The sequence below is a fragment of the Parahaliea aestuarii genome (assembly GCF_008064635.1).
Taxonomy (GTDB): domain Bacteria; phylum Pseudomonadota; class Gammaproteobacteria; order Pseudomonadales; family Halieaceae; genus Parahaliea; species Parahaliea aestuarii.
This window is the reverse complement of record NZ_VRYZ01000002.1, coordinates 115082-169743: the sequence shown is the minus strand read 5'-3', so window position 1 is coordinate 169743 and position 54662 is coordinate 115082. Positions and strand designations below refer to the sequence as shown.

59 protein-coding genes, 3 tRNA genes and 1 other RNA gene (2 of these 63 running past the window's edge) are annotated in these 54662 nt (G+C 63.2%); 30 read left to right on the top strand and 33 right to left on the bottom strand.

Translation table 11 applies throughout. From position 1 onward, the window contains the following. From tmpT to FVW59_RS05060, 7 genes are all read right to left on the bottom strand, one after another. Positions 1 to 619 carry the 5' portion of a thiopurine S-methyltransferase gene (tmpT, locus tag FVW59_RS05090; protein ID WP_148063160.1) on the bottom strand. Its footprint begins 23 nt before the window's first position, so 619 of the gene's 642 nt are visible here — the first part of the coding sequence; it begins with the start codon at positions 617 to 619; the stop codon falls past the left edge of the window. 93 nt (positions 620 to 712) lie between these two features. Further along, positions 713 to 1498, bottom strand: coding sequence for a PhzF family phenazine biosynthesis protein (locus FVW59_RS05085; RefSeq protein ID WP_148063159.1), 786 nt, complete (start codon positions 1496 to 1498; stop codon positions 713 to 715). 43 nt (positions 1499 to 1541) lie between these two features. Then, complete coding sequence (locus FVW59_RS05080) at positions 1542 to 2096, bottom strand: cysteine hydrolase family protein (protein ID WP_148063158.1); 555 nt, start codon at positions 2094 to 2096, stop codon at positions 1542 to 1544. 17 nt (positions 2097 to 2113) lie between these two features. Next, complete coding sequence (locus FVW59_RS05075; protein WP_148063157.1) at positions 2114 to 2437, bottom strand: cupin domain-containing protein; 324 nt, start codon at positions 2435 to 2437, stop codon at positions 2114 to 2116. 87 nt (positions 2438 to 2524) lie between these two features. Next, positions 2525 to 2935, bottom strand: coding sequence for a DUF1330 domain-containing protein (locus FVW59_RS05070; protein WP_148063156.1), 411 nt, complete (start codon positions 2933 to 2935; stop codon positions 2525 to 2527). A 63-nt stretch (positions 2936 to 2998) separates the two neighbouring features. Then, the gene (locus tag FVW59_RS19830) at positions 2999 to 3292 is read right to left on the bottom strand and encodes a 2Fe-2S iron-sulfur cluster-binding protein (RefSeq protein ID WP_148063155.1); all 294 of its coding nucleotides are present in this window, start codon (positions 3290 to 3292) and stop codon (positions 2999 to 3001) included. Between the two features lie 39 nt (positions 3293 to 3331). Next, a complete protein-coding gene (locus tag FVW59_RS05060) occupies positions 3332 to 3673 on the bottom strand; it encodes a HopJ type III effector protein (protein ID WP_148063154.1) in 342 nt (113 codons plus the stop codon). 174 nt (positions 3674 to 3847) lie between these two features. Here FVW59_RS05060 and FVW59_RS05055 point away from each other — a divergent pair, with 174 nt between their 5' ends. Further along, the gene (locus FVW59_RS05055; RefSeq protein ID WP_148063153.1) at positions 3848 to 4192 is read left to right on the top strand and encodes a hypothetical protein; all 345 of its coding nucleotides are present in this window, start codon (positions 3848 to 3850) and stop codon (positions 4190 to 4192) included. 591 nt (positions 4193 to 4783) lie between these two features. On the opposite strand, the gene FVW59_RS05050 is transcribed toward FVW59_RS05055, so the two are convergent. Further along, positions 4784 to 5233 (bottom strand): hypothetical protein, encoded by a 450-nt coding sequence (locus FVW59_RS05050; RefSeq protein ID WP_148063152.1) that lies wholly within the window; start codon positions 5231 to 5233, stop codon positions 4784 to 4786. Between the two features lie 231 nt (positions 5234 to 5464). On the opposite strand from FVW59_RS05050, the gene FVW59_RS05045 reads away from it, so the two are divergent. Next, entirely contained in the window at positions 5465 to 5734 is a 270-nt protein-coding gene (locus FVW59_RS05045) for a site-specific integrase (protein WP_148063151.1), read from the top strand. Between the two features lie 87 nt (positions 5735 to 5821). On the opposite strand, the gene acnB is transcribed toward FVW59_RS05045, so the two are convergent. Further along, complete coding sequence (gene acnB / locus FVW59_RS05040; protein ID WP_148063150.1) at positions 5822 to 8440, bottom strand: bifunctional aconitate hydratase 2/2-methylisocitrate dehydratase; 2619 nt, start codon at positions 8438 to 8440, stop codon at positions 5822 to 5824. A gap of 207 nt (positions 8441 to 8647) precedes the next feature. On the opposite strand from acnB, the gene FVW59_RS05035 reads away from it, so the two are divergent. Next, positions 8648 to 9118 carry a DUF1289 domain-containing protein gene (locus tag FVW59_RS05035; RefSeq protein ID WP_148063149.1) on the top strand — a complete coding sequence of 157 codons (471 nt, stop codon included), beginning with the start codon at positions 8648 to 8650 and terminating at the stop codon, positions 9116 to 9118. Then, positions 9115 to 9735, top strand: coding sequence for a MiaE family protein (locus FVW59_RS05030; RefSeq protein ID WP_246139637.1), 621 nt, complete (start codon positions 9115 to 9117; stop codon positions 9733 to 9735). The genes FVW59_RS05035 and FVW59_RS05030 overlap by 4 nt, the downstream gene beginning before the upstream one ends. 137 nt (positions 9736 to 9872) lie before the next feature. Here FVW59_RS05030 and FVW59_RS05025 read toward each other — a convergent pair whose 3' ends face one another. Further along, a complete protein-coding gene (locus tag FVW59_RS05025) occupies positions 9873 to 10592 on the bottom strand; it encodes a UDP-2,3-diacylglucosamine diphosphatase (RefSeq protein ID WP_148063148.1) in 720 nt (239 codons plus the stop codon). 9 nt (positions 10593 to 10601) lie between these two features. Continuing rightward, a complete protein-coding gene (locus FVW59_RS05020; RefSeq protein WP_148063147.1) occupies positions 10602 to 11099 on the bottom strand; it encodes a peptidylprolyl isomerase in 498 nt (165 codons plus the stop codon). Between the two features lie 166 nt (positions 11100 to 11265). On the opposite strand from FVW59_RS05020, the gene FVW59_RS05015 reads away from it, so the two are divergent. The 3 genes from FVW59_RS05015 to FVW59_RS05005 all read left to right on the top strand — a co-directional run bounded on the left by FVW59_RS05015 (position 11266) and on the right by FVW59_RS05005 (position 15741). Further along, positions 11266 to 12927: a glutamine--tRNA ligase/YqeY domain fusion protein gene (locus FVW59_RS05015; RefSeq protein WP_148063146.1), complete on the top strand. Its 1662-nt coding sequence runs from the start codon at positions 11266 to 11268 to the stop codon at positions 12925 to 12927. 12 nt (positions 12928 to 12939) lie between these two features. After that, on the top strand, positions 12940 to 14313 hold the full coding sequence (cysS, locus tag FVW59_RS05010; RefSeq protein ID WP_148063145.1) for a cysteine--tRNA ligase: 1374 nt from the start codon (positions 12940 to 12942) through the stop codon (positions 14311 to 14313). Positions 14314 to 14397: 84 nt separating this feature from the next. Beyond that, positions 14398 to 15741 (top strand): sigma-54-dependent transcriptional regulator, encoded by a 1344-nt coding sequence (locus FVW59_RS05005; protein ID WP_148063144.1) that lies wholly within the window; start codon positions 14398 to 14400, stop codon positions 15739 to 15741. Here FVW59_RS05005 and FVW59_RS05000 read toward each other — a convergent pair. From FVW59_RS05000 to FVW59_RS04980, 5 genes are all read right to left on the bottom strand, one after another. Next, positions 15729 to 15968: a hypothetical protein gene (locus FVW59_RS05000; RefSeq protein ID WP_148063143.1), complete on the bottom strand. Its 240-nt coding sequence runs from the start codon at positions 15966 to 15968 to the stop codon at positions 15729 to 15731. The genes FVW59_RS05005 and FVW59_RS05000 overlap by 13 nt on opposite strands. 26 nt (positions 15969 to 15994) lie before the next feature. Beyond that, complete coding sequence (locus FVW59_RS04995) at positions 15995 to 16156, bottom strand: DUF1328 domain-containing protein (protein ID WP_148063142.1); 162 nt, start codon at positions 16154 to 16156, stop codon at positions 15995 to 15997. A 55-nt stretch (positions 16157 to 16211) separates the two neighbouring features. Then, the gene (locus FVW59_RS04990) at positions 16212 to 16811 is read right to left on the bottom strand and encodes a BON domain-containing protein (RefSeq protein ID WP_148063141.1); all 600 of its coding nucleotides are present in this window, start codon (positions 16809 to 16811) and stop codon (positions 16212 to 16214) included. Positions 16812 to 17119: 308 nt separating this feature from the next. Continuing rightward, positions 17120 to 18133: a MerR family transcriptional regulator gene (locus FVW59_RS04985; protein WP_148063140.1), complete on the bottom strand. Its 1014-nt coding sequence runs from the start codon at positions 18131 to 18133 to the stop codon at positions 17120 to 17122. A 139-nt stretch (positions 18134 to 18272) separates the two neighbouring features. Next, positions 18273 to 19685 (bottom strand): DUF4397 domain-containing protein, encoded by a 1413-nt coding sequence (locus FVW59_RS04980; RefSeq protein ID WP_148063139.1) that lies wholly within the window; start codon positions 19683 to 19685, stop codon positions 18273 to 18275. Positions 19686 to 19856: 171 nt separating this feature from the next. Here FVW59_RS04980 and FVW59_RS04975 point away from each other — a divergent pair, with 171 nt between their 5' ends. Next, positions 19857 to 21503, top strand: coding sequence for a Na/Pi cotransporter family protein (locus FVW59_RS04975; protein WP_148063138.1), 1647 nt, complete (start codon positions 19857 to 19859; stop codon positions 21501 to 21503). Here the strand turns inward: FVW59_RS04975 and folD are convergent. From folD to FVW59_RS04920, 10 genes are all read right to left on the bottom strand, one after another. Further along, positions 21492 to 22337: a bifunctional methylenetetrahydrofolate dehydrogenase/methenyltetrahydrofolate cyclohydrolase FolD gene (folD, locus tag FVW59_RS04970; protein WP_148063137.1), complete on the bottom strand. Its 846-nt coding sequence runs from the start codon at positions 22335 to 22337 to the stop codon at positions 21492 to 21494. The genes FVW59_RS04975 and folD overlap by 12 nt on opposite strands. 32 nt (positions 22338 to 22369) lie before the next feature. Beyond that, positions 22370 to 22446, bottom strand: a tRNA-Arg gene (locus tag FVW59_RS04965). Positions 22447 to 22519: 73 nt separating this feature from the next. Next, positions 22520 to 22595: transfer RNA gene (locus tag FVW59_RS04960), tRNA-His, on the bottom strand. 53 nt (positions 22596 to 22648) lie between these two features. Then, positions 22649 to 22725: transfer RNA gene (locus FVW59_RS04955), tRNA-Pro, on the bottom strand. A 263-nt stretch (positions 22726 to 22988) separates the two neighbouring features. After that, positions 22989 to 23351, bottom strand: a complete 363-nt coding sequence (locus tag FVW59_RS04945; RefSeq protein WP_222711431.1) for a sodium:solute symporter family transporter — start codon at positions 23349 to 23351, stop codon at positions 22989 to 22991. Between the two features lie 40 nt (positions 23352 to 23391). Further along, a complete protein-coding gene (gene safD / locus FVW59_RS04940) occupies positions 23392 to 24762 on the bottom strand; it encodes a sulfoacetaldehyde dehydrogenase SafD (protein ID WP_148063136.1) in 1371 nt (456 codons plus the stop codon). Position 24763: 1 nt separating this feature from the next. Further along, complete coding sequence (locus FVW59_RS04935) at positions 24764 to 25516, bottom strand: sulfite exporter TauE/SafE family protein (RefSeq protein WP_148063135.1); 753 nt, start codon at positions 25514 to 25516, stop codon at positions 24764 to 24766. Between the two features lie 85 nt (positions 25517 to 25601). After that, the gene (locus FVW59_RS04930; RefSeq protein ID WP_148063134.1) at positions 25602 to 26384 is read right to left on the bottom strand and encodes a pseudouridine synthase; all 783 of its coding nucleotides are present in this window, start codon (positions 26382 to 26384) and stop codon (positions 25602 to 25604) included. Then, entirely contained in the window at positions 26381 to 29503 is a 3123-nt protein-coding gene (locus FVW59_RS04925) for an efflux RND transporter permease subunit (protein ID WP_148063133.1), read from the bottom strand. The genes FVW59_RS04930 and FVW59_RS04925 overlap by 4 nt, the downstream gene beginning before the upstream one ends. A gap of 1 nt (position 29504) precedes the next feature. Then, complete coding sequence (locus FVW59_RS04920; RefSeq protein WP_148063132.1) at positions 29505 to 30626, bottom strand: efflux RND transporter periplasmic adaptor subunit; 1122 nt, start codon at positions 30624 to 30626, stop codon at positions 29505 to 29507. Positions 30627 to 30836: 210 nt separating this feature from the next. Between FVW59_RS04920 and ffs the strand changes: the two genes are divergently transcribed. The 13 genes from ffs to FVW59_RS04855 all read left to right on the top strand — a co-directional run bounded on the left by ffs (position 30837) and on the right by FVW59_RS04855 (position 41894). Beyond that, positions 30837 to 30933: signal recognition particle sRNA small type (ffs, locus tag FVW59_RS04915), an RNA gene on the top strand. Between the two features lie 150 nt (positions 30934 to 31083). Continuing rightward, positions 31084 to 32964 (top strand): DNA polymerase III subunit gamma/tau, encoded by a 1881-nt coding sequence (dnaX, locus tag FVW59_RS04910; protein ID WP_148063131.1) that lies wholly within the window; start codon positions 31084 to 31086, stop codon positions 32962 to 32964. Between the two features lie 12 nt (positions 32965 to 32976). Next, positions 32977 to 33300, top strand: coding sequence for a YbaB/EbfC family nucleoid-associated protein (locus FVW59_RS04905; RefSeq protein ID WP_148063130.1), 324 nt, complete (start codon positions 32977 to 32979; stop codon positions 33298 to 33300). A gap of 9 nt (positions 33301 to 33309) precedes the next feature. Continuing rightward, the gene (gene recR / locus FVW59_RS04900) at positions 33310 to 33921 is read left to right on the top strand and encodes a recombination mediator RecR (protein WP_148063129.1); all 612 of its coding nucleotides are present in this window, start codon (positions 33310 to 33312) and stop codon (positions 33919 to 33921) included. A gap of 12 nt (positions 33922 to 33933) precedes the next feature. Further along, a complete protein-coding gene (rnd, locus tag FVW59_RS04895; protein WP_148063128.1) occupies positions 33934 to 35070 on the top strand; it encodes a ribonuclease D in 1137 nt (378 codons plus the stop codon). Then, positions 35067 to 35339 (top strand): YcgL domain-containing protein, encoded by a 273-nt coding sequence (locus FVW59_RS04890; RefSeq protein WP_148063127.1) that lies wholly within the window; start codon positions 35067 to 35069, stop codon positions 35337 to 35339. Before rnd ends, FVW59_RS04890 begins: the two co-directional genes overlap by 4 nt. Then, a complete protein-coding gene (locus FVW59_RS04885; RefSeq protein ID WP_148063126.1) occupies positions 35332 to 35769 on the top strand; it encodes a YcgN family cysteine cluster protein in 438 nt (145 codons plus the stop codon). The genes FVW59_RS04890 and FVW59_RS04885 overlap by 8 nt, the downstream gene beginning before the upstream one ends. Before the next feature lie 11 nt (positions 35770 to 35780). Further along, on the top strand, positions 35781 to 36152 hold the full coding sequence (locus tag FVW59_RS04880; protein ID WP_148063125.1) for a hypothetical protein: 372 nt from the start codon (positions 35781 to 35783) through the stop codon (positions 36150 to 36152). Between the two features lie 23 nt (positions 36153 to 36175). Continuing rightward, on the top strand, positions 36176 to 37675 hold the full coding sequence (locus FVW59_RS04875) for a vWA domain-containing protein (protein WP_187275769.1): 1500 nt from the start codon (positions 36176 to 36178) through the stop codon (positions 37673 to 37675). A gap of 67 nt (positions 37676 to 37742) precedes the next feature. Then, a complete protein-coding gene (locus FVW59_RS04870; RefSeq protein ID WP_148063123.1) occupies positions 37743 to 38588 on the top strand; it encodes an AAA family ATPase in 846 nt (281 codons plus the stop codon). A gap of 9 nt (positions 38589 to 38597) precedes the next feature. Further along, positions 38598 to 39773 (top strand): vWA domain-containing protein, encoded by a 1176-nt coding sequence (locus FVW59_RS04865; protein ID WP_148063122.1) that lies wholly within the window; start codon positions 38598 to 38600, stop codon positions 39771 to 39773. A gap of 103 nt (positions 39774 to 39876) precedes the next feature. Next, positions 39877 to 40986: an NAD(P)-dependent alcohol dehydrogenase gene (locus FVW59_RS04860; RefSeq protein ID WP_222711430.1), complete on the top strand. Its 1110-nt coding sequence runs from the start codon at positions 39877 to 39879 to the stop codon at positions 40984 to 40986. 74 nt (positions 40987 to 41060) lie between these two features. After that, positions 41061 to 41894 carry an outer membrane protein gene (locus FVW59_RS04855; protein WP_148063121.1) on the top strand — a complete coding sequence of 278 codons (834 nt, stop codon included), beginning with the start codon at positions 41061 to 41063 and terminating at the stop codon, positions 41892 to 41894. Here the strand turns inward: FVW59_RS04855 and FVW59_RS04850 are convergent. Both FVW59_RS04850 and FVW59_RS04845 read right to left on the bottom strand, forming a co-directional pair. Then, on the bottom strand, positions 41891 to 42664 hold the full coding sequence (locus tag FVW59_RS04850) for a TrmH family RNA methyltransferase (protein WP_148063120.1): 774 nt from the start codon (positions 42662 to 42664) through the stop codon (positions 41891 to 41893). The genes FVW59_RS04855 and FVW59_RS04850 overlap by 4 nt on opposite strands. A gap of 14 nt (positions 42665 to 42678) precedes the next feature. Continuing rightward, positions 42679 to 43581, bottom strand: a complete 903-nt coding sequence (locus tag FVW59_RS04845) for an IclR family transcriptional regulator (protein WP_281290171.1) — start codon at positions 43579 to 43581, stop codon at positions 42679 to 42681. A gap of 103 nt (positions 43582 to 43684) precedes the next feature. On the opposite strand from FVW59_RS04845, the gene FVW59_RS04840 reads away from it, so the two are divergent. Continuing rightward, complete coding sequence (locus tag FVW59_RS04840; protein ID WP_148063118.1) at positions 43685 to 43942, top strand: glutaredoxin family protein; 258 nt, start codon at positions 43685 to 43687, stop codon at positions 43940 to 43942. Here FVW59_RS04840 and FVW59_RS04835 read toward each other — a convergent pair. Continuing rightward, positions 43939 to 44379 carry a universal stress protein gene (locus FVW59_RS04835; RefSeq protein WP_148063117.1) on the bottom strand — a complete coding sequence of 147 codons (441 nt, stop codon included), beginning with the start codon at positions 44377 to 44379 and terminating at the stop codon, positions 43939 to 43941. The two genes, FVW59_RS04840 and FVW59_RS04835, sit on opposite strands and share 4 nt — an antisense overlap. Positions 44380 to 44466: 87 nt before the next feature. Here FVW59_RS04835 and FVW59_RS04830 point away from each other — a divergent pair, with 87 nt between their 5' ends. The 4 genes from FVW59_RS04830 to FVW59_RS04815 all read left to right on the top strand — a co-directional run bounded on the left by FVW59_RS04830 (position 44467) and on the right by FVW59_RS04815 (position 48496). Then, entirely contained in the window at positions 44467 to 44916 is a 450-nt protein-coding gene (locus FVW59_RS04830; protein WP_148063116.1) for a hypothetical protein, read from the top strand. A gap of 105 nt (positions 44917 to 45021) precedes the next feature. Further along, entirely contained in the window at positions 45022 to 47703 is a 2682-nt protein-coding gene (topA, locus tag FVW59_RS04825) for a type I DNA topoisomerase (RefSeq protein ID WP_148063115.1), read from the top strand. Next, the gene (locus FVW59_RS04820) at positions 47700 to 48170 is read left to right on the top strand and encodes a DUF6586 family protein (protein ID WP_148063114.1); all 471 of its coding nucleotides are present in this window, start codon (positions 47700 to 47702) and stop codon (positions 48168 to 48170) included. Before topA ends, FVW59_RS04820 begins: the two co-directional genes overlap by 4 nt. A 68-nt stretch (positions 48171 to 48238) precedes the next feature. Further along, on the top strand, positions 48239 to 48496 hold the full coding sequence (locus FVW59_RS04815; RefSeq protein WP_148063113.1) for a hypothetical protein: 258 nt from the start codon (positions 48239 to 48241) through the stop codon (positions 48494 to 48496). Positions 48497 to 48520: 24 nt separating this feature from the next. On the opposite strand, the gene lexA is transcribed toward FVW59_RS04815, so the two are convergent. Continuing rightward, on the bottom strand, positions 48521 to 49123 hold the full coding sequence (gene lexA / locus FVW59_RS04810) for a transcriptional repressor LexA (protein WP_148063112.1): 603 nt from the start codon (positions 49121 to 49123) through the stop codon (positions 48521 to 48523). A gap of 215 nt (positions 49124 to 49338) precedes the next feature. Between lexA and gcvT the strand changes: the two genes are divergently transcribed. Next, a complete protein-coding gene (gcvT, locus tag FVW59_RS04805) occupies positions 49339 to 50466 on the top strand; it encodes a glycine cleavage system aminomethyltransferase GcvT (RefSeq protein WP_148063111.1) in 1128 nt (375 codons plus the stop codon). After that, positions 50459 to 50941, top strand: a complete 483-nt coding sequence (locus FVW59_RS04800) for an acyl-CoA thioesterase (protein WP_246139636.1) — start codon at positions 50459 to 50461, stop codon at positions 50939 to 50941. The genes gcvT and FVW59_RS04800 overlap by 8 nt, the downstream gene beginning before the upstream one ends. 17 nt (positions 50942 to 50958) lie before the next feature. On the opposite strand, the gene FVW59_RS04795 is transcribed toward FVW59_RS04800, so the two are convergent. Next, entirely contained in the window at positions 50959 to 51276 is a 318-nt protein-coding gene (locus FVW59_RS04795) for a DUF6763 family protein (RefSeq protein WP_148063110.1), read from the bottom strand. Positions 51277 to 51562: 286 nt separating this feature from the next. Here FVW59_RS04795 and FVW59_RS04790 point away from each other — a divergent pair, with 286 nt between their 5' ends. Beyond that, entirely contained in the window at positions 51563 to 52693 is a 1131-nt protein-coding gene (locus FVW59_RS04790) for a mechanosensitive ion channel family protein (RefSeq protein ID WP_148063109.1), read from the top strand. Continuing rightward, positions 52690 to 53445 carry an S-methyl-5'-thioinosine phosphorylase gene (locus tag FVW59_RS04785; protein ID WP_187275768.1) on the top strand — a complete coding sequence of 252 codons (756 nt, stop codon included), beginning with the start codon at positions 52690 to 52692 and terminating at the stop codon, positions 53443 to 53445. The genes FVW59_RS04790 and FVW59_RS04785 overlap by 4 nt, the downstream gene beginning before the upstream one ends. On the opposite strand, the gene FVW59_RS04780 is transcribed toward FVW59_RS04785, so the two are convergent. Both FVW59_RS04780 and mfd read right to left on the bottom strand, forming a co-directional pair. Then, entirely contained in the window at positions 53404 to 54507 is a 1104-nt protein-coding gene (locus tag FVW59_RS04780; protein WP_187275767.1) for a CsiV family protein, read from the bottom strand. The two genes, FVW59_RS04785 and FVW59_RS04780, sit on opposite strands and share 42 nt — an antisense overlap. Next, positions 54507 to 54662: the final stretch of a transcription-repair coupling factor gene (mfd, locus tag FVW59_RS04775; protein WP_148063108.1), read on the bottom strand. 3309 nt of this gene lie beyond the right edge of the window; only the last 156 of its 3465 coding nucleotides appear in the window; its start codon lies off the right edge, out of view; the stop codon is at positions 54507 to 54509. The genes FVW59_RS04780 and mfd overlap by 1 nt, the downstream gene beginning before the upstream one ends.

The following is a 54662-nucleotide window of genomic DNA, read 5'->3' as shown; positions in this document are numbered from 1 at the left end:
AGGCTGACTCCAGCGCCTCGGCCTTGCCTTTCAGGCCGCCTGGCACGGCCTGGCGGGCCACCTCATGTAGTCGGTAGAGGGCACCATAGTGGCGGTGCACCTCGGCCTTGTCCACCGAGAAGGGCGGGCCATCCATCTGCGCCTGGTCATAGTCGAAGGCAATCAGCAGCTGCGGGGCGGCGTCAACGATCTCTACGAGGTGGGCTGTATAGCGCTGCCGGGTCTCCGCCGGCAGGGCCACCAGGGCCGCACGGTCGTAAACCGCCTGCACCGGGCCCAGGTCGTCGCGATCGATGTCGAAGAAGTCACCCACCAGAATGTCGAGATGATGCGCGCTGTAGCGGGTGAGCTTGCCGCGCTGTCGAACCTCGGGGACCAGGCCGAGTTCGCTGAACAGTTGGGAAATCGCCAGCTCACTCAGTTCCGCGCCCGTCACCTGGTAGCCCTGCGCCAGCAGCCAGGCGATATCCCGGGTCTTGCCGCACAGGGGCAGGAAAACGCGTCCGCCGTAGGGAATGCCCAGTTGTTGAAAGTGAGCCTGCAACAGCGGGTTGGGTTTTCCCTCGTGAAAGGCGATGTCGTTCTCTTGCCATTTGTGGTGCCAGAATTCGGGATCCATCTACATGCTCCTTGGGTTGTGATCGTAGTGACCGGGGTTCTGGACTAGCATGCAGGTTAAAGTGGACTTTAGGTCAAGCGTTTTTCGGCTGGATCAGGGCTCGAAAGTAATCTCCCCCGCCATGAAGATGATGGCACTGCCTGTAAGCACCACGCGGCCGGCATTGACTTCACAGGTGAGATGGCCGCCCCGCCTGGAGAGCTGCCTGGCGCTTAAGGATGCTTTGCCGGTTTTACCGGCCCAGTAGGGCGCCAGCATGCAGTGGGCCGAGCCGGTGACTGGGTCTTCGGGAATACCCAGCCGGGGGGCAAAGAAGCGGCTGACAAAATCCACATCCGAGCCAGGGGCAGTCACGATCACACCGCGCAAGTCCAGCAGGCTGAGCAATCCCATATCCGGATTGATAGCGCGTATAGCGTCTTCGCTGTCGAACACCGCCAGGTAATCATCACCGGCCCAGACTTCCGAGGGTGGCGCTCCCAGCGCTTTTGTCAGCTGGTCAGGTGTATCCGTTACGCTCAGGGGCAGGGCAGGGAAATCCATTTGCAGGAAGTCGCCCTGCTTTCTGACCAGCAGGTCACCGCTGCGGGTTTCGAAGGTAATCACTGGCTCCCGGTAGCCCAGAACGTTAAAAATGATGTGCGCGGCCGCCAATGTGGCGTGGCCGCAGAGGTCCACCTCGGCAGCGGGGGTAAACCATCTGAGATGGAACCCCTTCTCACTGGGTACGAAGAATGCCGTCTCCGACAGGTTGTTCTCTTCCGCAATTGCCTGCAGCAGGTCGTCCTCCAGCCAGCTTTGCAGCGGGCAAACGGCGGCCGGGTTGCCCTCGAAGGCGCGCGTTGCAAAGGCGTCTACCTGGTATTGTTTGAGCTTCATGATTGTTTGCCCGTGTTGTGAAAGCCAATATCCTGCACTGCTGTTACAGCAGGTTGATTGCATCCCCGGTGCACATGATGGACGCGTATTCGCCATCCAGGTTGGCGAGCGACATGGCGTGTACCTCGTCCGCCGAGCGCCAGGCCCCCGCATAATCCTGCCGGGCGAAGGTAAAAGTCGCATCGGACACCACGATGGTATTGAAGCCCAGGTTGCCCGCGGTGCGGGCAGTGGATTCGACAGAGTTGCTGGTACTGACCCCCACGATCACCACGCGGTGAATGCCGCGAACGTGCAGCCAGCGCTCCAGGCCGCTGTGGATAAAGGCGTCCGGTACGTGTTTGTCTACCACATGCTCGCTGTCCAGTGGCGCCAGGGCGGGCTGGAATTCTGCGCCCGGCTGGCCGGGCCAGAAAGGGGAGCCCTCGGTCCGCGAAATATGGCGGACTGACACCACCGGCCAGCCAGCGCCACGCCAGGCCGCAAGGAGCTTTAGGATATTTTCTTCAGCATCGGGGTTATTGCGCTCACCGGCTTCAGGCGTTGCCATGCCGCGCTGCATGTCGATAACGATAAGGGCTATGGGTTCGCTGTTCATGCCTTTCAGCTCCAGACCTACTGGTAGAACACCGCCAGCCAGACAGTGATTTGATCCGGGTCTGTCCAGGCGACCCGGTGTTTAACGTGGGCGGGGATGTTCACGTAATCGCCGGCTGACAAATCGCAGGTCGAGCCGTCCTCGAAGGCGAGTGTTGCCCTGCCTTCCACCACCATGACCCATTCATGTTCATCCTGATCGTACCAGCCGCTGCCGGGCGAGGTGTGGCCCTTTGAGACAATGCGCTCAATCCGTACGGTGGCAGCACTCACAATGTCCTGAAAAATCTCGGTGGCGAGATCATCGGGCAGGGCACTGAGCAAGTTAGCGCTTCGATGCACTATTGAGTCCGGGAGACAGGATTTGTCTGGGCAGGTATCGCGGAGACCAACAGGGCATATCGGTTGAGGGCAGTGTTGTCATATCCATTAAAACTGGAAATCTGCGCCGCATTCAATCAGCAGTTGTCCCTCGAGGCCTGCCGCTCGATGTTGCTGCGCCAGTTGATATTCCTCGTTCCTCAGCATGTCCAGCATGACCTGGGTTGAAGGGTACTGGATGATCGCCACGGCATCCCAGAGGTCGTCGCCCATACCGATCAATGCACCGCGCACATCGCCCGAATAGAGGATCTTCACGCCCTTTGGCGACATGATTTCCTTGAAAGCCTGGCCATACAGACCGTAAGCCTCGCGCCCGGAGAGATCCGTTGCCCTGCCGTCCTCATAGACTGCCTTCTCCTTGAATTTAAGGAGGTTCAGCATGGCTATTGGATCACCGGTCTGGCGATCCCGAAATGCGCGAACCTGGTCGCCGGTGGGTTGTAGTACATTTTGCATGGAACACTATCTCCCTATATATCTGGTGAGTCTGGGGTCAGGCATCTATCCGTCTGGGATGTTTCATGACTCAAGTGAAAGCTTATCAAGGGTAAGGTCGCTACTGGCAAAGGCGATACAGGGCAGGATATACCCTTCGGCAATGTGTCTGTCCAATAGTCCGCAGGGCTTTCTGCCCTGATAGCTAATCTCCCCCTGGATCAACCGGCATCTGCACAGTCGGCAGACGCTATTGCGACAACTATTGCGCACCGGCAGCCCGGCGGCCTGCATGGCGGATAGCAGATCGACATTGTCGGCCACTCTCAGCTTCAGCTCAGCGTCGTCGTGATGGAGTGCCAGGCAATACTGCTTCATGTCAGTGCGTCGGAGTCTGACCCTGCCTTGTGCAATGGCTTATTCAGCACGCTGGAGTGGTGCTGCAGCGAACGAAACGCCACTCCAGCCAGTACGCATGAAATTACGGATATTGCCGTGGTCATCGCCATCCGGCGTGTTGAGCACATCCTGGTAAAAACGGCCAAAGCACAGAAGTGTTTCTTCCTTGCTCAGGCCCATCAGCCGGCCGAACCCCAGAATCTTGCAGGAGCCGGTGTTCTCACCGGCTTCGTTTACCTGTTCGCCGTTCGTGAAGGCGGTTGGCGTGTAGTCAAAATGCACGTTAATCACCGCCATGGCGTCTTCGAAGTCTACTGCCTGTCCGGCTTTCAGTGCGTCTACGAGTTGTTCGGGGGTCATTGGTTAAACCTTGTTGGACGCACCGATGGCGCCATTGGCATTCTTCCAGTGCTATGGTTGACGATTGTAGAGGTAAAACCACACTTTTGTGCACACTTGTTGGCACTGCCGGATTGATTGGCGATAGAGAAAGTCCAGCGATATCACTGAATCATTCACGCAGCGAGGTACCCCATGTTTTTTCGCAAGAACGAACCCGTAGGCACTGACATCACCTTTTGGAAGGCATTGCGTCATCTGGTGGCTTTCCAGCTCAAGCTGGCAGCCGATGCAGTTCGTGACATCGTCATGAGCCCGCTAAGTGTGCTGGCGTTCTTTCTTGATGCCGTGCGGTCGCCGACACTGGAGGATAGCTTCTACCTCAGGCTGATGTTATTCGGTCGGCGCACGGATCGGTTTATCAATCTGTTCGACGAATACAAGGACAAGGGGCATGCGACCATGGACGAGGCCATAGAAAATCTGGAATCGATGGCTACGAGGCTAGTTAAGGAGAGTGAAAGCAGATCGCGTGAGTAGGAAGAAAGCGGCAGTGGGCAAGCGGGTGAATTTCATCGCCGGTCCAGAGAAGTCCGCTTTGAACTGTTGATTCAACGCTGCCGGCAGCGCCTGAATAGGCTAGGAGTGTCCGAGAATCCGGGTCAGTCCAGGAGCAACCGAAGGTTGCGAGTCCAGCGAAGCGGCATGCCTGGCCTCGTTAACCGATGAACTCAAGAATCGATTCCTTATCACTTTTCCCTATCTCGCTAAAATGTAGGCGTACTGGTAGACGACCAAACAGCCAAGTTTCAACTCGAACCTTAAACAAACCAGGCACGTAGGGCTGGAAACAAAAACGTCTAGAAAAGCAGCTTCCAGTAAATACGAATTTATCGACGCCCTCCCTGCGCAAGGTGTGTTTTGAAGACCTAAACCTGTATGTCCGCACACCTCGTGCAAACCTATAAACAAGCTTGATCGTTAAAAATTTTTCACCGTTCACAGATTCATGTGTTATTACTTCCATAATGCAACGAATCAGTTAACGCAAAGCCAAGGGGCGGCCGCTCGTCGGCCGTCCGGCGGAGGCCCGTAGGGCCGGAGTAGCCTTGGGCGACTTGTTAGGTGGCATTACTGCAATTCCTCGCTGAATATTCCCTTCCATTCCGGGCATACATCTGGCGCGATATCCATTTGTCTGCAAATCTCGAATTGGCTCTCGCGGCTCAATTCTTGGGGATCAGGGTTAAAAAAGGTGAAAATTCCTCGCTGCTGAAGCAGCAATGCAAATCCGATGGTTCCAAGTAAATACACCGGTGTACGAACTACAACTCGTGTTAGTAGGAGAATGCCTGGCCACTTCTTCTCAATGCTTTGAGGTTTTAGAGCAAAGTAAGAAATAACCACCAGCACTGCCGAGCCTAGAACGAACATCACCACTCCGGCAGTGTATGCTTCGGTAGTTCCTGAATCTGTAGACATAATAGAAAGCATGGCCAGCATCGGTAAGGCCAGCAGAATAATGGTAAGCACTGCCAGAATCCGCACGAGTAAGTCTATAAACTTCAGGGCTTGTCTCATCGCCGCCACCTAACAGCCTGTTAATGAGGCCTCACGGCCTCATAAGAATTAATAGAAGGTATACCTTTTAAGGGGGAAGGGACAGTTTGTGGCTCGTGCAACTCGATGAAAATCCTCGCAAATTTCGAGAGGCCGAATCTGATCTCACAACAAAAAGGTAATACGCTCGACTTTTCCGCACCGCAAAAGGTATAACGCTCTCCATAACATGTCACGGACGAGATGTTAATCATGGGGCGCAATGGTGCTGCCGGTACGCAATCCGTAGCCCTCAATGCCATCGTGTTCGTCAAGACGAAGGTGCTGGGCCAGGCGGTGGGTGACCTGTCCGGGTTCCAGCGGTCGCGCCGCCAACCGAAACTGCCGGTGGTGCTGGCGCGGGATGAGGTGGAGGTACTGTTTGCCGGTGACCGGTCGAAAGAGCACTACGCGGGCGTCTGGCTGCCGCATGCCCTGGCTCGCAAGTATCCCAATGCGCCCAGGGAGTCAAAAGCCCCCTGAGCCTGCTGTAGGGGGCACAAAGTAGGGCGCACAAAAAAGCCCCACACCTTTACAGGTGCGGGGCTTAATGTCTGAGTCAGCTAATGATCAGGCTGCAGTGACTTCTGAAATCTCCACCGCCGCAATCCGCTTGCCTTCCTCGGCGCTCTTCTGGAACTCCACAATCTGGTCGAAGTTCATGTAGCGGTAGATTTCGGAGCTCATGGCGTCCAGGTTCTTGGCGTATTCCATGTACTCCGCCGGGGTGGGCAGCTTGCCCAGGATGGCGCCCACGCTGGCCAGCTCGGCGCTGGTCAGGTAGACGTTGGCGCCGTCGCCCAGGCGGTTGGGGAAGTTGCGGGTGGAGGTGCTCAGCACGGTGCTGTTGGCCGCCACGCGGGCCTGGTTGCCCATGCACAGGGAGCAGCCGGGCATTTCGGTGCGGGCACCGGCGGCGCCGAAGATGTTGAAGTAGCCTTCTTCCATCAGCAGGTGCTCATCCATCCGGGTGGGCGGGCTGATCCACATGCGGGTGGAGATGCTGCCTTTGTGCTGTTCCAGCAGCTTGCCGGCGGCACGGAAGTGGCCGATGTTGGTCATGCAGGAGCCGATGAACACTTCGTCTACCTTGTCGCCGGCCACGTCAGACAGCAGTTTCGCGTCGTCCGGGTCGTTGGGGCAGCATACGACGGGTTCTTTCACGTCCGCCAGGTCGATCTCGATGACGGCGGCGTACTCGGCGTCGGCGTCGGCTTCCATCAGCTCGGGGTTGGCCAGCCACTCTTCCATCTTCCGGGCGCGGCGCTCCAGGGTGCGCGGGTCACCGTAGCCTTCGGCCACCATGCTGCGCAGCAGCACGATGTTGGAGCGCAGGTACTCGGCAATGGCGTCTTCCGGCAGTTTGATGGTACAGCCGGCGGCGGAGCGCTCGGCGGAGGCGTCGGACAGCTCGAAGGCCTGCTCCACGGTCAGGTTGTCGAGGCCCTCAATTTCCAGCACGCGGCCAGAGAAGATGTTCTTCTTGCCTTTCTTCTCGACGGTCAGCAGGCCTTCCTTGATCGCATAGTAGGGGATGGCGTGCACCAGGTCGCGCAGGGTGATGCCGGGCTGCATTTCGCCCTTGAAGCGCACCAGCACGGATTCCGGCATGTCCAGCGGCATGACGCCAGTGGCGGCGGCGAAGGCCACCAGGCCGGAGCCCGCGGGGAAGGAGATACCCATCGGGAAGCGGGTGTGGGAGTCGCCGCCGGTACCCACGGTGTCGGGCAGCAGCATGCGGTTCAGCCAGCTGTGGATGATGCCATCGCCCGGGCGCAGGCTCACGCCGCCGCGGGTCATGATGAAGTCGGGCAGGGTGTGCTGGGTGTCGATGTCCACCGGCTTGGGGTAGGCCGCGGTGTGGCAGAAGGACTGCATGGTCAGATCGGCGGAGAAGCCCAGGCAGGCCAGGTCTTTCAGCTCGTCGCGGGTCATCGGGCCGGTGGTGTCCTGGGAGCCGACGGTGGTCATCTTCGGCTCGCAGTAGGTGCCGGGGCGCACGCCTTCCACACCACAGGCCTTGCCGACCATTTTCTGGGCCAGGGTGTAACCCTTGCCGGTGTCGACCGGCTGCTCCGGGGTGCGGAACAGGTCGGACACGGGCAGGCCCAGGGCTTCGCGGGCCTTGCCGGTCAGGCCGCGGCCGATGATCAGGTTGATGCGGCCACCGGCGCGCACTTCGTCCAGCAGCACGTCGGACTTCAGTTCGAACTCGGAGACAGTCTCTCCGGCCTCGTTGAGGATCTTGCCTTCATAGGGGCGAATCTCGATCACGTCGCCCATGTTCAGGTTGTCCACGTCGGCTTCAAAGACCAGGGCGCCGGCGTCTTCCATGGTGTTGTAGAAGATGGGAGCCACTTTGCCGCCGATGCAGATGCCGCCGCCTTTCTTGTTGGGTACGCCGGGCATGTCGTCGCCGAAGAACCACAGTACGGAGTTGGTGGCGGACTTGCGCGAGGAGCCGGTGCCGACCACGTCGCCCACGAAGGCCACGGGCAGGCCCTTGGCCTTGATTTCGTCGATCTGGCCCATGGGGCCGGTCACGCCGTGCTCTTCCGGGGTCAGGCCGTCGCGGGTCATTTTGTACATGGCGCGGGCGTGCAGGGGGATGTCCGGGCGGCTCCAGGCGTCGGGGGCGGGGGACAGGTCGTCGGTGTTGGTCTCGCCGGTCACCTTGAACACGCTGACCTTGATGGACTCGGCCACGGCGTCACGGGAGGTGAACCATTCGCCGGCGGCCCAGGATTCCAGCACCGCTTTGGCGTTGGCGTTGCCGGCCTTGGCCAGTTCGTCCACGTCGTGGAAGGCGTCGAACATCAGCAGGGTGTGCTTGAGCTCGGTGGCCGCCAGTTCGCCGAGGTCGGCGTCTTCCAGCAATTCCACCAGGGTGGCGATGTTGTAGCCGCCGTGCATGTTGCCCAGCAGCTTGACCGCGGCGGCCTTGTCGATCAGGGGGGAGGTGGCCTCACCCTTGACGATGGCAGACAGGAAGCCGGCCTTCACGTAGGCGGCCTCGTCCACGCCGGGGGGCACGCGGTCGGTGATCAGTTCCAGCAGGGTCGCCTCTTCACCCGCGGGCGGATTCTTCAGCAGCTCCACCAGGCCGGCAACCTGCTCGGCATTCAGTGGCTTCGGGGGGATGTCCTGGGCGGCGCGTTCCGCTACGTGTTCGCGATAGGCTTCTAGCACGGTAGAGCTCCTTGTGAGATGGCCGCCCGGAAACAGGGTCGCGGCAGTTGCAGACCCCCGGGGCAGTCCGGTGAAGGAAAAATCGGTGCGCGATTATAGCCGAGTCTCCGAAACAATTAAATTAATCAAGCGCTTATACCGTGCATTCATCGGGTCGATACCGTAGACTGCCAGACGCTGTTGTCCGTCCCACGCAAGCCGTTTTCTATGCTCGACCCCGCCATCAAAACCCCCTGTATCGGTGTCTGCTCCACCGGTATCGGCGATGCCGTGTGCCGCGGCTGCAAGCGTTTCAGTCACGAGGTCATCCACTGGAACAGCTACACGCCGGAGCAGAAGCGCGCCATTGACGCGCGCCTGTCGGGCTTTCTGTCGCAGTGCGTGAGCAACAAGCTGGCGGTCACCGACAAGGCCCTGCTGCAGTGGCAGCTGCAAGTGCAGAACGTGCGCCACGTGGCCCATCACGACGAGTACTGCTGGGTGTTCAGCCTGCTCAAGGCCGGTGCCGGGCAGATCGTCGATACCAGCGAGTTCGGGTTCGAGGTGAACGCGGATTTTCGCGGTATGCCCCTGCCGGAACTGCGCGACACCATCGACCGCGAGTTTTTCATCCTCTCCGACGCCCATTACGAGCGCTACATTGCCACGCCGGACCTGTTTGCCGGGGCGGGCTCGTGAGCGCGCAGGTGGATATCAGCCACATTCTCGATTTCCTGCCCTGTGCCACCCCGCGGGCCTGGGTGGACTGGGCGCTTGAGCACCCCGAATTACTACTGGTGGATCACGCCAACTGTGAAAAGAAGGCGGCCTCCACCGCCCTCAACCTGATGTATCGCTATACCGACCAGCCGAAGCTGCTCAACAAGCTGTCGCGGCTGGCGCGGGAGGAACTGCGCCACTTCGAGCAGGTGATCGCGATCATGGGCAGGCGCGGCGTGGACTACCCGCAGATCTCCGCAGCCCGCTATGCCGGCGGACTGCGCGAACAGGTGCGCAGGGCCGAGCCGGGCAGGCTGGTGGATACCCTGCTGGTGGGCGCGATTATCGAGGCCCGCTCCTGCGAGCGCTTTGCGGCGATCGCCCCGGAGCTGGACGAGGAGCTGGGCAGCTTTTACCTGTCGCTGCTGAAGTCGGAGTCGCGGCACTTTCTGGACTACCTGCAGCTGGCTCGTGGTATTGCGTCGCCGGAGGAGGTGGAGGGGCGCCTGGCCTTACTGCTCGAGACGGAGCGGGCTCTGGTGGAATCCCCCGATGTTGAGTTCCGTTTTCACAGCGGAGTGCCGGCGCCGGCCTGACAATGGGCCCTGCCTCGGCGGGGGCGACTGGGTGGCAAGGTGTCAATCCGGCGCGGTTCGGCGTCATTCATGTGTGCCCCCGTCATTCCTGCACGCTTTTAGCAGGAATCCGTTGTGGCTTTAACAGGCTCCCGCAACTAATTGGAAATACTAAGATTTTCCAAACTTAAAGCACTGTCTGAACTCGCCTTCAGCACCACGGCCGACGCGTGCCAGTCACCCAGCACCCAGCGCTCGCCAGCGGTATGGCGGTGGCGGGCGGGGCGGTGGGTGTGGCCGTGTATCAGGCAGTCCACGCCTTGGGCGGTCAATGCCTTGTCTACTTCTTCCGGCGTCACATCCATGATGTCCTCGGCCTTGTTGCTGTTGGCCTCGCTGCTCATGTTGCGCAGTTGCGCGGCCAGGGCGCGGCGCTCGGCCAGTGGCCGGGCCAGGATGTCGGCCTGCCACTCGGGGCTGCGGGCCAGGGCGCGGAACTGCTGGTACTCGGGGTCGCCGGTGCACAGGCTGTCGCCGTGCATCAGCAGCACTGGCCGGCCGTAGAGGTCGATGGTGGTGGGGTCGGGGATGAGGGTGGCGCCGGCGCGGCGGGCAAAATCTTCCCCCAGGAGGAAGTCCCGGTTGCCCTGCATCAGGTAGAGGTCGGGACCGGCGGCGCTGTAGTCGGCCAGCAGTGCAGCAACTTCCTGCCCCAGCGGCGCATCGTCGTCATCGCCAATCCAGGCTTCGAAGAAGTCGCCCAGGATGTACAGGGCATCGGCGTCGCGGTGGGCCTGCAGGAAGTCCCCGAAGGCCCGCGTCACCGCGGGCCGGGCTGGATCGAGGTGCAGATCCGAGATAAACCAGGTGCAGGCCACGCGCGGTGATCAGCCTTCGACGATTTCCACGGTCTCGATGATCACGGCTTCGGCGGGCACGTCCTGGTGGCCGTTCTTGCTGGTGGTGGCCACAGCGCGGATTTTGTCCAGCACCTCGGCACCCTCGGTCACCTTGCCGAATACGCAGTAGCCCCAGCCCTGCATGTTCTTGCCGCTGTGGTTGAGGAAGTCGTTGTCCTTCACGTTGAGGAAGAACTGGGCAGTGGCGGAGTGCGGGTCCATGGTGCGGGCCATGGCGATGGTGCCAAAGTCATTTTTCAGGCCGTTGTCCGCTTCGTTTTCGATCGGCGCCTGGGTGGGCTTCTGGTTCATGTTGATGTCGAAGCCGCCGCCCTGGATCATGAAATTGTCGATCACGCGGTGGAAGATAGTGCCATCGTAGTGGCCATCGCGGGCGTAGGAGAGGAAGTTCTCCACGGTTTTCGGGGCTTTTTCGGCGTCCAGTTCCAGGGTGATGGGGCCGAAGGTGGTGCGGATAATGACCATAACGTGCATCCTGCTGTAGCGTCGTCAGTTGAGTCGTAGCGATTTTGGGGGCGGCAATCATACGGGCTTTTCTCGCGCGGCGCGAGCAAGTCGGTTTTAGCTGTGCAAGTAGGGCGCTCGAGCCGCTATAATACGCGCCTTTTTTACCCCGGACACCGAAGGTTCTATGGACAACAAGCCCGCCAACAACTTCCTCCACCAGATTGTAGCCGAGGATCTGGAAGCCGGCAGGGTCAGTGAGGTTATTACCCGCTTCCCGCCCGAGCCCAATGGCTATCTCCACGTGGGCCACGCCAAGTCCATCTGTCTCAACTTCGGCATGGCCGAACGCTTTGGCGGCCAGTGCAACCTGCGTTTTGACGACACCAACCCCGAGAAAGAGAGCCCCGAGTACGTCGCTTCCATCCAGGAGGATGTGCGCTGGCTGGGCTATCAGTGGGCCGGTGAGGTGCGCTATGCCTCCAGCTATTTCCAGCAGTTCTACGACTGGGCGGTGCACCTGGTGGAGCAGGGCGATGCCTACGTCTGCGACCTGAACGCCGAGCAGGCCCGCGAGTATCGCGGCACCTTGACGGAACCCGGCAGGAACAGCCCCTTTCGTGAACGCAGCATCGAGGACAACCTCGACCTGCTGGCCCGCATGAAGGCCGGCGAGTTCGACGAGGGTAGCAAGGTGCTGCGGGCGAAGATCGACATGGCCTCGCCCAACATGAACCTGCGCGACCCGATCCTGTACCGCATTCGCAAGGCGGTCCATCACCAGACCGGCAGCGAGTGGTGCATTTACCCCACCTACGATTTCGCCCACGGCCAGGAAGACGCCATCGAGGGCGTGACTCACTCCATCTGCACCCTGGAGTTCGAGGATCACCGCCCCCTCTACGATTGGCTGCTGGACCACCTGCCGGTGCCGAGCCGGCCGCGGCAGTACGAGTTCGGCCGCCTCAACCTCAACTACACCGTCACCAGCAAGCGCAAGCTCAAGCAACTGGTGGACGAGGGTGTGGTGGACGGCTGGGATGACCCGCGCATGCCCACCATTTCCGGTATGCGCCGCCGCGGCTTTACCCCGGCCGCCATCCGCAAATTCTGCGAGATGATCGGCGTCACCCGCTCTGACGGCGTGGTGGACGTGGCCATGCTGGAGCACGCCATTCGCGACGACCTCAACGACAACGCGCCGCGTGCCATGTGCGTGCTGCGCCCCCTGAAGGTGGTGCTGACCGATTACCCGGAAGGTCAGGTAGAGCAGCTGAGCGCGCCGGCTCACCCCAGCCGCGAGGACCTGGGCAGCCGCGAACTGCCCTTTACCCGCGAGCTGTACATCGACGCGGGGGACTTCCTCGAAGAGGCCAACAAGAAGTTCAAGCGGCTGGTGCTGGGCAAGCGGGTGCGTCTGCGCAACGCCTATGTGATCGAGGCCGACAGCGCAGTGAAGGACGACGCGGGCAATGTGATCGAAGTGCACGCGCATACCGTGCCCAACACTATCGGCCTCGACCCGGAGGACGGTATCAAGCCCAAGGGCGTGATCCAGTGGGTGTCTGCCAGCGCGGGCCGGCAGGCCACCGTGCGCCTCTATGACCGTCTGTTCACCGACGCCGCCCCGGACAAGGGCGACAAGGACTTCATGACTCTGGTGAACCCCGCCTCGCTAGACGTGGTGGAAGGTGCCTGGATTGAGCCCGGGCTGGCGGCAGCTGCACCGGAACAGAACTTCCAGTTCGAGCGCGAGGGCTACTTTGTGGCAGACCGCTTCGAGCACAGCGAATCGGCCCCGGTGTTCAACATGACCATCGGCCTGCGCGATACCTGGAACAACGGATAAGCCGGAGCATTCATGGCACTCAAGCTTTACAATACCCTCGGCGGCAAGAAAGAGGTCTTCGAGCCGATTGAACCCGGCGTGGTGAAGATGTACGTCTGCGGCCCCACGGTCTACAACCTGGCCCACATCGGCAACGCGCGCCCGGTCGTGGTGTTCGACACCCTGTTCCGCCTGCTGCAAACCCACTTCGACGAGGTCATCTACGCCCGCAATATCACCGACGTGGACGACAAGATCATCGCCGCGGCGCGGGAGGGCAATCGCTCCATCGAATCGGTCACCGAGGAGTTCACCGCCAGGTACCGCGAGGACATGGGCGAGCTGAACGCGCTGCCGCCCACCCTGGAGCCCCACGCCACCCACAATATCGCGCCGATGATCGCGCTCACCGAGAAGCTGATCGAGAAAGGCCACGCCTACGCCGCCGAGGGCCACGTCCTGTTTGCGGTGGAATCCATGGCCGACTACGGCAAGCTCTCCGGCCGCTCGCTGGACGATATGCTGGCCGGGGCCAGGGTCGAGGTGGCGAGCTACAAGCGCCACCCCGGTGACTTTGTGCTGTGGAAACCGGCAAAAGAAGGCGAACCGGGCTGGGACAGCCCCTGGGGTTTCGGCCGCCCCGGCTGGCACCTTGAGTGTTCGGCGATGATCCGCGAGCACCTGGGGGAGACCATCGACATTCACGGCGGCGGCCGCGATCTGATTTTCCCCCACCACGAGAACGAGATCGCCCAAAGTCGCTGTGCCCACGGTGGCGATTACGTACGCTACTGGATGCACAACGCCTATATCGACATCGACGGCGAGAAGATGTCCAAGTCGCTGGGCAATGTGCGCACGGTGCGCGACCTGCTGCAGAAGTACCGCGGTGAAACCCTGCGCTTTGCCCTGTTGTCGGCCCACTACCGCTCGCCGCTGAACTTTTCCGCCGAGGTGCTGGAGCAGGCCGACGCCACTCTCACCAGCCTCTACAACACCCTGCGGGAAGTGGATGACATCCCGCTGGATATGGAAGTCCAGCTGGCTGGAGAACCCTTCTACGAAGCCCTGAACGACGACCTCAATACGCCGGTGGCCATCGCCGAGATCCATGCCCTGGCGAAACAGCTGCACAAGGCCGCGGACGAGGAAAAGCCGGCCCTGAAGGCGAAGATCCTGGTGGCGGGCAACCTGCTGGGCATTCTCAACCAGCATCCGGAGGACTGGCTGCAGGGGGACGACGGCGAGGGCATCAGCGCCGAAGACGTCGAGGCAGCAATCCAGGCACGGCAGGACGCCAAGGCCGCGAAGGACTACGCCCGGGCCGACGCTATCCGCGAGGAACTGCTGCAGCAGGGTGTGGTGCTGGAGGATTCCCGCGAGGGCACCAAGTGGCGCCGCGGCTGACGGGGCCATTCGGTGGCGCTATACTCCACCGGCACCCGGGCAGTCGCGGCAGGGTGACCTTACGCAGCCCCTGGAGCATTCTCATTGACAGCGATTTGTCTGGTTGTCGACGGTAACGTCGAGCACGCCGAGGCCCTTGCCGGCCTGAGCCGCGACAGCGGCTTCACCACCTATCAAGCCAGTAGCGTCGATGACGCGGCCACCGTCCTGGCGCAGAAGGAAGTCGACCTGGTCTTCCTCAGTCTCGATTTGCCGGGCGGCGATCAGGGGCTGGCGCTGCTGGAACACAGCGACCTGAACGGCGTGGAAATTGTCGTCATGGGCGAGGAAGATGACCCGGCCCGTGCCGACGAGGCAATCCGCAGGGGGGCCTCGCTGTTTTTCTGCAAGCCGTTTGACGAGCCTCACCTGAGGGGCCTGTTGCAGGATATTGCCGAAGAGTGTGTCGACGCCGACAAACAAACCAGTGACGCAACCCCGGTGGCCGGCGGTATTGACCAGTTCGGCTTCTTGCGCGGCAGCTCCCGCGCCATGCGCAAGGTCTACCGCCAACTGCGCAAGGTGGCGGCTTCGGACGCCAGCCTGTTGGTGTACGGCGAATCGGGCACTGGCAAGGAGCTGGTCGCCCGCACCGTTCATACCCTGTCGGAAAGACGCGAGGGGCCGTTTGTTGCCTTTAACTGTGCCGCGGTGGCGGAAACGCTCATGGAGAGCGAACTGTTCGGCCACGAGAAGGGCAGTTTCAGCGGTGCCGAGCGGCGCCATCGGGGTTACTTTGAGCAGGCGGCTGGCGGCACCCTGTTGCTGGACGAGATCACCGAGCTGGATCTGGAACTGCAGGCCAAGTTGTTGCGCGTGCTGGAGACGCTGACGGTGCGGCGGATCGGCTCCGAATCGGATATCGCCCTGGATGTGCGGGTGATATCGGCCACCAACCGCCCGCCGGAAGTGGCCGTCGCCGAAGGCCGTTTGCGCGAAGACCTCTACTATCGCCTGGCCCAGTTTCCGGTGAAACTGCCGCCGCTGCGACACCGGAGCCAGGACATCGCGGGCCTGGCCCAGTACTTCCTTAGTGAACTCAATAACCTGCACGAAACCGAACTGTGGTTTTCCGCTGCTGCACTGGAACAGATAGGCCAGCACGACTGGCCGGGCAACGTGCGGCAATTGCGCCACGCAGTCGAGCGCGCCTATATCCTGTCTGAGAACGCCATTGAACCTGATGCCTTTGACTTCAACTCGAAGAAAGGCCCGGACAGTTCGGGCGATGTGGTCGAGATTGCCGTCGGCACCAGCCTGGCGGATTCCGAGCGGGAGATTATCCTCGCCACCCTGGAACAGAACGGGGGGGACAAGACGGCGACGGCGACCGCGCTGGGAATCAGTCTGAAAACGCTCTACAACCGTCTGAAGGATTACGGCGAGTAGGGCCGGCCGTTGCCGCCGGAGCGAGTCAGCTGGAACACATCACGCTCTGGCAGGAAGGTGACTCGCCGCCAGGGGATGGCGATGCGTTGCCAGCGGGTTTCGAGATTGAGCTGAACGACGACCCCGGTGTCGGGGTCGAGCTCGGCCGTGCGGGCCAGGCCAAGTTGCTGGCCCTGCAGTCCGATGACCAGCCTGGCGTGATCCAGGCTGACCTCGAGCTTGCTCATTGCCCTGCTGTTCCGCTAGCGCCGGGCTATCGCGGCCTGCGACCCAGCACGAAGAAGATAATCGCGAGTACCAGCCCGACCACAAACAGGATCCAGGCGATCTCGGAAGCGATGGCGGCTACGCCACCCAGGCCGAGTACACCCGCGACGAGCGCTACGACAAGAAATATCAGTGCCCAGTACAACATAGTGTTTCTCCTTTAAGGGGAGGGAAGGGCGCCCGGGGCGCCCGGGAAACGCGCCTTAACTCTTCACGCGCAGTTCGTTCTCTACTTTCCTCACACCGTCCACGTTGGCCGCGATCTTCCCGGCCAGATCCTTGCCGGCATCGCTGTCAACGGTGCCGTTGAGCGTGACCACGGCATTCCTGGTATCGACGTTGACTTCGAGGCCTTCAGTGTTGCTGTTCGCCAGCAGTTTGAGCTTTACCTCCGCGGTCAGGGTCGCGTCTTCCACGCGAGTGGCGAAGGTATCAGCGGTGTTCTCGGCCTTCTTTTCTATGTAGTCTTTCTGCACCTCGAGCTCATTGTCGACCGATTCGATGCCGTCAATGCTGAGTGCGATCTGTTCCGCAAGGTCGCGATCGACATCAGAGGCGACGGTGCCCTGCAGTACCACTTCGGTACCGTTGACCTCCGGGTCGATAGCGAAGTTGTTGAGGTGGCGATTGAACAGCAGGGCGGTTTCCAGCTTGCCTTCCATCCATGCTTCGCGCACTTCCTCGCTCATCTGCTCGTCGGCCTTGACGTCTTGTGCGGCGGATACTGTCAGCGGTGCGGCGATCGCGCCACCGGCCAGCATCAGTGACAGGGTAATAGGGCGAATTCGTTGGTTGAAGTTCATGGTGCACTCCTTTGTTGGTTTTGGTGGCCTCCTGTGAGCAGAGGCGATGACTCGCGGTGTTTTGCGTCAGTCGCAGGAAGCATTGCAGAGAATGTGCCAGTTTTTGCCGGCGGGAGCGGCTGAGCTGTCGCAGGCCGCACAACCACAGGGTTTGCGGCTGGCAAACGATTTTTTTCAGCGGCGCTGGACCGCGCTGAGGGTGAGGCCGTTTTGTAAGAAGGAAACGTCGGCGCCGGTAAAACTTACAAAACCGGGTTGTCCTGTACTTCGGCGGGGACAGGCAGGGGCGCGTGCCCAGTGTCCAGCACTTACACCGGTCCTGCCGTGGCTAGCGGTTCTACCCGGGCCAGGGCTTCGGAGAACTGCAGCGGGTGATCGTCCAGCACGGCTTGCAGCGCGCGTTCCATCAGCCAACGGGCCTGGGCCGTGAGAGCGTAAATACGCGCGTGAAGGGCGGCGTCGGCCCAACTGTCGGATGCGCAATCAGCGCTGTACGACTCGAAGGTGGCCAGTGATTCCACCAGCTGTGCCAGGTGCCGGGGGCACTCGCACTGCAGGTCTACGTTCATTGCCGCCGCAGCGGAAAGTTGCTGTGAAGTGGTTTCCCGGGGGCGTGCCTGGACCAAATGGCCCAGATTCGAAGCGCCCCGGGCAGTGAGCTTTGCCGCCGCTATGTAGCTGAGCTCGAAGGCCAGCTGCTCCGATTCCGGCGGGAAATCCAGCGTTACATAGCCTTCTCGACGGGCCTGGTCTGCAACGGCCTTGCCGGCCGTGTGGCAGGCGATAATCACTTTGTGCAGTCCCGGCAGCTGTTTCAGTTCCCTGGCTCTGGCCAGGCTGGAATGATTCAGGTGGGTGAAGAAAAGCACCGCTGCATCGCAGCCCGGCATCATTTCCGTGAACTCCTCTCCGGAAAGCTGTTCAACGGGGGAGCGCAGCAGCAGGGCGTCGACGCCGGCGAGGCAGCTCTGATGCTGGTCGAGCCAGTCGCACAGCGTGCTGCCGATAAAGGCAATTGTCGGCTTCGGCGCTGGCATGGCTACATCGGCACCAGACGAAGGCCTGAGCATTGCCGTAAGTGTCTTTTTTTCGGCGGCGGCTATCTCGCCGATGCGGGTACCTTTTTTGACCAGGGCCGCGACCATTTGCAGGTGTTCCACATCACCCTGAGTGTACTGCCTGCGCCCGCTGTTGCTTTTGAGAGTGGCGCCGAGGCCGTATCGCCTCTCCCACATACGCAGGGTGTCGGGTTTCAGACCCGTGAGGCGCGACACTGTGCCAATTCCGTACAGGGGGCGGCGTTCGATGGTCAACTCGCTCATGTGCAATCTCCTGTACCTGTCACCGTCATATACGCCATCGGGTATTGCTTTGGTTCACTGGCGGGGTTCACAGGCGCGAATGTAAAGGGCAAAAAAAGCCCGCGCAGATCGCGCGGGCCAAGGGGGCCTGGTAGGGCCGTCAATCGGCCAGGAGGCTTAGCAGGATCAGGGGATTGCCCTGCACCTCTGACGGGGAAGGGTCACGGGCGATAGCCGTGTAATTCACGCCCGCCTCGAACGCGATGGCGCCACCTGAATCAAAGGCTACGACTGACTTGTCGCCAGCGGCAGTAACCGTGACCCAGTAGTTGCCGGGCGCTAGTGCGATCTGCCCGGTTGCGCCGGGATAGGCCAGGTCGGCAATGGCCGGATCGACGTCGGCGATAACGCCATCTGCCGTCAGGTACACATCCACCGGGATATCCCTGGCGACCAGGTAGGAGCCGTGGATCACGCGGACGCTCGCCTGGGTGGCAACGCTGCGGCGGTCATCGGTAGTCAGCAATGGCTCAATCGAGTTGTCTGCGAAAGAGCCCAACGCCAGTACCGTGTAACTCCACGGCGCTTCCAGTGACAGGTCCACATCAATTGGCGCGATGCTGTTGTCCGCGTCTGCCGCGACCACCACATTGTAAGTTCCGGCGGGGGCCTGCAGGGCATCGTAGTCACTGGCGCCCGGGAAAGTGATGGCGTCGAGGACCTCTGCGCCGTCGACGAGCACGTCAACCGCGGGCGTGTCCGCGGAATTATGCACCACCCGGACCTCTGACATGGCATTGATGTCGAGCACTTCTGTCGCGCCTTCTGCCCCCACCGCCAGCAGGCTGGCAGGGCTGGTGCCGGTCTTCGCGGTGTTATCGATAGCGACTGCGAGCAGTTCGGTGCCTGCTGCAAAACTCAATGTACCACTGTCGTATACCACGTCACTCGCGCCTGCTGGCGTGATGCGCACCTGGTAGTCGGTAGCTGGTTCCAGGGCCACCGGGCCCGCCGATTCGCCCAGCGCCAGGGTGATTGGAGCGACGCCGGACAGCGCATCGCCCGGGGCCGTCACGTAGACATCGACCGCGCCGACGCCGGCGGCACCGTGCAGCACCGACACCCGAACGTCCGCGATACCTTCTTCAATCTCCACGGCATCGAGTACAGCGGCCTTGATGTTGATATCGCCGTTGTCATTGAACAGCAGGTCGTAGGCGACGACGTCCGTTCTGGTGCCTTCGGGCAGTGTGATGTCGACCGGGCCGATCACCGAGACCTCCGAGCCGTCTGGCAGCAGGCCTCTTACCTCTACCTCATAGGTGCCGGGTTCGGCAATCTCCACCAGGCCCGAGCTGGCCTTGAAGGGGACATTTTCGAGTGCGAGCTCACCGTCGATGTAGACATTCACATTGGGGGCGTCAGAGCCCGCGTGCGTCACCCGCAGCTCGCTGGCCTGTACTTCCTGTGGTGGCGGAACCGGTGCAGGTTCGTCACTCCTGTCGGAACTGTCGCTGCAGGCGAGCAACAGCGGCAAGGCCAAAATCACACAACACCATTTCAGTAACTGCATGTCGGTCTCCTCGTAAAGGGTTCCGGCTTGTTACGATGCCGGTCACCTGAATGGATCTGACGCCAACCTGGTCAGAATCTGGACAGGACCGCTGCGAAGGGCCTCGGCATTCATCCCCGGCTTGGGCTAGACTGCGTTTTCCCTGCTCCTGTTGATGGAAACTCCGCGCCGGTGTGGCCCACAATTTCTGCACTGCTCGGTGGTCTCGGCCTGCTGTTGATCGGCATGTCGATGATGACCGATGGTCTCAAACTCGCTGCCGGTAACAGCCTGAGTGGCTTGCTGGCGCGCTGGACCCATACGCGCCTGCGCGGGCTTGGTGCCGGGCTGCTCATTACCGCGGTGGTGCAGTCCTCCAGCGCGGTCACAGTGGCCACCATCGGCTTCGCCAACGCCGGGATTCTCAGCCTGGAACGGGCCATCTGGGTGATTTTCGGCTCCAACGTGGGCACCACCATGACGGCGTGGATCGTTGCACTGGTCGGTTTCAAGCTGGATATCGAGGCCTTTGCGCTGCCCCTGGTGGGCATTGGTGCGCTTTTGAAAATGGCCGCCGGTCACAGCCGGCGCAGTTCCTATGGCGTGGCGCTGATTGGCTTTGCGCTGCTGTTTCTGGGTATAGGCACCCTGAAGTCGGCCTTCGAGGGCTTGGCGACCGGTTTTGCTCTGCCCGGAGTCGATACCCTCACCATGCGCAGTCTGCTGCTCTACGTGGCGATCGGCTTTGGCCTGACGGCCCTGATGCAGTCTTCCAGCGCGGCGATGGTGGTCGCGCTCAGCGCCGCCGAGAGCGGATTGGTGGAATTGAACGCCGCCGCAGCGGTTGTGATCGGCGCCAACCTCGGCACCACCTCCACTGCCTTGCTGACCATGATTGGCGCCACGGCCAATGCCCGCCGGGTGGCGCTGAGCCATGTGGCATTCAATCTGGTGACGGCGATTGTCGCTCTGTTGTTGCTGCGGCCCTTGCTCTGGCTGGTCGCGGCGTTGCAGGCCGGCGTGGACCTGCAGGCCGGCCCGGCTGTCACGCTGGCCGTTTTCCACACGGTGTTCAACCTGCTCGGTGTCATGTTGATGTGGCCGCTGTCCTCCTGGCTGGTGCGGCAGCTCTCGAGGTGCTTTCGCGCCAGTGAGCAGCGGGCCGCCAGGCCTCGCTATCTCGATAGAAGCACACTGGGCGTCCCGTTCACCGCGGTGAACAGCATGGCGCTGGAGATCCGGCGTATTGCCCTGCTGGCAAGCGAGGGTTTACTGGTTTCCCTGCGCAGTGGGTTCGAGCCGCCGGGGAGGCGGGAGGATATCCAGTCGCTGGCGGATGCCGTGGGCGATTTCTCCTCGCAGCTCAGTCGGGGTTCGCTGACCCCGCTTCTGGTTGAGGCGATTGAACACCTGATCAGCGCCTTGCAGCGCTACATGACATTGTCGGTCATCGCGGTGGGCCTGCAGCAATTGCGAGCGAGTCTCGACAGCCAGGGCTTCGAGGGGCCGTCGGCGGATGCGGTGCATGCCTTTGGACGGCGGGTGGAGGCCTTTGTGCAGGCCTGGCAGGACGGCCTGGAAGAGGGGGGGCAGGAGGCGCTGCCTGACTACGCCGCGATCGATCGCAGCCACGATGAGGCGAAAAGGCTTCTGCTCCGTGAGGCGACCGCCGGTCGACTGGAGATCGAGCACCTGGATCTCTGCCTGCAGTATCTCGATGAGGGGCGGCGGGCGTGCCGGCAACTGGGCAAGGCCAGTACACGTTTGACCCGGTGTATTGCGTCGCTGGAAAGGGGCGAGTCAATGCCCGCCCCGCAGCAGGCGGCCTCAGGCGAGTGATTTCTCGCCGGACTCGACGCTCTGCATGATCAGCGTGTTGATGGTCATGGGGCCGACGCCGCCGGGCACTGGCGTGTAGGCCGCGACGCGCTCGACCAGGGGTGCCAGTTCGATATCGCCGACCCCGCCGGGGTGATAGCCGGCGTCGACAACGACCGCGCCGTCCTTGATCCACTCCGCCCGGATGAATTCCGGTTTGCCCACCGCGCCGACGATGATGTCGGCCTGTTTCACCAGGGAGGGGAGGTCCCTGGTGCGGGAGTGGCAGATAGTGACGGTGGCGTTTTTCTGCAGCAGCATCATCGCCATCGGCTTGCCGAGGATGGGGCTGCGCCCAACCACCACGGCGTGCTTGCCTTCAATGCCGATGTCATAGGCTTCCAGCAGGCGCATGATGCCCTGGGGAGTGGCGCAGCCGTAGGCGTCCTCGCCCATGGCCATGCGGCCGAAGCCGAGGCAGGTAACACCGTCCACGTCCTTGGCCAGGGCGATGGCGTCGAAGCAGGCGCGCTCGTCGATCTGCCCGGGTACCGGGTGCTGCAGCAGGATGCCGTGCACATCGGGGTTGTCGTTCAGCTCCCCGATTTTCGCCAGCAGTTCATCGGTGGTGGTGGAAGAGGGCATCTCCACCGCCAGCGAGTCCATGCCCACCCGGCGGCAGGCATTGCCTTTCATCTTCACGTAGGTGGCGGAAGCGGGGTCGTCACCCACCAGGATGGTGGCGAGAATGGGGGTTTTGCCACCGGACTTTGCCTTCAGCGCCTCGACACGCTGCAGCAGCGCCGCCTCGGTCTGTTGCGCCAGAGCCTTGCCATCGAGTACCAGTGCCGACATGTGTGGATTCCCTGAAGTGAAGAGACAAAATATGGCGGGGGTAGAAGGATTCGAACCCTCGACCCACGGCTTAGAAGGCCGTTGCTCTATCCAACTGAGCTATACCCCCGGAACAGGGCGGGCATTATACAGGGCAGTTTGCCCGAGAAGAACCGCTCGAGGGCAGAACGGCGGGGGAAAAGTGGGGTGGCCGACGGGTCTCGAACCCGCCACCTCCGGAGTCACAATCCGGTGCTCTACCTGATGAGCTACGGCCACCATCGCGGGGCTGAAATCGCTGTTCACCAACTGGCCTGACAGTGGCTGAAAGTTGGTCGGGGTAGAGAGATTCGAACTCCCGACATCCTGCTCCCAAAGCAGGCGCGCTACCAGACTGCGCTATACCCCGAACAGAAATGCGGGGAAGCCGTGCTACCCCTTGATTTCAGGAGGCGCATGATACTGAGGGTGCCCCCGAGCGTCAACGACAATATAGCCTGTTCGCCTTTCCCGCGACGGCCGGCCGCTAGTGAACATCCAGTTCGGCCTCGCAGTCGGCGTCAAGGTCGCGATAGGTAATGGTGCTGGTATTGAAATTGAGGTCGACAAACAGGCGGCAGTAATACTCACCGTGGCGCCAGGCCATGCAGACGCTGCTGTCGCTGGAGTAGTTCAGTTCGAAGTGCCCGTCGAAGGCCGGGTACTGGCAGCCAGCAGCACCAGGGCCGCCATCCACTCGTAGTTGGCGACGGAAATGCCACTCTGCCAGGCCGCACCCGGCAACCCGATGAGGGTGGTGGAAGAAAGGTTGGAGGCGAAGAGGGACAGGACGATCACCGCCGGCCCCAGGCTGCGCCCGGCGAGAAACAGTTCGTCGGTGTCCGGCGCGCGGCGGGTAACGCGCAGGCAGAGCACCAGCAGGACACTGAAATAGACGCCGATGACGACCAGGTCGAGCGTCGCCAGCGAAGTCATGCCCGCGCCCCCGTCCTGTGATTGTGCCTGAAAACGCATGCACCCATAGGACGGGTACATGCAGTTTCCGTCCCAGCCGGTTTGCCCCGGCTGGCGGTTGTCAGAGAACGAGGGTCTTGGTGTAGCTCATTTCGCGAATGGCGTACTTGATGCCCTCGCGGCCCACGCCACTGGCCTTCACTCCGCCAAAGGGAAAGTGTTCGGTGCGGAAGCCGGGGCCGTCATTGACCGCCAGGGTGCCCACTTCCAGTTCCTCGAACAGGTGACGTACCACGGCGAGGTTGTTGCTGAACACGCCGCCCTGCAGGCCGTAGATGCTGTTGTTGATGATGGGGATGATCTCCTCCACATCGGTGAAGCGGTACAGCGGCAGCACCGGGCCGAACACTTCCTCGCGCATCAGCTCGCAGTCCGCCGGGACGTTTTCCAGCACGGTGGGCCAGACAAAGGCCCCCTCGTAGCGGTGCCCCAGCGCCACTGTGGCGCCGGCGTCAACGGCCTGCTGCACGCTGCGCTCAATGGCTTCGGCGGCACGGCGGTTGATCACGGGGCCGACGAAGGTTTCCGGGTCCATCGGATCGCCTACCTTGAGAGCGCCGGCGCGCGCCAGCAGCCGCTCGCGGAAAGTTTCATAGACCGCGCTGTGGATGAACAGGCGCTTGGCGGCGGTGCAGCGCTGGCCGGCGGTGGCCAGGCGGTGGTTGATGGCGGCGTTCACCGCGGCATCGAGGTCGCCGTCGTCCATCACGATCAGGGGGTCGTTGCCGCCCAGTTCCAGCAGGAGCTTTTTATAGCCCGCGGCGGCGGCAATGGCATCGGCCGCGGCGCTGCCGCCGGTAAAATTAATGGCGTCGACAGCCGGGTGGGCATTGAGCCGGTCCATGTCAGCCAGCGCTGGTACACACAGTTGCAGCGCATCCGCGGGCATACCGGCCTCGTAGCACAGTTCGACCAGGCGCCGGGCCGAGGCCGTATTCTGCGGGCCGGGTTTGAACAGGATGGTGTTGCCGGCGGCGTAGGCGGGGCCGATCTTGTGCACAGCGATATTGATGGGAAAATTGAAGGGCGTGATGCACAGCACCGTGCCCAGCGGGCGCCAGCAGACTATGCCGAACTTGCCGCCCATCGGGGCGTAGGCATCGGAGTCCAGGGTTTCGCCGCTGATCTGCCGGGCCTCTTCGCTGCAGGCGATGGCGGCATTGGTCGCGCGCTTCATCTCTACCCTGGCGTCGGTTATGGTCTTGCCGGTTTCGCGGGTGATCAACTCAGCCAGTGCTTCGCTGTTGGCCGCCAGCAATTCTGCCAGCTTCCCCAGCACGGAAGCCCGCTCACACGCGGGCGTCTTGCGCAGTGCCTGCCGTCCGCTCTGCAACAGGGCGAGAGAGGCCTCCACTTCCTGCCAGGTGGTGTGGGGGTATTCCCCCAGCAGGCTGTTGTCGTAGGGATTGGTGACGGTATAGGTTGCAGACATTTCAGACTCCCATCTGTATCAATTGGTAGCCGATGCGCAGGGCCGCCAGCATCAGGGCCAGGCGCATCAGTTGCAGAAAGTGCCGGGTGCTCACCCGCGCCAGCAGGATCAGCCCGAGGCGGGCGCCGACCACGGCGGACACTGTGAGCAGCAAGATCAGCCCGGCATTGTCGATGAAGGAAAAGCCCAGGTACAGGTAGGCCGGTACCTTGGTCAGGTGGGCGAACATCTGCATCAGCGACTTGTTGCCGACGATTTCCTCCTTGCTGAGGTCGTCGCGCAGGAAGAACACCGCCAGCAGCGGGTCGATGGCGCCGACCAGAATCCCCATGCCGCCGGTGATCAGGCCCACCCAGAAGAAACCCCGGTCGGGAATCTTCAGGTCCGGCAGCCGGGCCGGTTTGAACAGGGTGTACAGGATGAGTCCGGCCAGCAACAGCAGGGGAAAGAACTCGCCGATATAGCGCACGATAAACAGGGTGGTGGCCGCCGCGCCAAGCGTCGCGCCGACCGCAAAGGGCAGGCACATGCGCCAGCGGATGTGGCGGCGCAGGAACCAGCTCCGGGCGGCGTTGTTGAATACCTGCACCGCGCCGTGAATGGGCACCAGCACGCGCAGTGGCAGGCACAGGCTCATGGCCGCAAACATCAGCACGCCGCCGGCCATGCCGGTGACAGAGCTGATCAGGGAGGCGAAGGCCGTGGCGATAACCAGCCACAGCAGCGCTCCCTGGGAAAGGTCGACCACGTCCATTGAAACCCGCCGCAACACCCGGAGAAAGTGACAGGCACCATGCTAGGGCCGGCGCCCGTTCCGGCGTAGGTCCAGGGAAGGGGACTTATGGGTCCACTGGCGGGGCGCTGCTCGCGCAACCTGCTGGTGCTGGTGCAGGCCAGCCGAAGTCCTCGATCAGCCGCTGGAAAACAGCATCCAGCGGAGCCTGCAGCGTGAGCGGCGCACCGCTGAGCGGGTGTTGCAGGTGCAGTTCGCTGCAGTGCAGCAGCAGGCGGGGCGCATGGAGCCGGGTGGCGAAAAAGCGGTTGTGCACGCCCTTGCCGTGTTTGGCGTCGCCGATGATGGGATGCCCGATGTGCTTCATGTGGCGACGCAACTGGTGCCTGCGGCCGCTCAGGGGCTCCAGCGCCACCAGCGAATAGCGCGCGCTGGGATAGCGGTCCACGGCGTAGGGAAGTTCCACGCAGGCGAGACGGCGATAGCGGGTGAGGGCCTCCCGGGGCGGGCCCCGGTCCTGGTCCAGCATGGGGTCGGGATCGTCGCGGATGGGGTGGTCGATGTCGCCCTGTTCCGGGCAGTAGCCGCGCACGATGGCAAGGTAGTGCTTTTCCACCTGGCGCTGTTCAAACTGGCGCGACAGCAGGCGCGCCGTATCGCTGTCCAGGGCGAACAGCAGGGCGCCGGAGGTGGGCTTGTCCAGCCGGTGCACCGGGTAGACGCGCTGCCCCAGCTGGTCCCGCAGCAACTGCAGGGCGAAGCGGGTTTCCCGCCGGTCGATGGGGCTGCGGTGTACCAGTAATCCGGAGGGCTTGTCGATGGCGACCAGGTACTCGTCCCGGTAGAGCAGGGACAGGGGTTCCTCTGTTGCGCCGGTGTCCCCGGTCATCGCTGGGTGCCCCGGCCGGGTGTCAGCAGGGCGGCATGGCGCACCGGGGAGGCAGTGACGGCCAAACGGAACAGCGGCGGCACCAGGAAGAAGGAAATCACCGTCGACAGCAGAACACCACCCGCGATGGCCATGGCAAAGGGCGGCCAGAACTGGCTGCCCTCCAGGATCAGGGGCAGGAAGCCGCCGAAGGTCGTCACCGTGGTGGAGACGATATGCCGACTGGAATCCATCACCACCCTGCGCACTGCAAGGGGATCGCCGCCACAGGCGTGGGGGTCCTCCTGCAGCGCGGTCATGATGATAATGGCGGCGTTGATTGATACACCGATGGATCCGATCACCCCGATCATCGCCTGCACCCCGAAGGGGTAGCGGAACAGGGCCAGCGACAGCAGGCTCAAGCCCAGTGAGCACACAAACACCAACCCGGCAATGGCGGACAGGCGCCAGGAGTTGAACGTCAGCACAATGGTGGCCAGCATGGCGGCGAGGATAGTGCCCATGGGGGCCATGATCTGTTCCACCACGTCGGCACGCACATCGGAGTCGCCGCCAAAACGGTAGTGATAGCCGGCCGGCAGGGCGATGGGGTTGGCGGCGAGATCGGCCTGCAGGCTTTTCAGCGCTTCTTCCGGCAGTACGCCGCGCATCAGGTAGGCCTGCACGATATTCACCCGTTCGCCATTCTTGCGCGAAATCGGGCTGGAAGAGGGCAGGAGTTGCGGTTCGCCGAGCACGCCGAGGGCTACGCCGCCCGGTCCCTCGCCGCCTGCGGCGGCGCCGGCAATGCGCAGTGAGGCGATGTCCCCGGCGCTGCCCCAGTCATCTTCTGTCAAGCGCACGCGCACCGGCAGGCGCTGGGTGTCTTCCAGCAATTCGCCGGCGGTGAGACCGCGCAGGCTGGCGTCGAGGGTGTTGGCGGCGTCCGCCAGGCTCAGGCCTGCCAGCTGCGCCCGCCCCTCGTCCACATTGAATACCAGTTTCGGGGCGCCGCCGGACAGGCTGGCGTTGGAGTGGGTGACATCGGGGACCTGCTCCAGGCGCTGGCGAAACTGCTCCCCCAGCTCCCGCAGGCGATCCAGGTTGGGGCCGTAAATTTCCACTTCCAGCGGCGCCATCACCGGCGGCCCCTGGTCGATGCCGCGCACGATCACCCGGGCCTGGGGGAACTCCCGGTCCACTTCTTTCTGCAGGCGACGGATCAGGTTGTCGGTCTGGTTCTCGTCACGCGTCAGCACCAGCGCCTCGGCCCAGCTGGCGATGCCCTCCCGCGTGCGGTACATGTTGTAGTAAAAAGCCGGCGGGCTCTCGCCGAGTGTCCAGTCCACGCGCCGTACCAGCGGTTCTTCGCGCAGTTTAGCGTCCAGCTGCCTGACCAGCGCCTGGGTATCGTAGATGGAGCGACCGTCGGGCAGCTTGACCTGCACGTACATCTGGTCGCGGTCGGTGCCGGGGAAGAACTGGGCGGTGAGGCTGGGGAAGGCGAGGAAGCCGGCGACCGGTAGCGCCAGGGCCAGGGCAACAGAGGCGCCGGGGTAGCGCAAAGCCCGGTCCAGGGTGTCGCTGAGCAGGCGGCCGCCGCGGCCGCTGTCCATTCCCTGTTCCCACCAGTGGTGTTCCCGTTTCAGGCTGCCGGGAATCAGTCGCGCGGCGAGTACCGGTGTCAGGGTCATGGCCAGCAGCAGGGAGGAGCCGAGCATCACCACCACCGCCTTGGCGATACTGCCCATAAAGTCGCCCGAGGGGCCGGGCAATACCACCATGGGCATAAAGGCCAGGATCGTGGTGAGGGTGCTGGAGAGCAGGGGTATGCGAAGCCGGTGCACCGAGGCGGTGATGGCCTGCAGCGGCGTCTCGCCTCGCTGCAGGTGCTTGCGGATTTCGTCGGTCATTACGATGGAGCCGTCCACCACCAGCCCCAGAGCCACAATCAGGCCGGTTACTGACATCTGGTGAATGGCCACGCCCCAGTAGTACAGCAGGGTCATGGACATCAGGCCGCACAGGGGCAGGATGACGGCGACAACCACCGCGGCGCGCCAGCCGAGTGTGGCCAGCAGGACCAGCAGCACCAGCGCCACACCCATGACCAGGTTTTCAATTACGCCCTGCAGGCGGGCCTCGGTGTAGATGCTCTGGTCATAGGTGGTAACGACCTCCAGGCCTGCCGGGGCCTGCTCGCGCCATGCGCTGACAAAGGCCGCGAACTGCCGGCTCCAGCTGTCCACCTGCAGGCCGTCGGACATGGCCACGGCGACCAGGATGCCGGGTTTGCCGTTGACCATAGCCATGGCCGGTGGCGGCGTGGTGCGGGCCTTGTAGACCCGGGCGATATCGCCGATGCGCACACTGCCGCTGTTACCGCCTGCACGCAGCGAGACATCGCGTATCCGCGCCAGGGAGTCGAATTCGCCGGCCACTTCCACCAGCAGGTCGTTGCCGGCGCCACTGGCGCGGCCGGCGGAAATCTTCGGGTCCGCCTGCTGCAGGGCCTGTGCCACCTGGGCCAGGCTGAGGCCGCGGGAGGCGAGGGCGGCTTCGTCCACGGCCACCCGCACTTCCTCGGCGGGTTCGCCGTACAGGTCCACCCGCTCGGTGCCGCTGACATTGCGCGCCGCATCCGCCAGGTCCAGCGCCATACGATGTAACAGGGACAGGCTCACCTCGCGATCGTCGGCGGCGCTCAGGGCCAGAATGGTGGTGTAGGCGGTGAGGCGGTCATCGTCAAAGCGGGGGGCACTCGCGCCCGGCGGGAAGCGATCTGACACCTCGCCGAGGGTGTCGCGGATCTCAGTCCAGGCGCGCTGGATATCCTGCTTCGACAGGGTTTCCTCCAGCTTGATATTAAGGAAGGAGACGCCGGCCGAGGAGGTCGAGCTGATTTCGTCGATCTCCGGAATGCGGCGCAGCTCGTCCTCCAGCGGACGGGTGAGCAGGGCCTCTACCCGGCCCGGCGGCGCGCCCGGGAAAAAGGTGGTCACCGTGGCCAGGAAGTTGGTGATGCTGGGGTCTTCCTGGCGCCCGATCGAGCGCATGCTGCTGATGCCGGTGGCGAGGATGATAATGACCAGCAGCGTCACGAAGCGGCGGTGACGAAACAGTACCTGGGCCAGCATGTCAGCGCTCCAGCGGGGTCACGGCGGACCCGGCGGCGATACGATGCAGGCCCTCCGCCACCACCGCCTGCCCGTCCGCCAGGGTGCCGCGCACGAAGGCGCGATCCCCGCGCAGTTCCAGCACCTCGACCACCTCGCGTTCAGTGCGCCAGGTCTGTTCATGCTGATTGACCGCCAGTACATTCCACACGCCGCGCTGGCCCTCCAGCAGGGCGCTGACGGGCAGCCAGCCGCCGCGCTGGGCAATGTCCCTCTGCAGCAGCAGGGTGATGGCCTCGCCGTCGAGCGCGGCCTGCTCCGGGGGCAGTTCGAACACGGCCACGGCGGCGCGGGATACCGGGTCCAGGTCCGGGCGCACCGAGCGCAGTGTCCCCTGCAGTACGTCACCCCGCCAGCGCAACGGGTAGGCCTGGCCCGGCGCCAGGGTGGCGGCCAGTTCCGGGGTGACACCGATATGGGCCTCCCGCGCTCCGCCCTGGATCAGGCGCAGGATGCGGGTGCCGGGGGCGACGACCGCGCCGGTATCGATATAGAGGGCGGCGACAATGCCGTCATAGGGCGCGCGCAGGGCCATCTTTTCCAGTTCGATGTCGAGCTGCTCCAGTTGCGCGCTGACCGCCTTGCGCTGGGCCGCCAGAGCCTGGGCGCGCAGGCGGGTTTCATCGAAAGCCTCCCGCGATACCGCGCCACTGGCCTGCAAATCCTGCTGGCGCTGCGCTTTCAGTCGCGCCAGTTCCAGGTCGGCCTGCAGGGTTTCCAGCTCAGCCGCGGCGGCCTTGCGCCGGGACTGCAGCAGGCGGTCGTCCAGTTGCGCCAGAATGTCGCCCGCGCGCACAACGCTGCCCTCGTGGACTGGCATGCTGGCCAGTTGCCCGGCGGACTCGAAACCCAGGTCGGCGCGGCGCGGCGCTTCAGTCACGCCGAGAAAGCGGCGCTCTTCCGAATAGCTGTCCTGCAGACGAAAGACGGTGGTGGCGACTGGCAGGGGATCGGCATGCTGGCGCGAGACAGCGGCATCGGCTCGCCACTTCAGCAGGCTGCTGAGGCCAATGGCCAGCGCCAGGGCGACGGCAATGCCGATCAGGGTTTTTGGCAGGTTGGCCGCTGTTGGAAAGGAGGGCATGGAAGGCGTCCGGACAGAGTCGGTGGTGACAATGCCCAGATGTTAGAGCCTTTAACATGGGTGTCAAGGCCGGTCGAATCGCCGCATTTGCGGGCCTGTTCGCTCCCGGCCTTGCAGGGTGTGGGCCTTTCAGACACAATACGCGCCCTCTGCATCTGGCTCCCCGGTAAATTCAGGGAAATTCGCACGACGCAGACGCTGTGGTGGCCCGGACGGTCCCCTCGCAACGATAGGTAGTGAACCCCGCCAGGCCCGGAAGGGAGCAACGGTAGTTACTGATTCGTGTGCCGGGGTGTGGCTGTTCGGGTCGCCTCCACTTCCCTCCCATCACAGCCATCCGTTTAACCCGTTTCTGCCGCGGCGGCAGCGCTTGTGCGCCTGAAGCGCCCCGGCTTCCTTTCCCGCGTCGCCGCCGCTGGTGTATCCTAGCCCCTTTTGCAGTAAGGCAACCCCCGGCATGTCCTATCAGGCTCTGGCACGCAAATGGCGACCGAAAAGCTTTCGCGAAATGGTGGGCCAGGAGCATGTATTAAAGGCCCTGATCAACGCGCTGGATCACGATCGCCTGCACCATGCCTATCTCTTCACCGGCACCCGCGGCGTCGGTAAAACCACGGTTGCCCGCATTTTTGCCAAGTGCCTGAACTGTGACGAGGGTGTCACCTCCGAACCCTGCGGCAAATGCGGTTCCTGCCTGGAGATCGCCGAGGGCCGGAGCGTCGACCTGCTGGAGGTGGACGCCGCCTCCCGCACCAAGGTCGAGGACACCCGGGAACTGCTGGAAAACGTGCAGTACGCGCCGACGCGGTCGCGCTACAAGGTCTACCTCATCGACGAGGTGCACATGCTTTCCGCCAGCAGTTTCAATGCCCTGCTGAAAACCCTCGAGGAGCCGCCGCCCCACGTCAAATTTCTGCTGGCCACCACCGATCCGCAAAAGTTGCCGGCCACGGTGCTGTCCCGCTGCCTGCAGTTCAACCTGAAGAACATGCCGCCGGAGCAGGTAGTTGGTCACCTGAAGTATGTGCTTGACCAGGAAATGGTCAGCTTCGAGGAACCGGCCCTGTGGCTGCTCGGCCGCGCCGCCGCAGGCAGTATGCGCGATGCCCTCAGCCTGACCGACCAGGCTATCGCCTTTGGCTCCGGCGCCCTGCGCGAAAGCGAAGTGCGCACCATGCTGGGCACGGTGGATCTCACCTTTGTTTACCAGGTACTGGAGGCGGTGGTGTCCGGGGAGCCGGAAGCCTGCCTGCAGGTGGTCGCCGCCATGGGCGAACACGCGCCGGACTTTGAATCCAGCCTGGAAGAACTGATCACTCTCCTGCACCGGGTGGCCCTGGCCCAGGTGGTGCCGGCGGCGGTGGACAACAGTTGGGGCGATGCCGAGCGCGTGAAATCGCTGGCGGGCAGCATGAGTGCCGAAGACGCCCAGCTCTACTACCAGATGGCCATCAACGGCAAGCGCGACCTGCCGCTGGCCGGCGACCCCCGCAGCGGCTTCGAAATGATCCTGCTGCGCATGCTGGCCTTTCGCCCGGCCGTTGCCATTGAAACCGCGGCCTCCAGCGCCGCGCTGACCCAGGCCGCCGGGGAGGAGGGCGGCCCCGCGGTAAAAAAGCCTGAAGCCACCCCGGAACCGGCGCCGGCACAAACTGCGTCGGTGCCCGAGCACCCTCCCGCTGAAGCGCCCCCCCTGAATGCCGGGCCAGCGCACAGCGATGCGCCGGAGCCGGCCATAAGCAGGGCAGCGCAAGGCGAGCGCCCGCGGGAAGGCACCGGACTCAGTGGCAGCCAGCGCGAGGACTCGCCGCGAATTTCTCCGCTCGCCGGGCTACTGGCGACTGAGGCAGGCGCGCAGGCAGAACAGGCGCAGGCCAGTGAACCGGCTGGTGCCGGCGAGCCTGTTGCGCCAATACACCCGCGCCCCGCCAATGCCATGTCGCTGGACGCCCTTTCGCCAGCCACCTGGCCTGAATTACTGGAGCAACTCGGGCTGGTGGGCATTGTCTATAACATTGCGTCCAACTGTGAATTGCGCGAGGTGGCCGGCAGCAACCTGGACTTTGTTCTGGACGAGCACAACGCCACCCTGTTCAACAGCGGCCACACCGACCGTGTGCGATTGGCCCTGACCAACTATTTCGATAGCGAGTTCAAGGTCAGCATTACAGCCGGAGCCCTGCAGGGAGAAACGCCCGCGATACGCAGCCGGCGCCTGGCCGAGGAGCGCCAGCGCGAGGCCGTCGCTGCGATTGAGAGCGACCCGGTACTGCAGGGGCTGATCGAACGTTTTGACGGCGAGCTGTTGCGCGAATCAATAGCCCCCCTGGACAACTGAGAGAGAACGAACATGAAAGGCAATCTGTCGGATCTGATGCAGCAGGCGCAGAAAATGCAGGCCGATATGCAGAAGAAACAGGAAGAACTGGCCCTGGCCGAAGTGACCGGTGAAGCGGCGGCCGGCCTGGTGACGGTCGTCATGAACGGCCGCCACGACGTGCGCAGGGTCCATATCGACGACAGCGTGCTGTCCGAGGACAAGGCCATGCTGGAGGATCTGCTGGCGGCGGCGGTGAACGATGCCGTGCGCAAGGTGGAGCAGAAGAATCGCGAGGCGATGTCCGGCCTGGCCGCCGGACTCAACCTGCCCGCCGGCTTCAAGATGCCGTTCTAGGGGCGGCGAATGAAATTCAGTCCCGCCCTGCTGGAGTTGATCGAGGCGCTGCGCTGCCTGCCGGGCGTCGGCCCCAAGTCGGCCCAGCGCATGACCCTGCACCTGCTGGAGCGCAACCGCGAGGGGGCAGAGGTACTGGCCAGGGCCCTGCTGCAGGCGGTGGAGAAGGTTGATCACTGCCAGCGTTGCCGCAACTTCACCGAGCTGGCCGTCTGTGAAATCTGCGCCGATACGCGCCGCGATCACAGCACCATCTGTGTGGTGGAGACACCGGCCGATGTGCTCGCCGTTGAGCAGAGCAGCAGTTACCGCGGCCTGTATTTCGTGCTCATGGGGCACCTGTCGCCCATCGACGGCATTGGCCCGGCTGAAATCGGCCTCGACCGTTTCCAGCAGCGAGTGCTGGAGGAGGGAATCAATGAAGTGATCCTCGCCACCAATCCCACGGTGGAGGGGGAGGCCACGGCCTACTACCTGACCGACATGCTGTTGCCACGGGGTGTCAAAGTATCGCGCATCGCCCACGGGGTACCACTTGGCGGTGAACTTGAATATGTGGATGGCAACACCCTGGCGCACGCTTTCAGCGGCCGCAGGCAGGTTGATCCGGGACACCAGTAGCGAGCAGTGTGAATGAGCAGTAACAGCAAGCAGCAATGGCAGTTGATTGAAGACAGCAGGACCCTGGAGCAGGTGCTGGCGGACAGTGCCGGCGCCGACGCGGTGGCGGTGGATACCGAGTTCATGCGCCGCAATACCTTCTACCCCCAGGTGGCGCTGTTGCAGCTGTGTTTTGGCGACACCGCCTGGTTGATCGACCCGCTGGCGATCGACGATCTCGGCGCCATTATCGACCTGATGGAAGATCGCTCTGTAGTGAAGGTGCTGCATTCGCCGAGCGAGGACCTCGAGGTGTTCAGTCAGTGGCTCGGTGTGCTGCCCGAGCCCCTGTTCGATACCCAGCGTGCCGCCGCGCTGCTGGACCGGGGTTTCGGTATCGGTTACCGGGGGCTGGTGGAGTCTGTGTGCGGCGTGGACCTGCCCAAGGACGAAACCCGCTCCGACTGGCTGCAGCGCCCGCTCAGCGAGGCGCAATGCCAGTACGCCGCCCAGGATGTGCTCTACCTGCTGGCGGTTTACCACGAGTTGCACCAGGCCTGCGCGGCAGCGGGCAAGCTCGACTGGGTGCTGGCCGATGGTGGCGATGCCGTGGCCGCCCACCTGGCCGGCCCGGAACCCTATTACCTGCGCATCAAGAACGCCTGGAAGCTCAATGCGCGTCAGCTCGGCGCCCTGGCGGCCATCAGCGAATGGCGTGAGAGAACCGCTCGCGAGCGGGACAAGCCCCGCTCCTGGATCATTGCCGACGCCGACTGCCTGCAGATTGCCCGCACCCTGCCGGAGACGCGCGAGCAGTTGCGCGCCGCGGTTGAGCTGCCGCCGGCGGCCCAGCGGCGCTATGTCGACGAGGTCCTGGAGGTGCTGGCCGCGCAGCGGGAATTGCCCGACGAAGCCATGCCGGCAGTACTGCCCCCGCCCCCCGCGGCGCGGGAGCGAGACCTCGCCAAGCGCCTGAAACAGGAGGCGAGAATCATTGCCGGCAAGCTGCAGGTGGCGCCGGAAATCCTCCTCAACAGCCGCGACTACGACGCCCTGGTGAGACTTGCCGGGGGCGGGACCCTGGGAGAGGAACCCCGGCACTGGCAGGGCTGGCGCCGGGAGCCGGTGCTGGAGCCGTTGCGCGCCCTGCTGGCGGAGTCGCGGCGATGAAGCGCCTGTGCGAAATATTCCGCAGCTCGCGCAAGCCGGAGACGTATCTCTATGTCGATCGCGCCCGCGGGCTCGAGGATGTGCCCGAGGAGCTGTTGCAGCAGTTTGGTGAGCCCGTCCCGGTGATGGTTCTGCTGCTGGGGCCCGATCGCAAACTGGCCCGGGCCAATGCCGCCGACGTGCTGGCGAAGATCGAGCAACAGGGTTTCTACCTGCAGATGCCGCCCACCGAGGCGGAGTTACTGCGCCGCGAGCGGGCCGATGGCTGAATGGTGGGACACGCTTCCCCTCGAAGCCCTGGATCGCCAGCAGTGGGAGTCGCTCTGCGACGGTTGCGCCAAGTGCTGCCTGCACAAGCTGGAGGACGAGGACAGCGGCGAGATCTTTTACACCAATGTGCACTGCCGTCTGCTGGACGAAGCCAGTTGCCGCTGCAGTGATTACCCCCGGCGTTTGCAGCGTGTCCCCGACTGTGTCCAGCTCACGGCGCAAAGTCGCGATGCCTTTGACTGGCTGCCCGACACCTGCGCCTATCGTTTACGCGCCCATGGAGATTCGCTGCCGGAATGGCACCCGCTGGTGACGGGCGACCCGGACAGTGTCCACGCCGCCGGTATCTCGGTCCGCGGACGGACGGTCTCGGATGAATATGTCCACCCCGATGGTTATGATGAACACATCGTTAACTGGGTTGAGTAGGAGAGAACCCTGTGCTCAATGAACAGAGTTATCACATCGCCATGGCAGCTTATCTCGGCGCCGCCGTGCTGGCGCTGGTACTGTTTGCCTTCTGGCTGCGCAAGAGCTGGCGCCCGGCCTGGATTGGTCTTGTGGTGTTGCTGGGGGCAGCCCTGCTGCTGACCCCGGCTTTTCCCGAGGCCGGGGTGGAAACCCTGGCGCCGGCCCTTATCGTCGCGGTGTTCCAGTGGTTGACGGTGGATATCTCCGCCGCGGAGCACGCCCTGCGACCGCTGGCCGTTATGGTCGGCGCGGCGCTGGTGCTGGCCCTGCTGCTCGGATTGACCGTTCTGCGTCACCGTCGCGTGCCCGCAACGCGGGATGAGGATGCCGAAGCGGCCTGAGTGCACCCGTAGTGATGAAATCCATGCCATTTAGCCTTGCCGCCCTGATGCGGGGCCTGATGCTGCTGTTGCTGGTACTGCCCGCGCTGTCGCTGCAGGCCGACCCCGCGGCGCGGGCCCTGCGTCCCGATCTGCGCCTGCTGATCGATATATCCGGCAGCATGAAACAGTCAGATCCGGAGAATCTGCGTGGCCCGGCGCTGGAACTGATCGTGCGCCTGCTACCCGATGGCGCCCGGGCCGGGGTGTGGACCTTCGGCGAGTCGGTGGAGGTGCTGGTTCCCCACGGCGAAGTGGACAGCGCCTGGCGTGAGCGGGCGCGAGCGGCAGTGGCCGCCATCGATAACTCGGGGCAGCGCACCAATATTCCCGCGGCGCTGGCCGCGGCCACCTACGACCTGGGCAGTATGGACCCGCGCTATCGCAGCAGTATTGTTCTGCTGACAGACGGCAAGGTCGATGTCGCCGCATCGCCGATGGCCAATGCCACTGCAGCGCGTCAGGTGCTGAGCGAAACAGCGCCGCAGCTGGGGGCAACGGGCATCCCGGTGCACACCATTGCCCTGTCGGACGAAGCGGACTGGACCTTCCTGCGCTCGCTGGCCCGGGAGAGCCGCGGCATTGCCGAGAAGGCGAGTACGCCCGACCAGCTGTCGGGCATTTTTGTGCAGTCGCTGGAAATGGTCGCGCCGGCGGCCCAGGTGCCGCTGGAGAGCGGCCGCTTCCAGATCGACGACAGTGTCGAAGAGTTTACCGTGCTGCTGTTTTTTGACGGGGAGGCAGAGGCAATGTCGCTGCGCGCGCCCGACGGCAGTCGATTACAGGCGGACAACGGCGCCGCTGCCGACTGGTTTGTCGCCGAAGGTTTCGCCCTGGTGACGGTACGTCAGCCGCAGCCCGGCAGCTGGAGCCTGGCCGCCCCGGATGGGGCGCGCATCAAAGTCACGGTGATCGCCGACCTCAATATCGAGATCGATCCGCTGCCCAACAGCATGCCGGCGGGGCGGGCCAGTGAACTGGGGCTGCGCCTGCGCGACGGCGACAGAGTGCTCAGCGACCCCGCTGTGCTGGGGATGTTCGGCATTACGCTGTCGATTTCCGGGCCCAACGGATACCGCGAGGATATTGCCGTCAGTGAACGCTACGGCGTGCCGGAAACCGGGGAGTACCGGATCAGCATTCCGGCATTTGCCGCGGCGGGGCGCTACCAGCTGGTCGCCCGGGTGTCCGGTGAGACGCTGCAGCGTGAGCTGCCCATGCATATTGAGGTAACCGCCGATCCCGCGGAGAGCACCATCAGCTCACGCCCGGCCGAGCTGCCCGACGCCAGCCTGACGATACCGATGCTGACTCTGGCGGCAGTGGTGGCCGCGATCGGCTTCATCGCCTGGTGGATTTCCCGGCGCCGCCGCAAGCGCCGGCTGGCACTGTGGGAGCAGCGTTTTCGCGACAATGGCGAGGCGCTCGACGACCCCGCCATGGACGGTGTGAGTGCGGCGCCGGAGGACAGCGCTCCTCGCTGAGTGCTTGCACGGGCTGCGCCCGCTCGCTAATCTTGCACGCTTTGCCCGATTCAGGTGACACACGAGTATGAAATTCGAAGGGACAGAACGCTACGTAGCGACAGATGATTTGCGCATGGCGGTAAACGCCGCGGTTACCCTGCAGCGCCCGCTGCTGATCAAGGGGGAGCCCGGCACCGGCAAGACCATGCTGGCGGAGGAAGTGGCACAGGGGCTGGGCAAGCGCCTGATCCAGTGGCATATCAAATCTACCACCAAGGCACAGCAGGGCCTGTACGAATACGATGCGGTATCGCGCCTGCGCGATTCCCAGCTCGGTGACGAGAAAGTCCACGACATCGCCAACTACATCAAGAAGGGCAAGCTGTGGGAGGCCTTCGACGCCGACGAGCAGGTGGTCCTGCTGATCGACGAGATCGACAAGGCTGACATCGAGTTCCCCAACGACCTGCTGGTGGAACTGGACCGCATGGAGTTCTTCGTCTACGAGACCGGCGAGACCATCAAGGCAAAACAGCGCCCGATCATCATCATCACCTCCAACAACGAAAAGGAGCTGCCGGACGCCTTCCTGCGCCGCTGCTTCTTTCACTTCATCAACTTCCCCGATCGCGACACCATGCGCCAGATCGTGGACGTGCACTACCCGGGTATCACCCAGGAACTGGTGCAGGATGCGCTGGAGGTGTTCTTCGACCTGCGCGCCATTCCGGGGCTGAAGAAGAAGCCGTCCACATCCGAGCTGATCGACTGGCTGAAGTTGCTGATGGCTGACGATATTCCCGACGAGTTGTTGAAAGAGCGCGACCACAGCAAAGCCATTCCGCCGCTCTATGGCGCGCTGCTCAAGAACGAACAGGACGTCCACCTGCTGGAGCGCCTGGCCTTCATGCACCGGCGAGAAAACCGCTAGATTGCGCCCATGTTGATTAACTTCTTCCAAGGCCTGAAAGACGCCGGCGTACCTGTCACTACGCGGGAGCTGCTCGACCTGATGGAAGGGCTGAAGCGGCACGTGGCCTTTGGCAGTATCGACGAGTTCTACTACTTCAGTCGCACCTGCATGGTGAAGGACGAGAAGTACTTCGATCGCTTCGACCGCGCCTTCGGCCTGCACTTCCGCGAGCTGGAGGAACTCGATGACATCATCGAGGCGCTGATCCCCGACGACTGGCTGCGCAATGAATTCATGAAGCAGCTGTCGCAGGAGGAGAAGGATAAAATTGAATCCCTCGGCGGGCTGGAGAAGCTGATCGAGGAATTCAAAAAACGCCTGGACGAGCAAAAAGAACGCCACGAAGGCGGCAACAAGTGGATTGGCACCGGGGGCACCTCGCCTTTTGGCCAGCAGGGCTACCACCCCGAGGGTATTCGCGTTGGCCCCAACGGCGGCAACAAGAAAGCCGTCAAGGTCTGGGACAAGCGCGATTTCAAAAACCTCGATGACGGCGTTGAACTGGGCACCCGCAATATCAAGGTGGCCCTGCGTCGCCTGCGCAAGTTCGCCCGCACCGGCGCCGCCGATGAGCTGGATCTCGACGACACCATACGTTCCACGGCGCGCAACGCCGGGCTTTTGGACATCAAGATGGTGCCCGAGCGCCACAATGCGGTGAAAGTGCTGATTTTCTTCGATGTGGGCGGCTCCATGGACCCCCACGTCAAGGTCTGCGAAGAGCTGTTCTCGGCGGCGCGCACCGAGTTCAAGCACATGGAGTACTTCTACTTCCACAACTTCATCTACGAAAGCGTGTGGCGCAACAATATCCGCCGTCACAACGAGCGCACGCCGCTGCTCGACGTGATGCACAAGTACAGCCACGACTACAAGGTGATCTTTGTCGGCGATGCCGCCATGTCGCCCTACGAAATCGTCCAGCCCGGCGGTTCGGTGGAGCACTGGAACGAGGAGTCCGGCGAGGTGTGGATGCGTCGCCTGCGGGAAACCTACGAGAAGGTCATCTGGATCAACCCGGTGCCGGAGGAGGAGTGGGAGTGGACGCAATCCACCGCCATCACCCATCAGTTGCTGGAAGGCCACATGTACCCGCTGACCCTGAAAGGCCTGGAAGAGGGCATGGGTTTCCTCTCCCGCTGACGCCGAATACGCTGGAGCGCCCGTCGGGCGCGACAGACCACCTGTGCACGCATAGGCCAGGGCGGCTATGCTGGCGGTTCATTGCTGCCGGAGACTGCCTGTTGTGAAATTCTTTCGTCGTTTACTCGCAGGTGCAGCCGCGCTGGTACTGCTGGCTGTGGCGGGGCTAGCGGTTGCCCTGTCCTACACAGCTCCCTGTCCCGATGTCAGCGCGGAGCACCCCACGCAGAACGGCATGCGCAGCGCGGTCTACCGCTGCTACGGTGGGCCGGAAGTGGTCCGGCTTGAGGCGCTGCCCCTTCCTGAACCCGCCCGTGACGAAGTGCTGGTGCAGGTGAAAGCAGCGAGCGTCAACCCCCTGGACTGGCACCACCTGCGTGGCCAGCCTTACTTCATGCGTCTGATGACCGGGATTGGCCGCCCCGAGCGTCATCACCTCGGCGTCGATTTTGCTGGTACCGTGGTGGCGGCGGGCGCCGATGTCACACGCTTCCAGCCCGGCGACCGGGTATTTGGCGGCCAGACCGGGGCATTTGGCGAGTACGTTACATTGCGGGCAGCCGGTTCCATTGCGGCGATGCCCGAGGGCGTCGGCTTCGCCGAGGCGGCGGCAGTGCCCATCGCGGCAGTGTCTGCGCTGCAGGCTCTGCGCGATGCCGGCGGGGTGAAGGCCGGCGATCGCGTGCTGGTCAACGGAGCCTCCGGGGGCGTAGGGTCGTTTGCCGTACAACTGGCTCGCAATATGGGAGCAGAAGTCACCGGGGTGTCCAGTACACGCAACCTTGACCTGGTACTCGGCCTCGGTGCCGATGCCGTTATTGATTACACGCAACGCGATTACACCCGCGGCGAGGAGCGCTGGGATGTGATTATCGACGCCGTCGGCAATCACGGCTCGGCTGCCAATCAGCGGGCGCTGGTGCCGGGCGGCACACTGGTGATGGTCGGGGCGGGCGAGGGCGACTGGGTCGGTCCACTGCTGAATATCGCCGGCGCGATGCTGCGTTCCCGGCTTGGGGATGAAGAACTCACGCCCTTCCTGGCGCATCTGAATGGCGATGACCTTGTCTTTCTCGCCGAACTGCTTGGACGCGGTGAACTGTCACCGGTGATCGATCGGCACTATCCGCTGACGGCGATTACCGAAGCTCTCGCGTATTCGGAGTCGGGGCGCGCCAGGGGCAAGATCATCGTCGATGTCGCGGGCGACTAAGCCGGTGGCCTGCAGGTGATTCCAGACCGGCTATCCCTTACACTGCCAGCTGACGTCGCCCGGATAACCATCATATGAAACGTGCTTCGCTGCTCCTGCTCTCCGCCAGTGTGCTGGCGCCCGGTTGTCTGGCCGAGTCCGCCAGCGGCTTTGACCGTCATCAGTTTGCCCTGCAGGCTGGGTATTTTCTGAGTTCCTGGAATACCGGGGTAAGCGTACAGGGCGAAGCCCGGCGCAATCCCCAGATAGACCTTGAAGAGGACCTCGGCTTCGACGAGGACGATGAAACCTACCTGCTGGGCCTGGAGTGGCGTTTCGCCCGCCGGCACAAGATGGTGGTGGGCTACTGGGACTTTCGCCGCGAGGCGAAGGGTGATCTCCAGCGCGATATCACCCTCGGTGACACCACCTTTCCGCTTGGCATTTCCGTTGGATCTGAGTGGGATATCAGTATCGTGCCGGTGACCTACAATTATGCGTTTTATGATACTGAAGCCCTGCAAATCAGGGCTTCGGTCGGCGCCCACTGGACCGGTGTCGAACTGGGTGTTCGCGCTCGTACAGATAGCGGCAACAGTGGCGCCGGCGTACGCCGGCAGGTGTCAGCCAAGGCCGATGCGCCCCTGCCGGTCATCGGTGGCGGCCTGCGCTATCGCCCCTGGCAGAACTGGGAGCTGGGTGCAGACGGCGGCTGGTTCGGGCTCAGTCTGGATATCTCCGGCGGCGACGTGGAGGGCGACATTGTCACCGCCAACGCCTACGTCGAGTACAGCTTCACCGACAACCTGAGCGCCGGCCTGAAGTACACCTATTTCGATATGGACATCGATATCGACAAGGAGCGCTGGGATGGCGGCGTGGAATTCGAATACAGCGGCCCGCAGGTCTATCTGGGCCTGCGCTTCTAGATTTCCATCTGCCCGGCGTAGGCAATCAGGCTGGCTGTAACGGCCACGTTCAGGGATTCCACTCCATTGCGCATGGGGATGGACAGCCCCCGGCTCGCCGTCTTCTGCACGGCGCCGGAGACGCCGTCGGTCTCGTTGCCCAGTACGTAGACACAGCGCCCCGCGGGGCGGAATTCAAACAGTGATTCTCTCGCATCGGCCGCCAGGGTACAGACCTCCACGCCGGCATCCCGGTACTGGCGGAGTGTTTCCGGCAGTGCCTCGCACAGCAGCAGGGGCGCCCGGTACAGGGTGCCGGCGCTGGCTTTGATCACCAGTGGTCCCAGGGCGGCGTTGCCGCGGCGGGCATACAGAATGCCGTCGATATTGCCAGCGGCGGCGGAGCGAATAATCATGCCGAGGTTCTGCGGGTTGCTGATGCCATCCAGCGCCAGCAGGCGGGCGTCGGCCGGCAGGTCAGTGAGCGCATCCCCGGCCTGCTGGAAGGCGGGGCACAGTACGTCTATGGCGACGCCCTGATCCTGGCGACCGTTACGGGAAATCCGTGACAGGGCCTGGCGGTCGTGAAGTTGAACGTCGATGCCGCGGCTCGCGGCCAGCTCCCGGATGTCGCGCACAATGCCCTGCTCGCGGTTGCTGTCGGCGAGGTGCAGGGCGTGGCATTGAAGGGCGGGGTTCTGCAGGACTTCCAGCACCGGCTTGCGACCGTAAACAGTCAGCAGACGGTCGAAGAAGGCCCTGCGTTCCCGATAGGCCGGGCTGTCGTTCATCGCGGGTGGCTTGCTCAGACGCTGGTCTTGCCCATGGCGAGGGCGGTGACCCGGTCGGCGGATTCCTTCATGCGCGCGGCGATGTCCTCGATCTGCGCCCCGGTGATGGGTTTGTCGATGGAACCGGCCACAAAACACATGACCGGTACATCGCGGTAAACGCAGACCGGCACCGCGATGGTGCTGACGTCGTAGCGCGCCTTGGGATCGATGCGGTCCAGGTGGTAGTGTTCGTCGCAGACGCCGTTCTGGTATTTGTTGGCGGCGTCCTCGAGTTCGGTGAGGCTCCAGCTCTGGTGGATGCGCGACAGTTCCGCGGTGAGCTCTTCCTCTGCCTTCGTCTTCAGGGTGACTTCGTAGCCGCGGGCGCGAATGGCTATCACCGAAACCCGCAGCTTCTGGTCCAGGCGCTCGTTGTAGCCGCCGCGCGACTCGTGGGCGCGGGTGAGCCAGGCTTCCAGCGCCTTGGCGGGAGAGAAGGCGGTAAAACAGGCGGCGATAGGCGCGGTATTGGGCAGGCGCAGGCCGAGCTGGAAGGAGTCAATCAGCGGCGTGGCGTGTCCGTAGAGGGCCAGCAGAACCTGGTGAAGCTTGGAGCGGGCGGTAACGGCGAAGCCCACCTTCAAATCATTTTGCAGGCCTTCCAGCTCCGGCCGGGCGTATTCCAGCACCGGAAACTGGGCGAAGGCGGCATTGCCGGCTGCGATGATGGACGGGCCCAGACGGTAGGCCTTGGTTTTCGGATGTTGTATCAGGAAGCCATAATTGGCCATCGTGGTCAGGATGGCATGACAGGTGGCCTTGTTAAGGTTGAGGCGACGAGTCATCTCGGTCAGACCGAAGGCCTGGTGCGGGTTCGCCATCAGTAGATCCAGGATGGCTAGCGCGCGCGCTGTAGGCTGCGAGAATAACGCCACGTCAATACCCCCGGGGTTTATGCGTATTTGCGGAACGGGGGATTCTACATGATTCTGTTGAGGGGTGGCAGTCGCTGCACACGCTGTTAGCGGAGGAACGAAATTGCACAGTAATCAAAGGGAGCTGGAGTTGCTCGGTACCGGTGGCTGTCACCTGTGTGAGCAGGCCGAGGAGATCCTAAAAACCCTGCAGCGGGCCGGGTGCCCGTTTCGCTACAGGGTGGTGGACATTGCCTGCGACGATGCGCTGTTTGAGCGCTACGGGCTGTTAATTCCTGTACTGCGCGGCGCCGCTGGCGAAGCGCGCTGGCCCTTTGTCGAGGAAGAGGTGCTGGCCCTGACCGGCGAACCGGCCGCCTAATCGTGGTCGCCGACACGCACCGCCAGCACATCGCAGGTGGCGCCGTGCAGCACGCCGTTGGCGGTGGAGCCCATCAGCAGGGCGAGACCGTAGCGGCCGTGGCTGCCGACCACGATCAGGTCGGCGTCGATTTCCTGGGCGGCGTTGTGAATCTCCACCTCCGGGCGGCCCAGCACAATATGCTGGCGCTCGGCGGGAATACCGTGGGCGTTGCCGAAGGCTGTCAGCTGCTGGGTGGCCTGCTGGTGAATTTCGTCCTGGATACCGGAGAAATCCATGGGAATATCGCCGCCGTAGGCAAAGCTCAGGGGCTCGATCACATGGATCAGGTGTAATCCGGAAGTGTCGCCACCTGCGATCGCGCTCGCCTTGGTCGCGACCTCGGCGGAATCTTCGCTGAGATCGACGGCAATCATGATTTTGCTGTACTGGGCCATAGCTATTCTCCCTGGGTAGGCTGCTCGGCAACGGCTATTTAGCATACTATGGCTGGCCGTTCGTCAGATGCAAGCTGGAGTTCCTGTTTGACCTACCTCATTATCGCCTTCGTCATCGCTGTTGCCCTGGCTCCGCTGTCCCACTTTATGCCCAGCAAGCAGCAGCGCAAGCAGGCGCGCCTGCGGGAAGCTGCGGCGGTACAGGGGCTGTTTGTCGAATTTCGCGATTTGCCCCGCAACTCGGCTCCCGGTGCCGGTGCGGTGCGGGCGGATACACTTTATTACGGCCTGCGCCTGCGGCCCTCCCGCGGGCGCGAGCGACGGCGTGGCGCGTGGCTGCAGGAGGAGGGCCAGTGGCGTCCCCTCGGCGAGACCCGGACTGTGCCGGAGGAACTGCTGGCAATGCCGGAAACGGTTCTCGCCGCCAGCGTCGATGAAGGCTCCTGCGGCATTTACTGGCGGGAGGCCGGGGACCTGTCTACAGTAGCGGAATTACGGCGCCTGCTGGGAGACTGGGGGCAGCAACTGACGGGCTGATCGCGCCTCTGCCCTTGACCCGGGCGGTGCTGGCACTTATATATGCCCCTTTTTCCCCGCGGGGACAGAACGAATACAGCCCCTTTAGCGGGTATACAGGAGCATATGGGCAAATCACTTGTCATTGTGGAATCGCCAGCCAAGGCCAAGACCATCAATAAGTACCTCGGCCCCGATTTCATCGTTAAATCCAGTGTCGGGCATATCCGCGACCTGCCCACCGCCGGCAGCGGTGGCAGTGTGGATCCGAAGGAGCGGGCCGCCCAGGCCGCCCGCACCCGCAAGATGGCACCGGAAGAAAAGGCCGCCTATAAAAAGCAGAAGTCCCGCGAGCAGCTGATCCGCCGCATGGGGATTGACCCCGAACACGGCTGGAAAGCGGAGTACCAGATCCTGCCCGGCAAGGAGAAGGTGGTAGCCGAACTGAAGAAGCTCGCCGCGAGTTCGGACGCCATTTATCTCGCGACCGACCTCGATCGCGAGGGAGAGGCTATCGCCTGGCACCTGCGCGAGGCCATTGGCGGCGACGACAATCGCTACCAGCGCGTGGTGTTCAACGAGATCACCAAGAAGGCGATTGCCGAGGCTTTTGATGCGCCGGCCCACCTGGACCAGAACCGGGTGAACGCCCAGCAGGCGCGCCGCTTCCTGGATCGGGTCGTGGGCTACATGGTATCGCCACTGCTGTGGGCCAAGGTGGCTCGCGGCCTGTCGGCCGGACGCGTGCAATCGGTGGCGGTGCGCCTGATCGTAGAGCGCGAGAAAGAAATTCGCGCCTTCGTGCCCGAGGAGTACTGGGAGATTCACGCCGATCTGCAACCCGACAGCGCTGAGGCCGTGCGTTTCCAGGTTACCCGGCAGCGCGGCGAAAAGTTCCGCCCGGGTACCGAGGCGGCCACCCGCACTGCGGTGGCCGAACTGGAGCAGCAGAGCTACCGCGTCAGCCAGCGGGAAGACAAACCGACCCGCTCCAAACCCCCGGCGCCCTACATCACCTCGACCCTGCAGCAGGCGGCCAGTACCCGCCTCGGATTCAGCGTCAAGAAAACCATGATGCTGGCCCAGCGCCTCTACGAGGCGGGCTACATCACTTACATGCGAACCGACTCCACCAACCTCAGTGACGAGGCGGTGGCAGCATGCCGCAGTTACATCGGTGCCAATTTCCCGGGCAGCTACCTGCCGGAGCAGCCCAATCGCTACTCCTCCAAGGACGGCGCCCAGGAGGCTCACGAGGCTATTCGCCCCTCCGATGTGAACCTGCGCCAGACGGCCCTGCAGGGTATGGAGCGCGATGCCGAGCGGCTGTATGAACTGATCTGGCGCCAGTTCGTCGCCTGCCAGATGCCGCCTGCGGAGTACCTGTCCAGCACGGTGACGGTCAGCGCCGGCGATTACGAGCTCAATGCCAAGGGCCGCATCATCGTGTTTGACGGCTTTACCCGGGTGCAACCCCCGGCCGGGCGCAAAGGCGAGGACGTGGTGCTGCCGGATATGAAATCCGGCGATGTCCTCGACCTGCAGAGCCTGGATCCGGCCCAGCATTTCACCAAGCCGACCCCGCGCTTCGGCGAAGCCAGCCTGGTGCGGGAGCTGGAAAAACGTGGTATCGGTCGCCCTTCAACTTACGCTTCGATCATTTCCACCATTCAGGATCGCGGCTACGTGCGGCTGGAGAACAAGCGCTTCTACGCCGAGAAAATGGGCGAAATCGTCACCGAGCGCCTGCAGAAGAGCTTTACCGAATTGCTGGACTACGGCTTTACCTCGAGCATGGAGGAGCGCCTGGACGAAGTGGCGCAGGGTGCGCTGGACTGGCGCGAGCTGCTGGATCGCTTTTACGGCGAGTTCAGCGACCTGCTGGAAAAGGCCGAGGAGCCCCAGCCGGAGGGCATGCAGCCCAACGAACCCACCATGACCGACATCCCCTGCAAGGCCTGCGGCCGCCCGATGCAGATCCGCACGGCCAGTACCGGCGTGTTCCTGGGATGCTCCGGTTACGCCCTGCCACCCAAGGAGCGCTGCAAGCAGACGGTCAACCTGGTGCCGGGGGATGAAGCCATTCGCGAGGACGCCGACGACGAGGCGGAGTCACGCCTGCTGCGCAGCAAGCACCGTTGCAAGATTTGCAATGCGGCCATGGACAGCTACCTGATTGACGAGCAGCGCAAGCTGCATGTCTGTGGCAACAACCCGGACTGTTCGGGCTTTGAAGTGGAGCAGGGCAAATTCAAGATCAAGGGCTATGACGGGCCGACCCTGGAATGCGACAAGTGCGGCGCCGAAATGCAGCTCAAGACCGGGCGCTTTGGAAAGTACTTCGGCTGCACCGCGGAAGACTGTAAAAACACCCGCAAACTGCTGCGCAGCGGTGAGCCGGCGCCGCCCAAGATGGATCCGGTGCCAATGCCCGAACTCGCCTGCGAGAAGGTCGAGGATCACTACGTGCTGCGCGACGGCGCCGCGGGACTGTTCCTGGCCGCCAGCCAGTTCCCGCGCAATCGGGAAACGCGTGCACCCTACGTGGACGAGCTGTTGCCGCACCGCGATGAAATCGATCCCAAATACAGCTTCCTGTTCGACGCGCCGGTCACCGATGGCGACGGCAATCGCAGCCAGGTGCGCTACAGCCGCAAGACCAAAGAGCAGTACGTGATGACCGAGGTCGACGGCAAGGCCACAGGCTGGAAGGCTTTCCACAACGGCAGCAGATGGCAGGTGGAGGAGGGCAAGGCCACCAAAACGACGAAAACCACCAAAGCCGGCAAGGGCCGCGGCAAGAAATGAGTTCGCCACGTGGGCTGGCCAATCACCACCTCTACCTGGCCCGCCTGGTGCTCACTGCCTGGCAGCGGGATGCCGCGGCAGCCGAGGTGCCGGCCGGCACCTTGGTCGCGGCCTTTGGTCCGGCCTGCCACCAGCACCTGCTGCGGGCCTACGGCTGGTTCCTGTTGGCCATCAGCAGTCCGGCTGAAGTTCCCACGGCACCGCCGACCCGGGTGTCGGAGTTGCCGCCGCCACCACAGGGGCGGGCTGTACCCGCTGAACTGCGGGAGTTCCAGCTACTCGAGAGCGAGGGCTGGCTGGCGGATCTTGTGAACTGGTCAGCGGCAGAGCCGGTCGCAGCGAGACGCAGTTTCGGCAACCTGGCCACTGCGTCACAGCAACCCGCCGGGCCGCAGCGCTTCAGTGAGTGGGTTCAGGGACTGGATGAGTGCTTCGCCCGTATGGGGGATTCCCTGGACGAATACTGAGTCGGGTGGCAACCGGGTTGGCGGCGCTGATAGAATGGAGGTGCTGTGCAACCTGAATGAGGTAAAGAGTGCCGACATCCGTACTGGAAATTGTCGATCTGGGCGACGGAGAAATTGTTCTGCGACGCGCAGAAGGTGAGTCCGACGCACTGGTTCGTATCCGTTTTTCCGACGAATCCCGTGTCTACCTGATGGATAACACCATGGAAGTAGCGCGCGCCATGATACAGGCGGGAATCGAGGCCGCATCGAACCTCTCCGCGGTGGAAGAGCCAGAAGACGAGGCTGAAACCGGTCACGAGGTCGCCCCCCGCGTACTGCACTAGGCCAGTGCAGTCACCCGCCGCGACTCAATGGTTGCGGCGCAGCACCCCTACGCTCAACCCCTCTATCGCAAACGCCTGTTGCCTGAGGTCGACCTGGATCGGCTGGTAGTCCTGATTCTCCGGTAGCAACTCCAGCAAGTGCTTGCTGCCGGTCTTGCGCAGGCGCTTTACCGTCACCTCGTCATCCACCCGCGCCACCACGATATCCCCGTTATTGGCAACCGGTGTGCTGTGTACCGCCAGCAGGTCGCCGTCGAAAATGCCCACCTCGATCATGCTGTCTCCCTGCACCGTCAGGAAGTAGTCGGCGCGCGGGCGGAAAAACTCCTGGGGCAGTTCGCAGTAGTCCTCGATATGCTCCTGGGCGAGGATCGGATGGCCGGCGGCGACGCGGCCGACGATGGGTATGCCAGAGCGCTCGGGCAGGCGAATACCGCGCGAGGCCCCGGGAATGATCTCGATGGCGCCCTTGCGTGCCAGTGCCTTGAGATGCTCCTCGGCGGCGTTGGCGGACTTGAAGCCCAGTTCGCGGGCGATGTCGGCCCGGGTCGGGGGGTAGCCGGTGTCGCCGATATGGCTGCGGATGATGTCCAGTACCTGTTGTTGCCGCCGGGTCAGTTGTTCCATGGTTGCGTCCTGTGCCGTCCGCTTGCGGGTTGGCGCGCCACCGCTGCGGCTGTGCCAACTGTTTATATGTACAGGACTGTGAGTATATACAGGGTGCGGTGAGAATGTGAACACCCGCTGCGGCAATGGTAGAGATATTTGCAATGATCCACCGCTTCGGCTAGTTTCTGCCGGCGCTCGCGGCGCGCCCCTCACTGCCACCTTCGGAGACCTCCATGACCGAACCATCCCTCGATCTGTTGCACACCCCGCTCTATGACCTGCATCGGGAACTGGGGGGCAAGATGGTGCCCTTCGCCGGTTACGCCATGCCGGTGCAGTATGCGCCGGGCGTAAAGAAAGAGCATCTGCATACCCGCGAGCAGGCGGGCCTGTTCGACGTTTCGCACATGGGTCAGTTGCTGTTGCGGGGTGACGGTGCCGCCGCTGCGCTGGAGGCACTGGTGCCGGTAGACATCATCGATCTGCCACCGGGCAAGCAGCGCTATGCACTGTTCACCAACGATGCGGGCGGTTTGCTGGACGACCTGATGGTCACCAATTTCGGCGATTGCCTCTACCTGGTGGTCAATGCCGCCTGCAAGGAGCAGGACATCGCCCATCTCGAGGCCAGCCTGCCCGGCGATGTCAGGCTGGAGCGCCTCGATGATCGCGCGCTGGTGGCCCTGCAGGGGCCGGCGGCGGCGGCGGTGATGGCGCGGCTGGCGCCGGCAACGGCGGAAATGGTGTTCATGGACTCCCGCCGTATGGCCATTGCCGGTCAGGACTGCTTTATCAGTCGCTCCGGTTACACCGGGGAAGACGGTTTTGAAATTTCCATTCCCGCGGCCGGCGCGGAGGCCTTTGTCCGCCAGCTGCTGTCTGAAGAAGAGGTGGCCCTCATCGGGCTGGGTGCACGCGACTCCCTGCGCCTGGAAGCCGGGCTCTGCCTCTACGGCCACGATATCGACACCACCACCACCCCGGTTGAGGCCAGCTTGCTGTGGGCGATCAGCAAGGCCCGCCGCGCCGACGGCGAGCGCCCTGGGGGTTTTCCCGGCGCCGACATCATTCTCGAGCAGATTGCCACCAAGGCGGTTGCCCGCAAGCGGGTGGGCCTGGTGGGCGAGGGCAGGGCGCCGGTACGCGAAGGCACCGAACTGTTCGATGCACAAGGCAATGCCATCGGCCGCGTGACCTCGGGCACCTTCGGCCCCAGCGCCGAACTGTCGGTGGCCCTGGCCTATGTCAGCAGCGAGCACGCCGCGCTGGAAACCACCGTGTTTGCCGAAGTGCGCGGCAAGCGCCTGCCTATGAAGGTCGCCCGTACACCGTTTGTCCCCCAGCGCTACCACCGTGGCTGACGCTGCGACTGGCGCCACGGTGGCGCCACCAAAGGCCTTCAGCGATACGCTCGCCGTGCGCTACAGTGACACCGATGCCCAGGGCCACCTGTACTTCGCCAATTACATGATCTACGCCGACGAAGTGGCGGGGCACTACATGGCATCCCTGGGGCTGCCGGCAATGAATCCCCAGCAGGCCCCGTGTTTTTTCTTCACGGTGAACATCAACTGCGATTTTATCGGGGAGTGCGTGGCGGGTGACCGGGTTCTTGTCAGCGTGGGCTATCGGCGCCTCGGGCGCAGCAGTGCGGAACTGGGCTTTCACCTCGCCAACGCCGCCAGTGGCGAGACACTGGCGGCCGGCACAATCACCCAGGTCTTTGTCGACAAGGACACGCGACGCTCATGCGCAATGCCTGCGGATTACCGGCAGGCCATCCTGCGTGCGCAACCTGAGCTGTTACCCCCCGGAAAGAGTGACCCGGAATCCTGAGCGTGCAGGGCGGGAGCTCAGTAGTCTTCCACCCCGTACATGGTGTCCGGCTCGATCATGGTAACCGGGTTGTTCCAGTCCTCGGGATGAAAAGGACTGTCGGGGTCGAGCCCGTCCTCATCGTCGAGCTCAAAGGGAGTGCGCCAGTCCTCTGGCGCTTCAGCCTGGCTCAGCTTCAGTTGGCGCCAGGCATCGATATCGTATTCAGTGACTTCGCCATCGAGGAATTGTGCCTCGATGGTCAGCGTTGCCGGATCCCAGGCCACCACTTCGAACAACTCGTGGGTTTCCAGATCCTTGTACCAGCCACCGACGGCGGGACTCAGCATTTTCATTGCAGTACACTCACGACCGTTCCAGATGTTCGGGCAAACCAACATACCACCTGCTCAGTGCCTGTCCATTATGTGAATTTCGTCTAAAAATGCCGGCTGAAATAGCAGTATGAGAATTCCGGCAGGAAAGTATGGAAGATCAATCGCTTGCACTGCCTTTGCAAAAATCACTTCATGACGTCCCTGAATTTATATAGCGTGAATGCCTTAGAAATCACTGAATACATGAAAACTTTGTCTAATAACGCGGGAATCAACTACTCGCCAGGGGATCGGGGCTGAAGCAATGGAAGGATTGAACGACTGGCTGGGTGCGATGCAGGCAGAGTGGCTGGGTTACGGTCCCCTGGTGGTCAGCGGCGGGCTGGTTGCGGTGGGCTTGCTACTGCACATGCTGCTCGGGTTTATTGTGCGCCGCTTGCACCGGGTGGCCGGGCACAGCAATAACCGCTGGGACGATGTGGTGATCAGTGCGCTGGAGGTGCCGCTGCGACTGGTGCTGTGGGTGGTGGTGATCTGCCTGTTGCTGGTGCTGCACACCGCGGGCGAGGGTTGGCGCAGTTTCGTGTTCGAGGCCTATGACACTGCCCTGGTCCTGTTGCTGGCCTGGTTCCTCCACCGCCTGGTGTACTACAGCGAAATTGAATTGCTGAGCGGGGACCGGGGTCAGAAAACGTCCACTGACAAGGCCACTGTGCACGCCATTGCCAAGCTCCTGCGTATCACCTTGTGGGTGCTGGCAGCGCTGATGGCCCTGCAAAGTATCGGTGTTTCAGTATCCGGCCTGCTGGCCTTCGGCGGTATTGGCGGCATCGCCGTCGGCTTCGCGGCCAAGGATCTGCTGGCAAATTTCTTCGGAGCCATGACCATCTTCCTCGATCGCCCCTTCGCCCCGGGCGACTGGATTCGCTCGCCGGACCGGGAGATCGAGGGCACCGTGGAAGAGATCAGCTGGCGCCTGACCCGTATTCGCACCTTCGACCAGCGCCCCCTCTATGTGCCCAACGCGGTCTTCAGCCAGATCGCGGTGGAAAACCCCTCGCGCATGCTCAACCGGCGCATTTACGAAACCATCGGCCTGCGCTACCAGGACAGTGCCGCCATGGGCGATGTGGTGGCGGCGGTGCGGAGCATGCTGGAGTCTCACGAGGAGATCGACACCGGCCGCACCCTGATTGTGAACTTCGTCAGTTTTGGTGCGTCGTCGCTCGATTTCTTTGTCTACGCCTTTACCAAAACCACGGTGTGGGTGGAGTATCACCGCATCAAGCAGGAGATCCTGTTGAACATCCTGCAGATCATCCACGACCACGGTGCCGATGTCGCCTTCCCGACCCGCACCCTGCACCTGCAACAGGTGGAGGCGGAAATTGCCGCCGGCGAGGGAGCTGCCGCGGAACAGGACGGCGGGGTATGAGCTGCCTTGGCATCATCGGCGGCACCGGCCTGTCGGACCTGCCGGAGCTGGTGGCCTACGGCGAGCACGAAGTCAGCACACCCTATGGCGCGCCCTCTGGCCCGCTCCTCGAGGGGCGGTTGGGGGAGGCCGCGGTGTTTTTCCTGCACCGCCACGGCGGGCCGGCCACTATTCCCCCGCACCGCATCAATTACCGCGCCAATATCTGGGCCATGCAGTCACTGGGCGCCAGCGACGTTGTGGGGATCAACGCGGTGGGCGGTATCGGTGCGGCCATGCACCCGGGGCGCCTGGTGATACCGGACCAGATCATCGACTACACCTGGGGGCGCGAGCACAGCTTTGACGACGGCCGCGACGGCCGCCTGCTGCACATCGACTTCACCGAGCCCTACGATCGCGAGCTGCGGCTGGCCCTGCTGGCAGCTGCGGAAACGGAGCAGATCGACTGCGAGCGGGCCGGGGTGCACGGGGTCATGCAGGGGCCGCGCCTGGAAACCGCCGCCGAGGTGCGCAAGCTCGCCCGCGACGGCTGCGACCTGGTGGGTATGACCGGCATGCCGGAGGCGGCCTTGGCCCGGGAGCTGGGCCTGTCTTACGCCGCGGTGTGCATGGTGGTGAACCCGGCCGCCGGCCTCGGCGATGTGCCCCTGTCCCAGGCCGCCATGCACCAGATTCTGAACCGCGAAGCGGCGGTGGTGGGGCGCTTGCTACAGACCCTGGTGGCCGCTCGTTTCACCGGCGCCGACTAGCTGCTGCGCGGCTTGCTGTTCTTCCGCGCTGTACTGCTCCAGTTGCTCCGGCGACAGCGGCGTCAACTTCACCACGGCACCCATCATTGGATGGTCGATATAGTGCACTTCGCTGCTGCGCATGCGTCGCCGCTGCTCCAGCAGCACTGCGTGTCGATAGGGGTAGACCGGTGCGGCCCGTGAACCGGCGTCGCTGTCCTGATTTGTAGCAAGGTCGTCGGCGGGCTCTGCCGCTAGCGCTTCCCCGGCTGGCTCGCTCTTTTCATAGGCCCCAATGGCGGCCAGGTCCACAGGCTTTTCGATAACCAGCGAGGCGGGGGCCAGGGGTGGCGCGGGCATGCGCCAGTCCCCCGGTAGATAGCTGCCGTCGGTATTCAGCCAGAGGTGGGTGCTGAGGTGCAGGTAGCGGGCAACATAGAGTTTCACACTGCCCTGCAAAACGGGATAGCGCCCTTCGCTGCCGGAGTCGTCGATCACGATGGCGCGAGCCTGCTTTTCCTCCGCCACCGGTTGCAGCCAGCTCTGGTGGAACAGTACCCGGTAGCTGCCCTGCTTTTCCATGTAGGCGGCCTTGCCACGAAATTCCAGTTCACTCGCGGGCCTTACCAACCAGGGCTGGGGCAGCTGTGGCTTCTGCTCCTCTTCAGTTTCAGGTTCGGTAACGGGGGGAGCGGCGGCTTCACTGTCGCCGCGGCGTGGAATATCCGTGGCCTGTGCTTCGTACGCCGGTTCCGGCTGTGCTTCCTGCGGCGGCTTGAAGGTAATGACCTGTCTGCCCTGGGGGTCAATGCTGCTGTCGCCACCCGGGTGGCTGGCGATGCGCTGTTGCACCCGCTCGGGGTAGACGAGGAAGCGGTAGCGCTCGGGATAGGCCAGTGCCGGCTCCGGGTCCCAGCGCTCCTGCGAGGCGGCTGCCGAGCCGCCCTGACTGAATACCAGCAACTCCACCCGGTACCAGCGCTGGGCGCTGTCGGTCTCTGTGTCCGCCGGGTTCTGGGGCCAGGCGATGACCGGGAATAGCAGGCCGAGCAGGGGGGCGAGGGCGGTCAGGTAGGCTTTCATCAGGCGGCGTTATCCGTGGCGTCTTGGGCAAAGGTATCCAGCAGTTGCTCGGCGAACTGGCGGCGCTGTTCCGGCTCTTCCAGCTCGCCCTTGAAGCGCAGCCGGGTGGCACCGGCCAGTTGATAACCGGCCGGGTCAGACTGTACCAGCTTCAC

Excerpts from the sequence above, each read along its gene's own strand:
- FVW59_RS05085 (WP_148063159.1), bottom strand. The coding sequence starts at position 1,498 with ATGAAGCTCAAACAATACCAGGTAGACGCCTTTGCAACGCGCGCCTTC.
- FVW59_RS05020 (WP_148063147.1), bottom strand. The coding sequence starts at position 11,099 with ATGGTCATTATCCGCACCACCTTCGGCCCCATCACCCTGGAACTGGAC.
- FVW59_RS04985 (WP_148063140.1), bottom strand. The coding sequence starts at position 18,133 with ATGAGCGAGTTGACCATCGAACGCCGCCCCCTGTACGGAATTGGCACA.
- FVW59_RS05035 (WP_148063149.1), top strand. The coding sequence starts at position 8,648 with ATGCTCGACCCCGCCATCAAAACCCCCTGTATCGGTGTCTGCTCCACC.
- FVW59_RS04890 (WP_148063127.1), top strand. The coding sequence starts at position 35,067 with ATGAAGCGCCTGTGCGAAATATTCCGCAGCTCGCGCAAGCCGGAGACG.
- topA (WP_148063115.1), top strand. The coding sequence starts at position 45,022 with ATGGGCAAATCACTTGTCATTGTGGAATCGCCAGCCAAGGCCAAGACC.
- folD (WP_148063137.1), bottom strand. The coding sequence starts at position 22,337 with ATGTCGGCACTGGTACTCGATGGCAAGGCTCTGGCGCAACAGACCGAG.
- FVW59_RS04925 (WP_148063133.1), bottom strand. The coding sequence starts at position 29,503 with ATGCTGGCCCAGGTACTGTTTCGTCACCGCCGCTTCGTGACGCTGCTG.
- FVW59_RS04795 (WP_148063110.1), bottom strand. The coding sequence starts at position 51,276 with ATGAAAATGCTGAGTCCCGCCGTCGGTGGCTGGTACAAGGATCTGGAA.
- FVW59_RS04995 (WP_148063142.1), bottom strand. The coding sequence starts at position 16,156 with ATGTTGTACTGGGCACTGATATTTCTTGTCGTAGCGCTCGTCGCGGGT.
- safD (WP_148063136.1), bottom strand. The coding sequence starts at position 24,762 with ATGTCTGCAACCTATACCGTCACCAATCCCTACGACAACAGCCTGCTG.
- FVW59_RS04930 (WP_148063134.1), bottom strand. The coding sequence starts at position 26,384 with ATGACCGGGGACACCGGCGCAACAGAGGAACCCCTGTCCCTGCTCTAC.
- FVW59_RS04780 (WP_187275767.1), bottom strand. The coding sequence starts at position 54,507 with ATGAAAGCCTACCTGACCGCCCTCGCCCCCCTGCTCGGCCTGCTATTC.
- FVW59_RS05015 (WP_148063146.1), top strand. The coding sequence starts at position 11,266 with ATGGACAACAAGCCCGCCAACAACTTCCTCCACCAGATTGTAGCCGAG.
- FVW59_RS04920 (WP_148063132.1), bottom strand. The coding sequence starts at position 30,626 with ATGCCCTCCTTTCCAACAGCGGCCAACCTGCCAAAAACCCTGATCGGC.
- rnd (WP_148063128.1), top strand. The coding sequence starts at position 33,934 with ATGAGCAGTAACAGCAAGCAGCAATGGCAGTTGATTGAAGACAGCAGG.
- FVW59_RS05050 (WP_148063152.1), bottom strand. The coding sequence starts at position 5,233 with ATGAGACAAGCCCTGAAGTTTATAGACTTACTCGTGCGGATTCTGGCA.
- FVW59_RS04820 (WP_148063114.1), top strand. The coding sequence starts at position 47,700 with ATGAGTTCGCCACGTGGGCTGGCCAATCACCACCTCTACCTGGCCCGC.
- FVW59_RS04875 (WP_187275769.1), top strand. The coding sequence starts at position 36,176 with ATGCCATTTAGCCTTGCCGCCCTGATGCGGGGCCTGATGCTGCTGTTG.
- FVW59_RS04865 (WP_148063122.1), top strand. The coding sequence starts at position 38,598 with ATGTTGATTAACTTCTTCCAAGGCCTGAAAGACGCCGGCGTACCTGTC.
- FVW59_RS04990 (WP_148063141.1), bottom strand. The coding sequence starts at position 16,811 with ATGAACTTCAACCAACGAATTCGCCCTATTACCCTGTCACTGATGCTG.
- FVW59_RS04905 (WP_148063130.1), top strand. The coding sequence starts at position 32,977 with ATGAAAGGCAATCTGTCGGATCTGATGCAGCAGGCGCAGAAAATGCAG.
- FVW59_RS04945 (WP_222711431.1), bottom strand. The coding sequence starts at position 23,351 with ATGTACCCGTCCTATGGGTGCATGCGTTTTCAGGCACAATCACAGGAC.
- FVW59_RS05000 (WP_148063143.1), bottom strand. The coding sequence starts at position 15,968 with ATGAGCAAGCTCGAGGTCAGCCTGGATCACGCCAGGCTGGTCATCGGA.
- FVW59_RS05055 (WP_148063153.1), top strand. The coding sequence starts at position 3,848 with ATGTTTTTTCGCAAGAACGAACCCGTAGGCACTGACATCACCTTTTGG.
- dnaX (WP_148063131.1), top strand. The coding sequence starts at position 31,084 with ATGTCCTATCAGGCTCTGGCACGCAAATGGCGACCGAAAAGCTTTCGC.
- FVW59_RS04935 (WP_148063135.1), bottom strand. The coding sequence starts at position 25,516 with ATGGACGTGGTCGACCTTTCCCAGGGAGCGCTGCTGTGGCTGGTTATC.
- recR (WP_148063129.1), top strand. The coding sequence starts at position 33,310 with ATGAAATTCAGTCCCGCCCTGCTGGAGTTGATCGAGGCGCTGCGCTGC.
- FVW59_RS05045 (WP_148063151.1), top strand. The coding sequence starts at position 5,465 with ATGGGGCGCAATGGTGCTGCCGGTACGCAATCCGTAGCCCTCAATGCC.
- FVW59_RS19830 (WP_148063155.1), bottom strand. The coding sequence starts at position 3,292 with ATGAAGCAGTATTGCCTGGCACTCCATCACGACGACGCTGAGCTGAAG.
- FVW59_RS04850 (WP_148063120.1), bottom strand. The coding sequence starts at position 42,664 with ATGAACGACAGCCCGGCCTATCGGGAACGCAGGGCCTTCTTCGACCGT.
- gcvT (WP_148063111.1), top strand. The coding sequence starts at position 49,339 with ATGACCGAACCATCCCTCGATCTGTTGCACACCCCGCTCTATGACCTG.
- FVW59_RS05060 (WP_148063154.1), bottom strand. The coding sequence starts at position 3,673 with ATGACCCCCGAACAACTCGTAGACGCACTGAAAGCCGGACAGGCAGTA.
- cysS (WP_148063145.1), top strand. The coding sequence starts at position 12,940 with ATGGCACTCAAGCTTTACAATACCCTCGGCGGCAAGAAAGAGGTCTTC.
- FVW59_RS04835 (WP_148063117.1), bottom strand. The coding sequence starts at position 44,379 with ATGGCCCAGTACAGCAAAATCATGATTGCCGTCGATCTCAGCGAAGAT.
- FVW59_RS05080 (WP_148063158.1), bottom strand. The coding sequence starts at position 2,096 with ATGAACAGCGAACCCATAGCCCTTATCGTTATCGACATGCAGCGCGGC.
- FVW59_RS04855 (WP_148063121.1), top strand. The coding sequence starts at position 41,061 with ATGAAACGTGCTTCGCTGCTCCTGCTCTCCGCCAGTGTGCTGGCGCCC.
- FVW59_RS04980 (WP_148063139.1), bottom strand. The coding sequence starts at position 19,685 with ATGCAGTTACTGAAATGGTGTTGTGTGATTTTGGCCTTGCCGCTGTTG.
- FVW59_RS04870 (WP_148063123.1), top strand. The coding sequence starts at position 37,743 with ATGAAATTCGAAGGGACAGAACGCTACGTAGCGACAGATGATTTGCGC.
- FVW59_RS04790 (WP_148063109.1), top strand. The coding sequence starts at position 51,563 with ATGGAAGGATTGAACGACTGGCTGGGTGCGATGCAGGCAGAGTGGCTG.
- FVW59_RS04885 (WP_148063126.1), top strand. The coding sequence starts at position 35,332 with ATGGCTGAATGGTGGGACACGCTTCCCCTCGAAGCCCTGGATCGCCAG.
- FVW59_RS05070 (WP_148063156.1), bottom strand. The coding sequence starts at position 2,935 with ATGCAAAATGTACTACAACCCACCGGCGACCAGGTTCGCGCATTTCGG.
- lexA (WP_148063112.1), bottom strand. The coding sequence starts at position 49,123 with ATGGAACAACTGACCCGGCGGCAACAACAGGTACTGGACATCATCCGC.
- FVW59_RS04785 (WP_187275768.1), top strand. The coding sequence starts at position 52,690 with ATGAGCTGCCTTGGCATCATCGGCGGCACCGGCCTGTCGGACCTGCCG.